Source organism: Bradyrhizobium sp. AZCC 1588, assembly GCF_036924735.1.
Lineage (GTDB): Bacteria > Pseudomonadota > Alphaproteobacteria > Rhizobiales > Xanthobacteraceae > Bradyrhizobium.
Genome location: NZ_JAZHSC010000001.1, coordinates 6,257,105 through 6,313,369, shown reverse-complemented (window position 1 = coordinate 6,313,369; position 56,265 = coordinate 6,257,105). Strand labels below are relative to the sequence as shown.

The following is a 56,265-nucleotide window of genomic DNA, read 5'->3' as shown; positions in this document are numbered from 1 at the left end:
GAGAGCCGCGCTGCGTAGCGGGCCATCAGGTCGACCTCGATATTGACCTCGCTGCCTGCTACCCAGCCGCCAAGCGTGGTGACGCTGAGCGTGTGCGGGATAATCAGCACCGAAAATATGACATCCTCGACCGTATTCACGGTCAGCGACACGCCATCCAGCGTCACCGAACCTTTGGCGGCGATGAAACGCGCCAGCTCTCGCGTGGTGCGTAGTTCGAACCGGGCCATATCGGGCAGATCGTCGCGCCTGACGATGGTGGCGATGCCGTCGGCGTGGCCGGCGACGATATGACCGCCGAGCTCGTCGCCGATCTTCAGCGCACGCTCGAGATTGAGTTTTGTTCCCTTAGCCCAATGCTTGGCCGTGGTCATGCCGAGCGTTTCCGCGGCGGCATCGACGTCGAACCAGGTCTTGCCGCCTTCGACGCCGGAAGCCACCACCGTCAGGCAGACACCGTTGCAGGCAATCGAGGCGCCGTCTGCAATGGTCGTCTGGTCGTAGCGGCAGGCGATCCGCATGCGGTGCAACTGCCCCTGCGCCGTCGGCTTCAAGGCGAGGATTTCGCCGATGTCGGTGACAATTCCGGTAAACATTTAAGCGCGCTCGTAAATCGTGAGAGTGTCGTTGCCTAGGCTTTCGCTAGCACGTGGCTTGAACGCGGGCGACCCGGTGAGAGTCGACAGCGGCAATGCGTCCAGCGCGGGAATGCCGTCGGCGCCGACTTTATCAGGGCCGCGCAACAGCCAGATTTCATCGACCAAGCCGCTCGCGACGAAGGACGACGCCACCCGCGATCCGCCCTCGACCATCAGCCTTGTGATGCCCTTGTCGGACAGCGCGTGCAGCACCGCCGATAGATTCAGCCACGGCGGCTGCGCGGTAGCCGTAACGCGTATCACCTGCGCGCCTGCCGCACCGAGTTTCACGGCGGCCGGCGCCTCGGCAAAATCTGAGGTCATCACCCAGAGCGGCGTCTGCCGCGCGGACTGAACTAGCTTGCTTGTGCCGGGAATGCGCAGCGCGCGATCCAGCACCACCCGCACCGGCGACCGCGCTTCCATGCCGGGCAGGCGGCAGGTCAGCAGCGGATCGTCCGCCAGCACGGTGCCGATGCCGACCAGGATGGCGTCGCATTGCGCGCGCAACAGATGCACCCGCGTTCTCGCGGCCTCGCCCGTAATCGCAACGGGCTTGTGGCCGGCGGCAGCGATCTTGTCGTCGGCGGAGACGGCGAGCTTCAGGATCACATGCGGGCGCTTGTCGCGGACGCGGCGGAAATGGCCGGCGTGATCGCGCGCGACTTCCTGAGCACCGAGCCCGACATCGACTGATATCCCGGCCGCGCGGAGTTTTGCATGTCCCTGCCCGGCCACCTCCGGATTGGGATCCTCGATCGCCGACACCACGCGCGAAATGCCGGACGCGATAGCGGCGTCGACGCAAGGCGGCGATTTGCCGAAATGCGAACAGGGCTCCAGCGTCACATACAGCGTCGCGCCCCGCGCCGCCTCGCCGGCGCGCCTCAAGGCTTCCGGCTCGGCATGCGGTCGCCCGCCCGGTTGCGTCCAGCCGCGCCCGACGATGACGCCATCCTTCACGACGACCGCCCCGACGGCCGGGTTGGGCCAGGTCCGCCCCAGCCCGCGCCGGCCGAGCGACAGCGCAAGCTGCATGAAGCGCTGGTCAGCCGCTTTGGACTCCCTGATCTTCTGCCCGTACTGGTCTTCCAGGATGCGGAAGATCATTTGCGCAACGTGGCGATCCGCGCTTCGTCCTCGCCTGAGAGCTCGCCGAGCACGGTCTCAAAATCCTTGGCCTCGCGGAAATTGCGATAGACGGAGGCGAAGCGCACATAGGCGACGTCGTCGAGCTGGCGCAGATGTTCCATCACGATCTCGCCGATCGCCTCCGAGGAGACTTCCGCCTCGCCGCCGCTCTCGAGTTCGCGCACGATCGCTGAAACCATCTTCTCGACCCGCTCAGGGTCGACCGGCCGCTTGCGCAAGGAGATCTGCAGCGAGCGGACCAGCTTGTCGCGGTCGAACGGCACCCGGCGCCCGTTGCGCTTGATGACCGTCAGTTCGCGCAACTGCACCCGCTCGAAGGTGGTGAAGCGGAAGTTGCAGGCAATGCATACCCGCCGCCGCCGGATCACGGCCGAGTCCTCGGTCGGACGCGAATCCTTCACCTGCGTATCGAGACTGTTGCAGCTAGGACAACGCATCCAACGGGACCTTCGACTTGCTAGACCTTACTGATAAATCGGGAAGCGGTCGGTGAGCGCCTTCACGCGTTCCTTGATCGCGGCTTCGACCAGCGGCGCCTTGCCGTCCTCCGACTGCGCCAGCGCGTTGAGTACCTCGGCGATCATGCCGCCGACCTGCTTGAACTCGGCGACGCCGAAGCCGCGCGTCGTTGCCGCCGGTGTGCCGAGACGCAGGCCCGAGGTGACGAACGGCTTTTCAGGGTCGAACGGAATACCGTTCTTGTTGCAGGTGATCGCGGCGCGCACCAGCGCCTTCTCGGACACGTTGCCCTTCAGGCCTTTGGGCCGGAGGTCGACGAGCATCAGATGGTTGTCGGTGCCGCCGGAGACGATGTCGAGGCCGTGGCCGCGCAGCGTTTCCGCCAGCGCCTTGGCGTTCTCGACGACGTTCTTTGCATAGACCTTGAAGTCCGGGCGCAGCGCCTCGGCGAACGCCACCGCCTTGGCGGCGATGACATGCATCAGCGGGCCGCCCTGCAGGCCCGGGAAGATCGCCGAATTCAGCTTCTTGGCGAGCGCCTCGTCGTTGCAGAGGATCAGGCCGCCGCGGGGGCCGCGCAGCGATTTGTGCGTCGTCGTGGTGGTGACGTGCGCGTGCGGCACTGGCGAGGCATGGACGCCGCCGGCGACAAGGCCGGCGAAATGCGCCATGTCGACCAGGAGGTAAGCGCCGACGCTATCGGCGATCTCGCGGAAGCGCTTGAAGTCCCAGGCGCGCGAATAGGCCGATCCGCCGGCGATGATCAGCTTCGGCTTCACCTGCTCGGCCTGCTTCGCCACCTCGTCCATGTCGATCAGATGATCCTCGCGCCGCACCGTATAGTGCGCGGCCTTGAACCACTTGCCGGACATGTTGACTGGCGAACCGTGGGTGAGATGGCCACCGGCCGCGAGATCGAGGCCCATAAAGGTGTCGCCGGGCTGCAGCAGCGCCAGAAACGCCGCCTGGTTCATCTGGCTGCCTGAGTTCGCCTGCACGTTTGCAAAGCCAGCGCCGAACAGCTTTTTGGCGCGCTCGATCGCCAAAGTCTCGGCAACGTCGACCCATTCGCAGCCGCCATAGTAACGCGCGCCCGGATAGCCTTCCGCGTATTTGTTGGTCATCACCGAGCCCTGCGCTTCCAGCACGGCCCGGCTGACGATGTTTTCCGAGGCGATCAGCTCGATCTCGTGCCGCTGGCGGCCGAGTTCGCCCTTGATCGCGGCAGCGATTTCCGGGTCAGCCTCGGCGAGCGTGGCCGTGAAGAACGAGTCGGGCGCGGAGCCGGTCTTGGCGCTGGTGGGCGAGGAGGTCATTGGGCGAAATATCTCCACCGCCGCAGGCCCTTAGGGGCGAAGCGGGCGGGTCTGGTGTGGCGGTCGAAAGAAGCGCCTGCGAGATACCACATCGGCCGGAATTGGCCAAGTATTTGCGGTACAGGGCTGGTATTTATGCAAGATATGGTGGGGATGAAGCCCCTTGTCCCGGACGCGGTGCAGCGCCTCTTGGCGGTGCACCGCAGAGCCGGGACCCAGGTTCCCCGGACGCGCCGGAAAGCTGGGTCCCGGGTCTGCAGCGCACCATTCGCTCCGCTCATGCTGCGCAGCGCCCGGGACACGAGCCCCCTCACGCAAACCGGTACGGCCCGCCCTTGGCGACCGAGCGCTGGAACGCCGGACGGGCGTGCATGCGCTCCAGCCAAGCGGCCAGGTTCCGATATGGCTCGAGCTTGTCGAACACTTTTGCCAGCTCACCGACAAAACTCATCTGGATGTCGGCGCCGGTCAGCAACGCCCCGACGAAGAACTCGCGCCCGTTCAGCGCGCGGTCGATATAGCCGAGGTGGTTCGCCAGTTCGCTGTCGATGCGCGGATGCAGCGGCGCACCCGCCTCCTTCAGTCGGCCTACATAGAGGTTGAGCATCAACGGCAGCACCGCCGAGCCTTCGGAATAGTGCAGCCACTCGTTGTAGGCCTCATAGTCCGCGCTACCGGGCGCCGGCATCATCGCGGGCTTGTCTTTTCCCTGGCCGTAGCGGCGGATGATGTAATCGACGATGGCGCCGGATTCGGCGATGGTCATATCGCCGTCAGTGATGACGGGCGATTTGCCGAGCGGATGAACCTCTTTCAACTCCGGCGGCGCCAGCCGCGTCTCGGCGTTGCGCTGATAACGCTTCAGCTCATAGGGCACGCCGAGTTCCTCCAGCAGCCACAAAATTCGCTGCGAGCGGGAGTCGTTGAGATGATGGACCGTGAGCATGGGGCTTCCTCTGGTGTTGTTAGAGCGTGGCGGTTCTTGAGGTCCCGTAGGATGGGTGGAGCGAAGCGATACCCATCAATGCCGGTGCACGTGATGATGGGTTTCGCTTCGCTCTACCCATCCTACGCAGATACGCCTTCGCGATCTCGCGACGCATTGCGCCCGAGGTTTGCTCTCAACTTACCGCCCTCTCATTTAGAGGGCGCAGGGAAGACCGGGTGCTGGCTGCACCCGCGGTCTCGTGTGCAGGTGCGCATAAGGAACACGCACACGAGCATACAGGTACAGCGGGAGCATCCCGGCCTTCCCTGCGCAATGGCTTTACGGCTTACTTCGCGCTCTTCCCGGTGAACGGCTTTCTTGCCACCGTCGCCACGCAGAAAACTTCCACGTAACTTAACGCCAGCACCGCGGCGCCAGAACCACACGACTTCGCCGTACGCCTCCTGCGCGTACGTCTTGCGCATTCAGCGTCCATCGCATCTCACCGCACGTTCGTGACGATCGCGACCCGCCCCTCAATTGGGTGAGACGCACGGTATATGTGACTGATTTGGTCTGCGACGAAAGCGGATAATTTTTGCGAGACCGGCTGGACACAACATCTAGCTGATTTGCCTGTCGGGCAGCGCGAGACCTTTGCCGGCCGCAGCGTGAACCAGATCACATGCCGCCGTTTCGACTTATGACCGTCCGGGGCAGACAGATGGATTTCCCGACATGGAAAGCTCGCTCCCACCGAAAGAGCGTCAGGCCAATTCGCGACGCAGGCTGATAACGGCCTTCCTGATCTACGGCACGATGGTCGTCGGTCTTCTGGGATTTTTCGTGATTTTCCCGAATGCCGCCAATGAAACAGTGGCCGAAAACGCACGTACTGCAACGGCAACGAAGCCGGTGCGATACGAAGGCGTGATCGCCAACTGGAACCGCTATCGCGCAAAGGACGCGCGGGCGGACGCGCAGTAACTCGAACCGGCTCAATCGAGAACCAGGCGGCCGGCAGGCTCAATGCGATCGCTTCCGCTTTTGACGACGACGATTTCGCCGCTGGCCGGCGAGACACCGGTGAGCGCCGAAATGTTCGCGCCGTGTGTCACGATGAGGTGGTTTCCGCGCGACGCCCATTTGGCGATGCGCGCGCGGGCGCCCGCCGTTAGTGTCTCTCGTTGATCGCGCAGCACCACGACATTACCGAATGTCGCAACGGTCTCGACCGGCCCCAAGTTCAGCAATTTGGCGGTGTCGATGCATCGGCACCACGGCGAGCTCAGGATCGTTTCAAACGCAATCCCTTCCCGCTTGAGCCGCGCACCGATCTTCTCGGCGTCCGCCCTCCCCTTGGCGCTCAGGTTGCGCTGGGTGGCACAATCTTCAACGCGGAAACCGGGCGGATCGCCAAAGCCCCCCGGCGCATCGGCATGCCGCATCAGCGCGACATGCCCCCCGGCGCGCAACGCCTTCCAGGCATTGGCGGCTTCGTCGGCAGTGGCGATCTCCGCCGAACTGAACAAACCGACGAGGAGCGCGAAGATGGCAAAGCGAATGCAGGACATGGCAAAGCGGCCTTGCTAAAAATACGCAATCAAGCGCCCCGCGCAGATGACGCCGAGCCATAGCAGGATCGATAGCAGTGCAGTCACCTTGGCTGCGCCGGACGCCTTGTCGCCCCAGTGTTCAACATAACGCCATGGAACGGCATGCGCGATCACGATGTTGATCAGCGCCGCACCGATCAGAAGCAGCTTGATCTGGAACGCGGGATTTTTCACGACATGCGAAGCATCGGCGCTGAACAGCAAAAAGCCCATGCTGATCGCGAGCAGAAAGCCCGCACGCGACACCGGCAACAGCAATTGCGCCATCGGTTGAATGGCAAGCGTGCGCCCGAGTCCCAGCAGCCTCAAATCGAGCGCCAGGATCGATCCCACCAGGATCACGAAGCCGATAATGTGCAGAATCTCGACCGCGGGATAAAGCGCCGGCGAGGAGCGCATCGCATGGCCCAGCGCGCTTTCCTGCAGCGCCAGGAATATCGATGCGGCCGGCTGGTGTTCCACTGCCCTACCGCAATTCGATACGCTTGCCGTCGAGCACGATGTATTCGATCCGCGCCTCGTCCGGCTTGCTGGTGTGAGGATAGCCGAACACGGTGCAGGTCTTGCCGGGCGCGATCAGCTCGCGCGTTGCGCCACGCGCCTGCATGCGCGACGGCGGTGCCAGGACGAAATGCCAGTGCTTGCCGTCGACCTCCATCTCGATCCCGCAATGGGGATTCTCGAAGGTCGATTTCAGGATCTTGCCGGTAACGGTGAACGATTTTGACGTATCGTAGCCGCCCCAGCCATGATGGGCGATGGCGGAAGCCGGCACAAGGCCAGCCGCCAGCGACAGAAACAAACGACGTGTGAGTGAGGTCATGGCGAGCCTCCGCCGATCAGAGACGCAAATCTATGGCGGCGCGCGCGAGGCAGCAAGGCTCGCGTCAAGCCGCGGCAGCAAGGCGTCTCTTCGTTACAATCCTGTATACCCTCCCTTCACCGGATCGTTGCTGCCATCGAGCTGGCGTAGATAGGTGAGCCCGCACACCGTCAGCCGGTGCGGATCCTTCTCGCCCGCCTCGACCAGCGTGGTGAGATAGGCCGTGACCTTGGCGCGCGCCTCCTCGCTGGCAGCGGCGCTGCAGTTCAGAAGCAGGTCATAGGTCTGCATGATCCGTTCGATCGCGGCTTCCATGGATTTCTCCTGAGTTGCGTGAGCGGGTGATCGTTCAGGCCAATGCGCCTGCTTCGAACGTGGCGATCGCCTTGTTGGCGAGCCTGAGCCTGTTGAACTCGCCGCGCCGGAACATCTTCACGATGATTGCGAGCAATCGCTCATCGGTGACCAGGGTATCGGCAATGGCACCGCTCTTGCGAAGGTAGTCTGAGGCGATCGCGTAGGCATCGCCCACCACCTCAAAATTCATGACCTGAATTCCGCGCTCGACCAGCATGCCCTCACCTGTTTTGTGGCCGGGCCGATAATTCGCAAGCGCGAAGATGGTTCCGCCGCGATGGTTCCAATGCGAGAAATCGCAATTTCTCTTTAGGAAACAGCGATAGCTGCCCGGAAATACGGAGGATTTCCCTTCAAAAACAAAGCGCACCGGAGCCGGAAGACCGGCGCCGATGCGCGTCGAGCAGGGCTTTACTGCCTTGCCAGTTCATTTGTCCGCTTGTTGGCGGCCGGTCTTCTAGGTGGCCGGCTCGGCCAAACGCAGACGAGATTCATTTGTTCGGACGCGTTTTCTCACGCGTTTTCTTGGCGAGAACCGTCTCCACCCCCGGACTGCAGTCCGAAGACAGGCTTCGCGCGAAACGCTTAACGATTCTCAGAGCCGATACAGGATCTGGTCGGTCCAGAACCGCTCGAGGCGGTGCAGCGACTTGTTCAGCGTTGCGAACTCCTCATTCGAGATGCCGCCGACCTGCTCCACCGTCTTGACGTGCTTCTGGTAGAGCGCATCGACGATCTTGCGGATTTCCTGGCCCTGCGCGGTGAGGCGAATGCGGACCGAGCGACGATCGACGCGCGAGCGCTGATGATCGAGGAAGCCGAGCTCGACGAGCTTCTTCAGGTTATAGGAGACGTTGGAGCCGAGATAATAGCCGCGCGTGCGCAACTCGCCCGCGGTCAGCTCCTTGTCGCCGATGTTATAGAGCAGCAATGCCTGCACCGAATTGATGTCGGCGCGGCCGCGGCGATCGAATTCGTCCTTGATGACGTCGAGCAGCCGGCGATGCAGCCGTTCCACCAAAGTCAACGCTTCCAGATAGAGCGGCTGCACCGGAGTTTGACCGGCAGAGCGTTCAGCGGTTTCCACCGCCGTTGCAACGGCTTTGATCATGACACTTCCCCTGTCGTCGTTTTTCGACTTATTTCGACGAAACTTCTGTCCCGCCTGATAGCTTCAACTTAAGGGGGCGGTTTGAAGATCCACTTAAATAAGACAATAAAGAGATCATGAATTTAACAGAGTGAATTGTGGATTAAGCCCCATGGATCAAGGCTTTTTGCAACATTTCATTGACGCTGGAAGCGTCCTGTTCACGCTTCGTCTGCAAGCCTTGTCGCATTCGGAAACAGGTGCGTCTGAAATCGAAACGCTCGCGTAAGATGTGTGGTGGAACCCTTTACGGCCTTTAACGGTGACCAAATCGTTACGGAAAAACTTTTTGAAAATTGTACGGGATCGCGTCGCGGATTCTGCACGCGGATGGATTATGGCGGAAAACTGACAGAGTTGAAGGATGCTGCTGCGCTGCTCCGTCGCCTCGCTACGGCGGGCGCTCGCGCGCGGCCATCCAGGCGAGCGCGAGATAGGCGGCCAGCATTACAGCCTCGAGCGCCACCACCGTCAGGCTGCCGCCGTAGATGCCCGGAAACATCAGCTCGATCACCGCTGTCGACACCACAGTGGTGAGCCAGACCACCGCGCCCCAAGGCGTCGCGAGCCACAGGCCGACGGCGCCGACAAGTTCGATGACGGCGAAATAGACGGTCGCGGTCTGCCAGGCCATCGACTGGTTCTCGAACGCCTCTTCCTCGCCGCCGATGAAACCCGTGACCTGCGCCCAGTGGTACAGGCCCTTCATGATCGACACGACCGCCATGATGCGCAGGAACAGCACCAGCCGACGCGTCCACACATTGTCGTCGGGCTCGATCCGCTCCGACGACATCGCCGCCATGGACATCGCATTGTCCCTGGCATGGTCCCGCCCCTGATCGCGCGCCGAAAGGTCAGACATGGAAGCCGACCCGGAAGCTGATCTGGGGGCTGACCTCGCGACCGGGGCGCAACGTGTGCTGGAATCTCCTCATGGCCTGATGTCTTGGCCCGGCGCGACGGCAAAATCAATTGCCGATGAGATAGATCAAGGCTCGGTGACGCGGCAGCGGCAAGGTGCTAGAATTGGAACAAATCAAAACCTTTCCGCCGCCTCAAGGAGTACCGTTCACATGGCGATCAAGTTCGGGCGTCCGATCGAAATGCGCGACGCGCCGCGGCGGCAAACGGCGCTTGCCTCCACCCCGCTCGACCTGGCCATCCGCCCCCGCCGCAACCGCAAGGCAGAATGGGCGCGGCGGCTGGTGCGCGAAAACGTGCTGACCACGGATGATTTGATCTGGCCGATGTTCGTGGTCGACGGCCACAACACGCGCACGCCGGTGGCCTCGATGCCCGGCGTCGACCGCCTCACCGTCGATCAGGCGGTGCGCGACGCCGAGCGTGCGGCAAAACTGAGCATCCCCTGCATCGCGCTGTTTCCCTATACCGAGCCGTCGCTCCGCGACGAGCACGGCTCCGAGGCGCTGAACCCGAACAATCTGGTCTGCCAGTCGGTGCGCGCGATCAAGAAGGAATTCCCCGAGATCGGCGTGCTGTGCGACGTCGCGCTCGATCCCTTCACCAGCCACGGCCATGACGGGCTGATCGAGGACGGCAAAATCCTCAACGACGAGACGGTGGCGGTACTCGTGAAACAGGCGCTGGTGCAGGCGGAGGCCGGCTGCGACGTCATCGCGCCATCAGACATGATGGACGGCCGCGTCGGCGCGATCCGTGAGGCGCTGGACGAGGCAGGTTTTCTCGACGTGCAGATCATGGCTTATGCTGCGAAATACGCCTCCGCCTTCTACGGCCCGTTCCGCGACGCCATCGGCTCCGCCAAAACGCTGACCGGCGACAAGCGCACCTATCAGATGGACAGCGCCAATTCCGACGAAGCGCTGCGCGAGGTCGAGCTTGACATCGCCGAAGGCGCCGACATGGTGATGGTGAAGCCCGGCATGCCCTATCTCGACGTCGTGTGGCGCGTGAAAGATACGTTTGCGATGCCGACCTTCGTCTACCAGGTATCCGGCGAATACGCGATGATCGCCGGAGCGGCGGCCAATGGCTGGATCGACGGCGACCGCGCGATGATGGAAAGCCTGCTCGGCTTCAAGCGCGCCGGCGCGGATGGAATCTTGACGTATTTTGCGCCGAAGGCCGCGGAGAAGTTGAAGGCGCAGGGGTAACCTCCGTCCTCTCCACGTCATTGCTGTGCAAGTTCACTAATTCGCTGATTGGATCGCTCCTCTGGAGGACGATCCGATGCGCGATAACAGCTATGACCGGACGATTGAACGCAATTACCTGCAGAAGTGGCGGTTTCTGATCCCGGAATATGAGGCGGTCAAGGCGGGCCGATCGGCGGTGTTCAAGAGTGTTGGGGATTTCTACCGCCATCACGGAACCTGTTCGCAGACCTTCCGCAAGTATTACAACCGCTATCTGCAGAGCGGCGATGAAGCCGACCTGTTGCCGCGTCGTCGTGGGCCCAAATGGCGGGAACGGCGCGAGCCGAACGGGATCGAGGCCGAGATCATCGCTCAGCGCCAACGGGGGATGAACCGCTACGAGATCCATGCCGTCTTGCGTGAGCAGCGCGCCACAGTACCTTCGCCATCGACCATCTACCGGGTGCTGAAGCGCCATCAACTGAACCGCCGCACGCCGGCGATGCGCGAGGAGAAACGCCGCATTATCAAGGACAAGCTCGGGGAGCTCGGCCACGTCGATCTGCATCAATTGCCGCGCGACATGTTCCTCGCGCCACCCCCTGTCACGCCCTACATCATCTGCCTGATCGACAGCTGCTCGCGCCTGGCCTGGGCCGAGGTGCTGACCTCCAAGAAGGCGCTTCCGGTGATGTTCAAGACGCTGAAGATGATCAATACTCTCAACGTCACTTACGGACTGATCTTCGCCGAGATTCTGTCCGACAACGGGGCCGAGTTCGCCTCCCGCAACACCCCTCAGGAGCATCCCTTCGAGGCCATGCTGCTCGAACTCGGCATCAAGCATCGCTACACCAGGCCCTACCGGCCGCAAACCAATGGCAAGGTCGAGCGCTTCTGGCGAACCCTCGAAGAGGACGTCATCGAGGGCGCAACCTTCGACAATCTCGACCACTTCGCCAAAGAGCTGTTCGAGTACCTGATCTACTACAATAACCACAGGCCTCATCAGGCCCTTGCAGGGCTGACCCCGAAGGCCTTTGCAGCCACCAAGACCACCGCGATCCAATCAGCGAATTAGTGAACATCGACAATTGCGAGCGCAGCGAAGCAATCCATCTATCCGTTATGCAGCAACATGGATTGCTTCGCTGCGCTCGCAATGAAGGGATGAGAGCCGACGTCCCCTCTCCCATCCGCGTAATATTGCGCGCTGTTAATGGTCGCAGCCCCCTTGGCGCAGGCCCCGCCGGTTCCCATGTCACGGTCTGGAATATCGGCCTGGAGGACGGACCATGTCTTATAGCGGCTCTGGCAATACCGGCGGCGCTTCAAATGCTGGCGGCGGCTGGCGGAACGATGGCGGGGTGCCGCCGCATGCGTTCGATCCCTATTCGCAGCCGGAACTGTTTCGCGGCGTGCTGACGCGTCGGGTATTTGCGTTCCTGATCGACCTCGTCGTGCTGTCGGTGCCCGTCATCCTCGGCTACATCTTCATCGGCCTGTTCGGCATCATCACGCTCGGGCTCGGCTGGATGCTGTTCTGGCTGGCGTGGCCCGCCACCATCGTGTGGGCGATCGTCTATTACGGTACCTCGATCGGCGGCCCGCATTCGGCGACGCTCGGCATGCGCGCGATGGATCTGGAGCTGCGCACCTGGTACGGCGAGCCGGGCTATTTCGTGCTCGGTGCCTGCCATGCCGTGCTGTACTGGGTCTCGATCTCATTCCTGACGCCGCTGGTGCTGCTGGTCGGCCTGTTCAACAGCCGTCGCCGGCTGCTGCACGACATGATCCTGGGAACCGTGGTCATCAACAGTTCGGTTCGTACCCAGGTAGTTCCCTCGGCACGCAGCAGCTATTGAGCGAGCAGCAAACTATTTGACCGCCCGCCTTCGGGGCGCGATGTTAGAGCCGGTCGGGCCCCCAAGATGAAATCGGGGCCGGGCCGGCGCTTTTTTCGTTCCGATGCGTTTTCTTAACGCGAACCGGTGTCTACTGCGTTGGAAAGCGCTATGGTTGATTTGTTTCGGAGGCGTGACGACCCGACGTGACCCAACACTCGCGTGATACCCCGCAATTCTACCTGACGGCGCCCTCGCCCTGCCCCTATCTGCCGGGCCGGCACGAGCGCAAGGTGTTCACGCATCTGGTCGGCGACAAGGCCGGCGACCTTAACGATCTCCTGACCCATGGCGGTTTCCGCCGCAGCCAGTCGATCGCCTACCGCCCGGCCTGCGACCAGTGCCGGGCCTGCGTCTCCGTGCGCGTCATCGCCAACGAATTCCGCCCCTCGCGCAACTTCAAGAAAGTCTTGGCGCGCAACGCCGACATCGTCGGCGAACAGCGCAGCGCGGTGCCGACGTCGGAGCAATACTCCGTGTTCCGCGCCTACCTCGACAGGCGCCACCGCCATGGCGGCATGGCCGACATGACCGTACTCGACTACGCGATGATGGTGGAAGACAGCCATGTCGAAACCCGCATCATCGAATACCGCAAGCGCGGCGTCGACACCGGTATCACTGGCCGCGGCGAGGAGCTGATCGCGGTGGCGCTGACGGATGTGCTCAGCGACGGGCTGTCGATGGTGTACTCGTTCTTCGAGCCGTCGCAGCACAGCCGCTCGCTCGGCACCTTCATGATCCTCGACCACATCACCCGCGCGCGGCGGCTCGGGCTGCCTTACGTCTATCTCGGCTACTGGATCGAGGGCTCCAAGAAGATGGACTACAAGGGCCGCTTCCTGCCGCAGCAGCGGCTGGCGCCGTCAGGCTGGCTGCGGGTGGATGCGACGGGCGAGATGCTGTCCGAACCGCAGGATTGACCCTCTGCTGTCATCACCCGCGAAAGCGGGTGATCCAGTATTTCAGAGACATCAGTGATTTGAATCGAGAGGCCGCGGCGTACTGGGCGGATTCAACTGGTCGTCGCAACACTTCAGCCAAGGAGGTTGCGATGAATGGATACAGAGAAGATTCGGGCCGGAGTGCGCGATCACCAGGCCGGGTTCCGAAGGCACGGCGGGAGAATTGCAGACGGTTTTGGGCGGCGGTTGCCTCGGGGCGCTCGAGCGAAGATGCTGCAGTTGACGCCGGGGTGTCTCCGGTTGTCGGAGTGCGGTGGTTCCGGAGGGCCGGCGGAATGCCGCCAACACATTTCTCGCAATCGTCAAAACCTCCATCAGGGCGCTACCTTTCTTTCGCCGAACGTGAAGAGATCGCGATCTTGCGCGCGCAGGGTCACGGCGTACGAGCCATTGCTGGTCATCTTGGTCGCCCGCCATCCACGATCTCTCGCGAGCTCCGACGCAATGCGGCACGCCGCCACGGCGCTCCAGAATACCGAGCGACGACGGCACAATGGCACGCGGATCAATCTGCCCGACGCCCGAAGCCGGCGAAGTTGGCGGTCAATCCGATTCTGCGCGATTATGTGCAAGACAGGCTTGCCGGTATGATCGCCACTCGGGCCGGGGCGCCTATCGCTGGCCCGAAGGTTGTGTGGAAGGGGCGCCGAGCCGTGCATCGGCAGAACCGACGCTGGGCAACAGCGTGGAGCCCGGAACAGATTTCTCGCCGTCTTCGGCTCGATTTTCCCGAGGATGAGACGATGCGGATCAGTCACGAGGCGATCTACCAGGCACTTTACGTGCAAGGCCGAGGAGCGCTGCGCCGCGAACTGACGGCTTGTTTGCGTACGGGACGGGCGCTTCGGATGCCGAGGGCGCGCACGCGCAAGCAGGGTAGAAGCTTCGTTTCTCCCGAGATTATGATCAGTCAACGACCGGCGGAGGCAGCCGATCGAGCCGTGCCGGGACATTGGGAAGGGGATCTCATCGTAGGCCTTGGAAGTTCTGCGATCGGCACCTTGGTGGAGCGCACCACACGATTTACCATGCTGCTGCATCTGCCGCGCATGCCGGGCCATATTCATGATGTTCGTGCGAAGAATGGACCGGCACTCGCCGGACACGGGGCTGAGGCGGTGCGCGACGCTATCGCTCGCGCGATCGTCACCATGCCCGAGCAACTGCGTCGGTCTCTGACTTGGGATCAAGGAGCCGAGTTGGCTCAGCATGCACGCCTGAAGATCGATGCGGGCGTGCATGTCTACTTCTGTGATCCTCATAGCCCATGGCAGCGTGGCTCCAACGAGAACACCAACGGACTACTGCGACAGTACTTTCCGAAAGGTACTGATCTTGGCGCACACAGTGTCGACGACCTTGAAGCCGTGGCTCTTGCACTCAACACCAGGCCCCGGAAAACCCTCGGCTGGAAAACACCAGCGGAAACTCTCGACGAACTTCTCCGAGCGGGCCATACATGAAGTGTTGCGACGACCGGTTGAATCCGCCCTGGGTCGCCCGGTCGAGCCGGGCGATGACAGCCGTGTGCGCGGTTAGCCGAAAAACGCCTCGAACAACAGCTTCACGTTCAGCGCCACGATGATTCCGGCGACGATCCACGCCACGACAGCGACTGTGCGCGGGATGACGAACTTGCCCATCTTGCGGCGGTCGGAAACGAACTTCACCAGCGGGATCACCGCGAACGGCAATTGCATGGACAGCACGACCTGGCTGAACACCAGGAGCTGGCCGGTACCGCGCTCGCCATAGAGCGCGGTAACGACCACGACCGGAACGATGGCGACGCCGCGAGTCAATAGCCGCCGCGCCCAGCTCGGCAGCCGCAGGTTCAAAAAGCCTTCCATCACGATCTGGCCGGCCAGCGTCGCGGTGACGGTCGAGTTCAGGCCGGAGGCGAGCAGCGCCACTGCGAACAGGGTCGAGGCAATGCCGAGACCGAGCAGCGGCGACAGCAATTCATAGGCCTGCCCGATCTCGGCGACCTCGGTGCGTCCGCTCGAATAGAAGGTGGCGGCGGCGACGATCAGGATCGCGGCGTTGATGAACAGCGCGAGCATCAAGGCGATTGTCGAGTCCGTGGTCGCCCATTTGATCGCCTCGCGGCGGCCCTTGTCGTTCCGCTCATAGGCGCGGGTCTGCACGATCGCAGAGTGCAGATAGAGATTATGCGGCATCACGGTCGCGCCGATGATGCCGATCGCGATGTAGAGCATTTCAGGATTGGTGACGATCTCGGACGACGGCACAAACCCCTTCAGAACGGCAGCCACCGGCGGCGCTGCAGCCACGATCTGAATCGAAAAGCAGATCGCGATCACGATCAGCAGCGCGATGACAAAGGCTTCGAGGAAGCGAAAACCCTTGTTCATCAGGAGGAGCAGCAGGAAGGCATCGAGCGCAGTTATCAGCGCGCCCCAGATCAGGGGAATGCCGAACAACAGGTTGAGCGCGATCGCGGTGCCGATCACCTCGGCAAGATCGCAGGCGATGATTGCCGCTTCGCAGACCACCCAGAGCAGGAAGTTCACGGGCCGCGAGAAGCTGGCGCGGCAGGCCTGCGCCAGATCGCGGTCGGTGACGATGCCAAGCCGCGCGGCCAGCGCCTGCAACAGGATCGCCATCAGGTTCGACAGCAGGATGACCGCGAGCAGCGTGTAGCCGAACTTCGACCCGCCCGCGAGGTCGGTGGCCCAGTTGCCGGGGTCCATGTAACCGACCGAAACCAGATAGCCGGGGCCGAGGAAGGCCAGCAGCCGGCGCGACCAATGCCCGCCAAAGGGCACCAGGATCGTGGAATTGACCTCGGGCAGGCTCCGCCGGGCGTCGGCGGCGGCGTCAGCGCGCCAACCGGAGGCGGTCGTATCGGCCATCAGCAAACCCTTGGCTTCCGGGCCCAAATCGGGCGTGCGCGCATCCATTCGAGCAAGATGGCCGATCTTCGTTCTTATTGCAACTCATTTGCAACTGCATCTGGCAATCATGTGCAATTGCATCTGGTAATCACGAAAATGATACCGCAGACCGCCTTGTAAAGCACTGAGGAAGTACTTTACGCTGGCGGCATGATAAAGGTTCCGGTCGAAACCCCGACTGCCACGCTGCGATACGCTCTTGCCCCCGACGAGGCCGGCATCGCCGCCATCGAAGCGACCTTTGCCGCCTATGACCGGATGATGGCGATCCTCGCCGAGGTTGCCCCGGTCGGCGCCAACCTCGTCGCCCTCCACGCCCAGGCCTATGAGCGGATCCGCACCGAGACCGGACTGCCCGCGCGCCTCGTGACGCTCGGCCTGCGCGACCGCGCCAGTTACGTCGCAGGCTCGGCAACGCGCAAAATCCCGCTCGACGACAAGTTGTTTGCGATCAAGGGACCAACTTCACTGACCATTAGCACTGTCCACGGACGTGTCTTGGTGCCGTTTGAAATCCCCGGCTATCTTGCCGGCTGGGATAGTCCTTTCCCGGCTCATTTGGTTTCGGACGGCCGCGCTTACGAAATCCACATCGCCGTGAAATCGAAATCACCACAGCCGGAGGAGAAGACCATGGTTCACGAGGGTATCCTTGCACGTATGGGCAGACTTCTTGCCGCCATTGCCAGTGAGACGATCGACAATGCCGAGAACAGCAACAAGGTCGCGCTGGTCAAGCAGGCGATCCGCGAAATCGACGCCGGCGCCGACGAAGCGCGCCACGCGCTTGGCAAGTCGCGTGCCGAGGAGTTCCGCCTCAAGCGCCGGCGCGAGGAGCTCGACACCGAAATCGCCGCGCTGACCGACAAGATTCGTCTTGCGGTTGCAGAGAACCGCGAAGACCTCGCGCGCGCCGGCGTCGCACGGCAAATTGATCTGGAATCGCAAGGCACTGCTCTCGAACGCGCGATGGATTTCATCGAACTCGAAATCGACGAGCAGACCAAGGCCTTACAGGCGATGCTTGGCGCGCGGCGTGAAGCCGAGACCCGCCTCGCCGATCTCGAGGCGAGCCTCGAGAAGCACGCGCCGCACGAAACCGGACGCGCGGCTGGCGCGACTAAAACAGTGAGTCCCGATCGGGCGATGGCGGCGATCGCACGCGTCACCGGCGTGCCTGCAGCCAGCGTGGCCGGCGATAAGGAACTCGACGAACTCGACCGGTTACACCGCGAAAAGGAAATCGCGGCCCGCCTTGAAAGGATCAAGTCGCAGCAATGAGTGCCCTGACCGACATCCTGCTAGCGCCGGACGTGCGGCCTTTCGCAGTGGCTGCCGCCATCATGATGGCGCTCGGCGGCATCGAATTGCTGGCGATGCTGATCGGCTTCTCGCTCGGCGAACTCTTCGGAAAAGAAGTTGCCGTCGACGTCGACAGTGGTGACGGATTGGGCGGCCTGTTCCTGTGGGTCAATGCGGGGCGGCTACCCCTGCTGATCCTGATCGTCCTCGCACTCGGCGTGTTTTCGATTGCGGGATTCTTTTTGCAGGGCCTCGCGCACGGTGCGGGAATTTCGATTCCGGTCGTGATCGCGGCGATCGCCGCCGCGGGTGTCAGCCTCCCCGCGATCCGTGTCACCAGCCGCGGCATCGCCCGCATCATCCCGCGCGACGAGACCTATGCGGTGGACCAGGCCGATTTCATCGGCCAGGTCGCCGAAGTTTCGGTCGGGCCACTCGACCAGGGATTGCCCGGCCGCGTCCGTCTCAAGGATGTCTTCGGTAACTGGCACTCTCTGGTGGCGCGCGCCAGTCCCGAATCCACGCCGCTCCCGGTCGGCGCCAGCGTGTTGCTGGTCGATCGTGATGCCAAGAGCTTTATCGCCATTTCCGCACCAGCCGACCTCATTGCGCAACAACGTTCAGACAGGGCTTGAACATGTGGGAACTTGCAATACCCGTCACGATTGGCGTTATCGCCGTTCTTGTTATCGGTTTACTGCTTGCCAAACTGTACCGCCGCTCGACCCGTGATGAAGCCTATGTCCGCACCGGATTAGGCGGCCAGAAGGTCGTGCTCGACGGCGGCTCGATCGTCCTTCCGGTGTTCCACTCCGTCGCCGCGGTCAATCTGAAGACGCTGCGGCTGGAGGTCGCCCGCGGCGGCCCGGATTCGCTGATCACCAAGGACCGCATGCGCGTCGACATCGGCGCCGAATTCTATCTGCGCGTCAAACCCGATACTTCCTCGATCGCGCTCGCCGCGCAGACGCTCGGCAGCCGAACCCAAAATGCAGGCGAGCTGCGCGAACTGATCGAGGCCAAATTCGTCGACGGCCTGCGTTCGGTGGCCGCCACCATGAACCTGGAAGAGCTGCAGGAGCAGCGCGCGACGTTCGTGAAATCGGTGCAGGACGCCGTCGGCGCCGACATCCAGAATAACGGCCTTGAGCTCGAATCGGTGTCACTGACCCGTCTCGACCAGAGCGATATCAAGCATTTCAACCCGAGCAACTTCTTCGACGCCCATGGTCTGACGACGCTGACCAAGATCACGCGCGAGCGCGAACAGGAGCGCAACCAGATCGTCCGCACCACCGAGGTCAACATCGCGCAGCAGGACCTCGTCGCCCGCCAGACCACGCTGACGATCGAGGCCACCAAGCGCGAGGCGGAACTGGCGCAGCAGCGCGACATCGCCAACAAGACCGCTGCGATGCGCGCGCAGACCGCGCAGGTCGAGCAAACCGCGCTGCAGAACGAGGCCGAGTACCGCATCCAGCAGGAACTGGCGGTCGCCAACAAGCAGACCGAAGCCAACCAGTTGCGCGACACCAGAAAGATCGAAGCCGATCTCGCGGTGAAACGACGCAATACCGAGATGGAGCGCGACCTGCAGATCGTGGCGCAGGAAAGTGCGATTGCGATCGCGACCAAGAGCAAGGAGCAGTCGGAAGCGCAGACCGTCGCCGAGACCGCGCGTGCGCTGGCGATTGCGGCCGAGGAAAAGGTCACCACCGCCAAAGCCGTCGAAATCGCCGAACGCGACAAGATCATCAACGTGATCGCGGCGCGCAAGGCCGCCGAGACCGAGGCGATGCCGATCACCGTGATGGCGGAAGCCGAGAACCAGGCCGCGAACAACAAGGCGGAAGCCATTACCATGCTGGCCAAGGCCGACGCCGAGGCGGCGACCACCCGCGCGGCCGGCGTCAAATCGCTCGGCCAGGCCGAGGCCGAGGTGGCCGCGTTGAAGGCGGAAGCGCGCAACAAGCTCTCTCAGGCGATGGTCGACTACGATCTCACCCTGGCGCGCATCAACATCATCCCGAACGCGCTGGCCGAAGCGGTCAAGCCGATCGAGAAGATTTCCGACATCCGTATCTTCGACACCGGCGGCCTGCTCGGCCGTGGCGGCGGCAATGGCGCGATGAACGGTCATAGCAACGGGCTTGGTCTGGGCGACGGCCTTGCCGCGCAGTTGCTGTCGGTCTCGGCGTTCAAGCCGATCATCGACAAGATCCTCGCCGAGGGCGGCTTCGCCGCCGGCCCGGACGCGCTGACCAGCCTGACCAACGCGCTGGCCGCGCAGCAGCTCGCCAGTCCGGCCGAACTGCCTGCGATCGAAGATGATACGGATGAAGATGATGCGGATGAGGTAGCAACACCGCCCGCGACCATCTCGGGAACGGGCAAGGCGACCCTCGGCCCCAAGTCGTAGTCAAGCAGAAGCAGCCGAAACGCCGCTCAAATCGAGGCCTGCCGCCATTCGCGCGGCGGGCCTTTTTGCTGGAGTGCTTCTCCACCTGTCAGTTGTCGGGAAGCACGCGGGCAGCCTCCACTTCCTTATTGCAAATGCCTCTCATTCGTGACACCAATTGCAACTAATTCGCAATTGCAACTGAGGGAGCATTCAAATGCGTCAGTTCAAGCGGACTTGGGAGGCACACCAAGACAGAAACGACGATTTTCACTTCGGCGATTTTCTCGGCCATTTTCACGTGCCGCACCGACCGCACGGCTCGCATGGCCCGGGTGAGCACCATGGCCCTCACGGCTCGCCGTGCCATCCGGGTCCACAGCCCGTAAAAATCGAGTACCGCAGCTTCGACGGTGCGCAGAACAATCAATCCGATTCCACCCTCAACGCTGCCGGCACTGAATTCGCACGTATCGGCGAGGCGCATTTTGCCGATGGCATTTCCGTTCCGCTCGGCGGCAACAATCCCCGCACCATCAGCAATCTTGTGGTCGGCGCGGGCGACCCTGATGTGGCGAACCCGGAAGGTGTGTCCGCCTTCATGTACGCATGGGGTCAATTCATCGATCATGACATGACGCTGACCCGGACCGATGGCGTCAGCGATATCAGCGTCGTCGTCCCCGCGGGCGATCCCGTGCTTCCCGACGGCACCATCATCCCGATCACCCGTGCCGTCATCGACCCCACGACCGGTGCGGGCACATCCAACCCGGCCATGGCGGTCAATTCCAATACCGCCTGGCTGGATGCCTCGATGGTCTATGGGTCCAACGCCGCGACCGCGGCCAGCCTGCGCACCGCCGATGGTCACATGTTGACGTCGCAGGGCAGCAACCTGCCGATCGTCGACGGTATGGTCGTGGCCGGCGACGTCCGCGCCGCAGAAAATCCGGCGCTCACCGCGCTGCAAACGCTATTCGTGCGCGAGCACAACTACTGGGTTGACCGACTGCACGTCGAGCACCCGAACTGGAGCGGCGACCAACTCTACAATCACGCGCGCGCTATCGTGACGGCGGAAATCGCCAACATCACCTATTCGGAGTTCCTGCCAAACCTCGTCGGCAAGAACGCGCTTTCGCCTTACGATGGCTATGACCCCAACGTCGATCCCCACCTCACGCTGGAATTCGTCGCCGCGGCGTTCCGCTTCGGGCATTCGATCGTGTCGGGCGAAACCGAAGGCCTTGCGGAGAACGGCGAAGTCATCGCCGGCTCCGAGGAAGACCTGAAGGACGTATTCTTCCAGCCGGCTGCAAACTTCAACGACAATGGCGGCGCCGATGGACAATTGCGCCACCTGGCCGCCGATCCATCACAAGCACTCGACGCGCGCATCGTCGACGACCTGCGCAATTTTCTTTTCGATCCACCGGTGTCTATGGATCTCGCCGCGATCAACATCCAGCGCGCGCGCGACCTTGGCCTCGGCACGCTCAACCAGACCCGAGAAGCACTCGGCCTCGAGCCCTACACGGATTTCAGCCAGATCACGAGCGACCCGGAGACGCTGGCCGGACTGAAAGCAGCTTACGGCAATGTCAACAATGTCGGTCTGTGGACCGGTGGCCTGTCGGAAAATCACGTCCCCGGCGCGCTTGTCGGCGAAACCTTCCAGGCGATCATCACGATGCAGTTCGAGGCGTTGCGCGATGGCGACCGGTTCTGGTTTGAAAACCAGGGGTTTGATCCCAAGACGTTGGCCGAGATCAAAGGCACGACGCTGGCAGATATCATTCTGCGCAACACCGACACCAGGCATATCCAGGACGATGTCTTCGTCACCTATACGCGTCACACCGGCCTTGCCGGCGGCGTGGAGTCCGAAGACCCCGAAGCCCGCCAGATCGTTATCGGCTCCGATGGCAACGACACGCTGATCGGCGGTCCGCAAGGAGATTATGTGTTTGCCGGAACCGGCAAGCAGACGATGACGGGCAATGACGGCGCGGACCGCTTCGTGTTTGACTTCGGATCCACCAAGGCTGAGATCACCGATTTCGATCCAGGCGTCGACATGCTGGTGTTTGAGAACGCCGGCCGGCTGGATTTTCGCGATGTGAAAATCTGGGGCGACCATGGGAATACGGTGGTTCAGGTCGGCGACGACCGGATCGAACTGACGGACGTGCGGCCTCATGAACTGACAAGGCACGATTTCCTGTTTGACGTTTGACGCGAATCCACCAAACAGCTTCCGAGGATCGGCGCGATCCCTGCCCATGGCGGAAGATGAAAACGCCTCCACACGTTCTCGTGTGGAGGTTTTTGTTTGGAGAACGGCTTGTCGGGAAACGGGTGGGTTGGATCGTCCTTGGGCCAGACAATGGGTCAGATCGAATCTCAGGGAACTCTGCTATGTCACCCGCTCCGACCCCGCGCTTGCCCGCGACCTTCAACCGTCTGGCCTGGTCGAACCTCGCCGCGCAATCGGCCGAGCAGATCGCGCTGGCCGCAGCGCCCATCGTTGCGGTGCTACTGCTTGGTGTTGGCGAAGGCCAGACCGGGCTATTGCAGACCGCGCTGACGCTGCCATTCATCCTGTTTGCGATTCCCGCCGGTCTCCTTGCCGACCGCATCTCGCGGCGCTGGGTGATGGCGGCCTCCGAAGCGCTGCGCGCGGCCGCGCTGGCGGCGACGCTGCTGCTGATCTGGCTCGGCGCAATCACGCTGCCGCTGCTCTCGCTACTCGGCTTCGTCGCCGTCTGCGGCACCGTCGCCTACAGCGTCGCCGCGCCCGCTTTGGTGCCATCGCTGGTCAATTCGGAACAATTGCCCGCGGCGAACGCGCGGATCGAACTGGCGCGCACGGTGGCATTCGCCAGCGGTCCGGCGCTTGGCGGCGTGCTGGTCGGATGGGTCGGCGCGGCGCCTGCGTTCGGCTTTGCCGCCGCATTGTCGGTGATCGCCGTTGTGCTGCTGTCGGGCATCTATGAACCGGCGCGCGCCCCCGCCCCGCGCCGCCATCCCCTGCAGGAAATCAGGGAGGGCGCCGCGTTCGTGTTGCATCATCCGCTGCTGCGGCCGGTGTTCATCACGCAGTTCATCTTCAACACAGCGTCGTTCCTGCTGCTTGCGGTTTTCGTGCCCTACGCCGTTCGCCATCTCGGACTATCAGCCACCGGCGTCGGCGTAACGCTGGCGATGTACGGCGTCGGCATGGTGGCGGGCGCACTGTCTGCCACGCGGGTGATGCAGCGGCTGGCCTTCGGCACCGTGATCGGGCTTGGGCCGGTTACCGGTTTCGTCGCCGCCGCCGTGATGGCGCTGACGGCGATCGTGCCGACGCCGTGGCTCGCCGGGCTGAGCTTCTTTCTGCTCGGCGCCGGCCCGATCCTGTGGGTGATCTCGACCACCACGCTGCGCCAATCGGTGACCCCGCCGTCGCTGCTTGGGCGCGTCTCCGCCATCAACATCATGAGCTATGGCGCCCGCCCGCTCGGCTCGGCGCTGGGCGCCATCGTCGGCGGGCTCTATGGCGCGGAAGCCTGCCTCTATCTGGCAGCCGCCATCTTCGCCGCTCAGGCGCTGGTGATCCTGCTATCGCCCGCAGTCTCGCTGGCGCGGCAGCCAGACATGGTGGGCGAGCCGGCAGGCTGTTAGCGGGCGGGGTTGGGCGTCAATCGAAACCGTCATTGCGAGGAGCATAGCGACGAAGCAATCCAGCCTCTCTTGCGGCCCTGGATTGCTTCCGCCTTCGCGCTAAAGCGCTGCGGCGAACTGAAGCCCGCCGAAGCTTGCGCAGCAAGCGTAGAAAGATCGCTTCACTCGCAATGACGGCTTTTGCCAGCATTTCTTTCTAGGGCGTGTACTCACTAAGCGACTGACTGATGTCCGCTCAAGGCACCGAGGCGTATTGTTTCCTTCAAGAAAGAACCTTGCGGAGGAAAGCAAGCATGACGCTGTTGAATTGCCTCGGCCTTTGCAGCGGCGCGAAATGGCTCACACCAGGCAGGATCTTCAATTCCGCTGTCGCGATACTCCGTGCAAGATATTCGGCATGTTCGGGCTTGATGAACTCGTCGTGCTCGCTCTGCACGATCGCAACAGGCACATGGATGTGGGCGAGCTCGCCTGCAGAATAATTCGGTTCGGTCTTCATCATCTGGCCGACAGCTTCAACCAATGCGTCGAACTGGTCCGGCGTGGCTGATAGCTGGGCATAGTCCTTGGCGTGCCGCCCGAAACACCGGTCGAGAACCGGGCTGGGCTCGATTTCTCTTGTGCCGCTGGGGTCCATGTTGCAGCCGAAGAAAAACACGCCTGCAACATGTTCGGCGGCCTTCATGGCGAGGATCAAAGCGGTACAGGCGCCATCGCTCCATCCGACGACGGCTGCCTTGTCTACCTGCAGCGCATTCATCACGGCCAGAACGTCGGACGCCATCAACTCATACGTGAAAGGCCGCGAATCGCGCGTGCTGCGGCCATGGCCGCGGCTATCGATCAGCACGGCGCGATAACCCGACGCGACCAGCGCAGGAACCTGATAGCCCCAGTTGCCGCTATGCCCAAGGCCGCCATGGAGCAAGATCACGGGAGCTCCCGACCCGTACGTCGCGTACCGGATTCGAGCACCGTCGTGTTCCACAAAGCCTTGATTGATCGCGGTGGGCAGGGGCGCAGCGCCATGCGCCTCGAAACATTTAAGGTCGTCGTCGTATGATTCCATTCGGATTTGACCCAAAGCTTAAGATAGGGGAAACCTGCAACCGCCGCTGATATCACCCCGACAAACTGTTGACGGTCGATATAGCACCCCGCGACCTAACTGAATCAAATGTCAGCTTCTAGGCGCTTTCTGCTCCGCACTAATTGCCCGGAGCCCATTGGTGCTTTCCCATGCAGCTTTATATGATATATATCATTTCATACAAAAGCAGGAACCCTCATGGCCGACAAGACTGCAGCAATCGACACCGGCCCTCGTTCGGAAGCTTCTTCCACTGTCCCGCAGATTGCCGTCCTGGCAGGCCTAGCCGCCACGGGAACGCTCGCCACCAACATCCTGCTGCCGTCGCTGCCGCAGATGGCGGCGTCACTCAACGTCACGAGCGCGGCGGTCACCGCAGCGATCACGGTCTTCCTCGCGGTGTTCGCGATCGGCCAGCTCGTGGTCGGGCCGATTTCGGACCGCTATGGCCGCCGTGGGCCGGTCCTGGCCGGATTTGCAATCTTCTTCGCCGGCAGCGTCTGGTGCGGCCTCGCCAATGATTTGCCGAGCCTGCTGATTGGCCGTGTCATCCAGGCGGCCGGCGCCTGCGCCACCTCGGTGTTGTCCCGCGCCATCGCCCGCGACCTGTTCTGCGGCGCAGCCCTTGCCCGCACGATGGCGCTGATCATGATCGCGATGGCGGCAGCACCCGGCTTCTCGCCGCTGCTGGGCGGCGCGCTCGACCACATTTTCGGCTGGCGCTCCGAATTCGCATTCCTCGCGGCTTTCGCCGGGCTCGGCGCCCTCGCCTACGGCATGGCGTTTGGCGAGACCCACCTCGCAACACGCACCCCGCTCGATCCGCAGGCGATCGCAAAAACGTATCTCGCCCTGCTCCGCGACCGCCGCTTCGTGGTGCCGGCGGCAACCGTCAGCCTGATCCTGGGCGCGCTGTTCTCGATTTTCTCGGCGGCGCCCCGCGTCCTGATCGAAGCCATGCATTTTACGCCGATTCAACTCGGCCTGTTCTTTGCGGGCACGGTGCTGATCGTGTTCGCCGCCGGTATGCTCGCGACCCGGCTGGCGCCACGCTATGGGCTCGATCGTTCGATCCGAGGCGGACTGTTCGTCGCCGCCGCCGGCAGCCTCGCGATGCTGCCCGTCTCGCTATACGCCCCCTCCTTTCTGCCGTTTCTTGCGGCCATGAGCGTGTTCCTGCTCGGCATGGGCATCGTCAGCCCGTTAGGCACGGCGCAGGCGCTGTCCCCGTTCGGCGACAAAGCGGGCGCGGCATCAGCGCTCATCGGCTTCTCGCAGATGATGACAGCCGCGGTCGGCGTCTGGCTCGCGGCGACGATTTCCTCCAACGCGCTGTTCGCGCTCGGCGTGGTGCTGACGGCGTTCTCGCTTGCGGCCGTGGCGCTCTACACGATGCGAGCGAGACCAAGTTAGGACGCCAGATACCGCTCGTACTTCCCCGCCACCACCTCGTCCGCCGTAATATCCGGATCGAGCGTGTAGAGATCCTGCGCGCGGCCGATGCCGCGCAGCGCGTAGCGGCCGGTCGACACCAGATAGTTTCGCCCCGCCGCATCGAGACCGGAGCGGAACGCCGACGACATCAGCAATTCGCGGTCGACCGAGCGGCACATCGAGGCGATGCGGCTGACCTCGTTGACGGCAGGTCCCACCACCGTAAAGTCTAGCCGGTCGTCGCTGCCGATATTGCCGTAAAAGACCTCGCCGACATGCAGTCCGACATGGGCCGATGTGACCGGCCGGTTCTCGGCCGTCCGGCGGGCGTTGAGCGTTCTCATATTCCGCCGGAAACGATGTTCGGCGCGCAGCGCGGCGCGGTTTGCCTTCGCCATGTTCTCATGGGTGAACATCGCCAGCACGCCGTCGCCGATCAGCTTGAGCACCTCGCCGCCGGCGTCGTGAATGGCGTCGATCGAGGCCTGCGCATAATCGTTGAGGAACGGGATGATCTCGCCGGGATCGATGCTCTCGCTGATCGCCGTCGAGCCGCGCAGGTCGGAGAACCACAGCACCGTGTTGATCCGCTCGGTGACGCCGCGCGTGATGCGGCCGCGCAGCACCTGCTCGGCGGTGTCGCGACCGAGATAGACCCGGCCCAGCGTCTTGGTGATGTCAGCCTGCGCCGCGGATTTGATCGCCAGCCCCAGCACCGGCACGAGGTCGCGGAGCGCCGCTAACCCCTGCGCGCCAAACCCATCGCCGCGCCTTGTCACCCAGTAGGAATAGACGCAGTCCATCTGCCCCATGGTGCCGGCCTCGCCGAACTGGTGCACATAGGCCACGAGATGCTTGTGGCCCTTCTCGGCGAGTTCGTTCACGAACTTGAACCTATGGGTCCCGCCGTCAGCGAGGTCGATCGGCAACTCCGAAAAGCCGTTTTCAAGCATGTGATAGAAGATCGAACTGCGCCAGGCTTCCGCCGCTTCGCCCTCATTTGTCGAGCCATATTCGAACATGTCGCTCTCGTTGGTCTCGGCGTCGTTCCAGCGAAAGCCGCGGCCTTCGAAAATCGGGTGCAGCGTATCGATGAAGACCATGCCGCGCGAGATGCCAAGCCCCTCGGCACAGCAGCGTTCGCAGAAACCGCGGATGAGGTCGTTTTGAGGCAGGGCGGTGAGGCCCTGGCCGACCAGCCAGTTCATCAGCCGCAGACGGGGGGTGAGCTCCATGCGGCTATTATGCCGTGCAATGGTGACGAGTGAAAGGCTAGCGGCCCACGTTCCCCGGACGCTGCGCAGCGTGAAGCGATGCGCTGCTGAGCCGGGGTCCACGCTCTGCGGCTTGGGTCCCGGCTCTGCGGAGCAGCGTTGCCGGACGATGCTTCGCATCGCCTAGGCTGCACCGCGTCCGGGACAAGCGCGCCTTACGACGTCGCGCGCGTCACCGCCTCGCCGTCCTCCTTGACGAAGGATTCGACCGGGGTGTCGAGCAAATCGAGCACGAGCTCCGAGGGCCGGCACAAGCGGACGCCCTTTGGCGTCACCACGATCGGCCGATTGATCAGGATCGGATGTTTCAGCATGAGATCGATCAGCTCGTCGTCGCTCCATTTCGGGTCGGCCAGACCGAGCTCGGCATAGGGCGTGCCTTTTTCGCGCAACAGCTCGCGCGGCGAAATTCCGAGCGCGGCAATCAGTTCGACCAGCCGGGCGCGGCTCGGCGGCGTCTTCAGATACTCGATCACCTCGGGCTCTTCGCCGCTCTGCCGGATCATCGCCAGCGTGTTGCGCGAGGTGCCGCAGGCGGGATTGTGATAGATCGTAACGCTCATGGTTGCGCCTCCTTCAACGTTGCGCGCGCCTTGTCGCTTTCACGAAGCAGCCAACTCATGAAGATCAACGCGATGATGGCGCCGCAGGTTTCCGCCGCGATGAAACCCGGAAGATCTGTGGGGCGAATGCCCGAAAACGTATTGGTCAGCGAGCGCGCAATGGCAACGGCGGGATTGGCGAACGACGTCGACGCCGTGAACCAGTAAGCCGCCGTGATGTAGAGGCCGACCAGCCATGGCACCGCGGCGCGGTTGAACTTGATACCAGCGAGGATGGTTGCGACCAGGCCGAAGGCGGCGACGGCTTCGGCGAGCCATTGCGCACCGCCGGTTCGCATTTTCAGCGAGGCATCGAGCAGCGGCAGCGCGAACATCGCATGCGCCAGCATGGTTCCGGCAATCCCGCCGGAGATTTGCGCAGCGACGTAGAGCAGCGCCTCGCGCGGCGTCAGCTCGCGCTTGAGCGCAAAAACCAGCGATACCGCCGGATTGAAATGGGCCCCGGAAATGGGACCGAGAATGGTGATGAGGACGACCAGGATGGCACCGGTCGGCAACGTATTGCCGAGCAACGCGAGTGCGACGTCCTTGGTCAAGGTCTCGGCCATGATCCCGGAGCCGACCACGGTGGCGACCAACAGTGCCGTCCCGAGCGCTTCGGCGGCGAGCCGGCGTGGCAGATCGAATTCGGACATCAGCTCGCCTTCTCATGGCCGGACGTCGAGCCGTCGCTGCGGCCGTCCTTGCGCAGGATCGATTCCGCCAGGATCGAACGGGCGGTGTTTCCGGTGCACAGGAAGAGTACATTGTAGATGCGTTCAGGCATGCGCTTTCCTCCTCGGCTTCGGGGTGCAGCCAGGCGTGAGGTCTTCGATCAATGGACCACAGATTTCGGGCCGCCCGTCGCAACAATCCCTGAGCATGAACAGCACGACGGACTGAAAGGCCTTCAGATCGGCGCGGTAGACAATCGAGCGGCTGAAGCGGCGCGCTGTCACCAGCCCCGCACGCGACAAGATCGCCAGATGCGACGACATGGTGTTCTGCGGTACGGCGAGCGCCTTGGCGATGTCACCTGCAGGCAATCCCTCCGGCTCGTGTTTCGCCAATAGCCGAAACACGTCGAGCCGGGTCGATTGCGCCAGCGCCGCCAGCGCCAGAATGGCTTGTTCGGATTCCATATATCCAGACTTATCGATAGATCGGGGAGTGTCAACTTTAACTGTTGCAGCTGCAGGCGCTCGCTATTTCGATAGTTCTGGAAATACCGTTGACAGGCCGTGATATCCATGTCATCGTGCAGTCATGAAACTCGATGACGCCGCCGCCCATCTGGAAGCGCTGGGTAATCCGACCCGGCTCAAGATCTATCGTGCGCTGATCCGCGCCGGCGGCGCCGGACTCGCCGTCGGCCGCCTGCAGGAGAAATTAAAAATCGCGCCCTCGACCCTCTCCCACCATATCAAGGCGCTGGTGGTGGTCGGCCTCGTCACCCAGGTGCGCGATGCGACCACGCTGATCTGCCACGCCAACTACGAAGTGATGCGGGAGCTGGTGGGTTTTCTGGTCGCCGAATGCTGCACGGAAAGCGCCGAAACCGCCGACGCCAAGATCAATACCAAGACCGCGCAATACCAAGACCGCGGCTTAGCGCGCCGACTTTTCGACCGCTATTTCGATATTTCTAGTTTTATGGGAGAACGCCATGAGTGAAACCAGAACTGTCGCGATCATCGGAGCCGGTCCGGTCGGCCTTGCCGCCGCGGCCCATGTGCTGGAGCGCGGGCTGCAGCCGATCGTGCTGGAATCCGGCGACAAGGTCGGCCACGCCATGCGGCAGTGGGGCCACGTGCAACTGTTCTCGCCCTGGGAATACAATGTCGACAAGGCGGCGGCGCGGCTGCTGGCGGCAACGGGATGGAATTCTCCCGAACCGGATCACTATCCGACCGGCGTGGAAATGGTCGAGCATTATCTCGAACCGCTTGCGGCCCACTCGGCGCTCGAGCCCCACATCCGCACTTCAAGCCGCGTCACCGCGATCAGCCGGGCCGGCTTCGACAAGATGAAGTCGAAAGGCAGGGAAAAGGCGCCGTTCGAAATTCGCTACCAGAACGGACAAGGTCCGAAAGTCGTCAAGGCCGATGCGATCATCGACGCTTCCGGCACCTGGCATACGCCGAACCCGGCAGGCGCGAACGGCCTTTCCGCCATCGGCGAGACTGATGCCTCCGACAAGATCGCCTATGGGATGCCGGACGTCCTAGGCAAGGAACGCACGCGCTATGCCGGCAAGACCGTCGCGGTGCTGGGCGCGGGACATTCGGCGATCGGCACGCTGATCGATCTGGCGAAGCTTGCGGAACAGGCGCCGGGCACCCGGCCGATCTGGCTACTGCGCGGCAGCGATCCGGCAAAGGCTTTCGGCGGCGGCGCGAACGACAAGCTGGTGGCTCGCGGTGAATTGGGCGCGGCCTTTGCCGCGTTGGTGACGGCAGGCAGCATCAAGGTCGAAAGCGAATTTCGCGTTTCGCATCTCGTGGCCGACGGCCCTCGCCTCGTCGTCGGCGCCCTGTCCGGCTGCAGCGCCCGGCAGGCCGTGGTCGATGAACTGATCGTCGCGACGGGTTTCCGTCCCGATCTCGATTTCGTGCGCGAGTTGCGCATCCGGCTCGATCCTGCGATCGAATGTCCGATCGCGCTGGCGCCGCTGATCGATCCGAACGAGCATAGCTGCGGCACGGTACGGCCGCACGGCGCCCGCGAACTGGCGCAGGACGAGCCGGGCTTCTATTTCGCCGGTATGAAAGCTTACGGCCGCGCGCCGACCTTCCTGATGCTTACCGGGTACGAACAGGTGCGCTCGATAGCGGCCGACATCGCCGGCGACCGAGCTGCCGCAGAGCGGGTCGAACTGGTGCTGCCCGAGACCGGCGTCTGCAGCCGCTCGCTCGCGCCAGATGCCGGCAATTGCTGTGGCGGCCCCGCAATATCGGATGTTGACGCATGTTGCGTCGCGGATGAAAAAGCAAAGCAACAAGGCAAATCGGGATGTGGTTGCGCGTCCTCGGCATGAGGAGTGAATAGAATTTCGCTGGAAGGCCGATCCGTCATCGTTGCGATGTGCGTGGGGCAGCTCGGCAGCCTGCTCCCGCACGTCGTCGTACCTTCCATCCTTGCCGCATTCCTGATTCCGCAATGGCACTTGAGCGGCGCGCAGGCAGGCCTGCTGGCAGGCTCGGGCGCCGCCGGCTACATGCTGACCGTGCCGGTGCTGGCGACGCTGACCGACCGCATCGACGCGCGCAAAATTCTGATCGCCGGCTCGGCGGTGAGCGCGCTCGGCACGCTCTCGTTCGGTGCCTTTGCCACCGGCCTGTGGTCGGGCGCCCTCTTCAACGCCATCGCCGGCATCGGCTTCGCCGGCGCTTACATGCCCGGCCTCAAGGCGCTGACGGACCGCCTCGCGCCGGGCGACTCATCCCGCGCTATCACGCTCTATACGTCGAGCTTCTCGTTCGGCGTCGGCTTGTCGTTCCTGGTTTCACAGCTCGTGGCAGAAGCCTGGGGCTGGCGGAGTGCCTTTTTTGTCACCGCGGCCGGGCCGCTGGTGATGCTCACCGTCTGCTTTCTGCTGCGTCCGGTCGAACCCAGACCGGCATCTGGTCACTTGCTCGATTTCGCCCCGGTGTTCCAGAACCGCAAAGCCATGGGCTTCGTGCTCGGCTACGGCGCGCATTGCTTCGAGCTCTACGGCATCCGGACGTGGATCGTTGCGTTCTGGACTTTTGTCGCCGCGAGGCATTCCGATGCATCGATCCTGACGCCGGTGGTGGTGAGCGTGGCGTTCTCCCTGCTCGCCATGCCCGCGAGCATTTTGGGCAATGAATTCGCGCTCCGATTCGGCCGCCACCGGGCCATCACGGCGGTCATGCTCGCTTCCGGCACCGTGGCGCTTCTGATCGGCGTGCTCGCCGACAAGTCACCATGGCTGCTGCTGCCCTTGATACTCGTTTATGCCATCACCGTACCCGCCGATTCTGGCGCGTTGACTTCGGGCATGTCGATGGCCGCGGAGCCCAGCTATCGCGGAGCAACCATGGCCATGCATTCCACCGTCGGCTTCAGCCTGTCCGCGCTTGGTGCCTGGGCGGTGGGTGTCGCGCTGGATGCGACCGGCGGGCCGCAAAATGCATCGGCCTGGATGGCGGCGTTCGCAGTGCTGGCAGCGGGCATCCTGCTCGGACCGCTGGCGCTGCTGTGGTCAAGAAGAGAAACGGTCCAGTGAACCAGCTTCCCATCATTCTCGCCCTCGGCACGACACAGACCCTGGCCTGGGCTTCGAGCTACTATCTGCCGGCGATCCTCGCTGACCCCATCGCGCGCGATCTCGGCATATCCTCGACCTGGATATTTACGGCTTTCTCGGCCTCGCTGGTGATTTCGGCCCTGATAGGCCCGCGTGTCGGACGGCAGATCGACCTGGTCGGCGGCCGCTCCATGCTGTCGCTATCCAATCTGGTGCTGGCGGCCGGGCTGGCGCTGCTCGGCTTCACATCATCCATCCCCATGCTCGTCATCGCCTGGCTGCTGCTCGGCGTCGGCATGGGCGCCGGCCTCTACGATGCCGCCTTCGCCGCGCTCGGCCGCATCTATGGTGATGCCGCACGCCGTTCGATCACCGGCATCACGCTGCTCGCCGGATTTGCCTCGACCGTCGGATGGCCGCTGTCCGCGTGGGGGCTGGAAACCATCGGCTGGCGCAACACCTGCTTCGCCTGGGCGGCGGCGCACATCCTGATCGGCCTGCCGCTCAACCTCCTGATGCTGCCGGCCGTGAAAGGCGCGAAGGCGGCCGTGGCTTCGGCCGTCAAGCCGCATATCCCGATCGACCGGACCATGATCGTGCTCGCCTTCGTGTTTGCCGCCGCCTGGACCGTCACCGGTGCGATGGCGGCGCATCTGCCGCGCATTATGGAAGCGGCCGGCGCGACCACCGCGCAGGCGGTATTCGCCGGCGCGCTGATCGGCCCGGCGCAGGTGGCCGCGCGGATCTTCGAGGCGGGCTTTCTCAGCCGCTACCATCCGCTGGTCTCGACCAAGCTTGCCTGCATCACCCACCCAATCGGCGCCGCCATCCTCGGCCTGGCCGGCGGCGGCGCGGCCAGCGTGTTCGCGCTGTTCCACGGCTCCGGCAACGGCATCCTGACCATTGCGCGCGGCACTCTGCCACTCGCGATTTTCGGCCCGGAGAATTACGGCTATCGCCTCGGCATCATCGGCGCACCGGCGCGGATGGCGCAGGCTGCAGCCCCGCTACTGTTCGGCCTATTGATCGAGGTCATGGGCGCGCGGGTGCTGATCGTATCCTCGGCACTCAGCATCTCGGCGCTGCTGGCACTGTTTCTGCTGCGCAAGGGATCGCCGAAGCCGTGAGTTAGGGCCTGGATGGCATGTGGGGCCAGGTTTGCGAGCCTACGGCTTCCTGATCTCCGACGTCGCGATCCATATGCCCGCAAACACGGCGACCAGCCCGACAATGAGGTTGAGCGTGATCGGCTCGCCGACGAGCTGGGTGGCAAGTAGCCCGGCGGCAACCGGGTTGACGGTCATGGTGTTGGCCACGCGCGTCGGCGACGCCCGCTCCAGCGCCAGCACCCACAGAATGAAGGCGAGCGCGCCACCGACGACGCCGAGATACAGCCCCGCGATCCATTGCGGTGTTCCGAACTGGCCGAGCGATGCGATGCTGCCGGTCAACGATCCGACTAGGATCAGCGCCGCTGCGCCGGTGCCCATGCCCACGGTGAGGAAACCGAGCGCGCTGGACCGCTGGATGAACGGCCGGGACCAGACATTGTAGAACGCCATGCACAGAACGGCGCCGGTCATGATCAGTTCGCCGCGCCACGCGCCCGCCGGCGCGGCCGACAATCCCGTTGCGAGTGCGGCGGCGACACCCAGCACCGCGATGCAGACCCCGATCGACTTCCGTTTCGTCAGCGGCTCGATGCCGAGCAACGCGCCAACTACCATGGTGTGCAGCGGCAGCGTCGCCAGCGCGAGGGAGGCGCGCCCCGCGGTCGTGAACGTCATGGCAATATTGTAGAGAACGAAAAACACGCCGAAGAAGCAGAAGCCGAGGGCGGCGACGGCGGGCCAGTCCGCGCGCTTCGGCCATCGCGCCTTCATGAGCAGCGCCGCCGGCAGCACGCAGCAGAAGCCGATCCCCCATCGCAGGATCGCAAGCGTGATCGGATCGGTGTTGCCGGCAAGATAGCGCGTGATCGCCGCGGCGCTGCCGCCGAGGCTGCTCGAGACCAGCGCGATTGCCACCCCGATCCATTCACCCAACGCCGCCCCCTGTCGCCCGCATCTATCGCGCGATCATATGGTGCGGGAAATCGCGCACGCGAGGCTCGACGGCGCTCGGATCAATCTTTCTGTCTTGTGCCGCGCGATCTGCACGCAAATGGCGGCAAATGTCAGCAGCAAATGCCGCTCTCTCGTCTTGCGCGCGATGCCGTGACGGGCTTAGCCTGCTTGCGGGGAAATCGCAGCCTCCCCGTTAAATGGCGATCCCATTCAAGCGCTGCTCGCTTTTGTATGGAGCGGGCACATGGATGGAACGACACTCGAATTGCCGCTGTTTCTTCTCGCGACCTTCGTCGGCGCACTGGTCGCAGGTCTCTCCGGCTTCGCCTTCGGCCTCGTCGTCTCCGCGATCTGGCTCTACATCCTCACTCCGCTGCAAACGGCGACGCTGATCATCGCGTTCGGGCTGCTCGTGCAGGGCTATTCGGTGTGGAAGCTGCGCGGCGCGCTCAACTGGCGAAGGCTGTGGCCGTTCGTGGCCGGCGCCGCACTCGGCGTTCCCGTCGGCGTCGGCGTCCTGACCTGGGCGAACCCTGCCCATGTGCGGGCGGGCGTCGGCGCCTTCCTGGTGCTCTACAGCCTCTACGCGCTGCTGCGACCGGCTATCCCTGCGGTGAAAGCGGACGGCGCCGCAGCCGACGCCGCCGTCGGTTTCCTCAACGGCGTGCTCGGCGGCATCACCGGACTTGCCGGAATTCTGGTGACGATATGGTGTGGCCTGCGTGGCTGGCCGAAGGACGTGCAGCGCACGGTGTTTCAGCCGGTAGCGGTTGCGATCTTCGCCATGAGCGCCCTGTGGATCGGCGCCAGGGGCGCGATCACGCAGGACACGATCAAGTTGTTCCTGATCGGACTGCCAGCCTTGTTCGCCGGCACCTGGGCCGGGCTCAAGCTGTACGGCCGGCTGGATGAGGCCGCGTTCCGGAAGGTGGTGCTGGTATTGCTGCTGGTCTCGGGTGCGGTGCTGATCATCTGATAGCAGCCGGGGAACGAAAAACGCCTCGATCGCGTCCGGTCAATTGAGCGTGAGTCTGCAGATGTCAGCGCGTGACCGCGTTGACACTCCGCGTCAGTGTGGCTGAATACGGCCATGGGGGTTTTGCGATCCCCCCACGAGGCGACATGCCCAAGTATCGCGTCCCGGTTTCCCGGAGGCGCATACGCATGTCCGAAACAATCTCTCATCCACATCCCGACACTCGGCCGCGCTGCATCACGCATTGCGGGATACCGCCCGCTGTTCGGCCGAACGTTTGGAGCTCGTGCAAGAAGGAGAATGCCATGAAACACCCCCTCACATTACTCGTGCTCGGCGCCGCACTGCTGCTGTCGCATGCCGCCCGCGCCGATGCCATCGACTGGAAGAAGGTGGATGCTGCCCTCGGCAAGACCGCGACGGTAAGCGGTGAAGTGCATCGTTACGGGCTGCCGCGATCCGATCTGCACGTCACGCTGGACGGCATCGCGATCAAGCCAGCATTGGCACTCGGTGGCTGGGTCGCCTTTGCTCCAATGCACGGAGAGGCCATGCTGATGGGCGACCTAGTTCTGCTCGATACAGAGATTACCCCCGTTATGACGAAGCTGCTGGACAGCGGGTTGGATATCACGGCCATCCACAATCACGTTCTCCGCGCCTCCCCCGCGACCTTCTACATGCATGTGGCCGGGCATGGCGATCCCGAGAAAATGGCGACCGCGATCCGCACCGCGCTTTCTTCGGAAAGCAAGACGCCGTTCGGTCCACCGGCCACCACCGCCACCGCTGCGCCTGCGGTTGATCTCGACACCGCAAAGCTCGACGAGGCGATGGGCGCCAAGGGCACGGCGAATGGCGGTGTCTACCAATACGGCATTCCGAGGCGTGATCCCGCCAAGGAAGGCGGAATGCAGGTCAACACTCCGCTCGGCGGCGCCAACGCCATCAACTTTCAGTCGACCGGTGGCGGCAAGGCTGCCATAACAGGCGATTTCCTCGTAACCGGCAACGAGGTCAATCCCCTGATCCGGGCGCTGCGTGCCGGCGACATCGAGGTCACTGCGATCCATAGCCACATGCTCGCGGAAGAGCCACGGATGTTCTTCGTTCATTTCTGGGCCAACGACGACGCCCTGAAGCTGGCGCGCAACGTTCGCGCCGCGCTCGACAAGACGGCCGTCGCGCAGCATTGACCGCGGCCCGTCAAGCCTCCTTCGGCGGTTTGATGTGGCGGAACGAAAACAAGGGCGGCGCCGAGGCCGGCGCCGGCAGGCGGGCATTCGCGACCAATCCGGCAACGGATTTCAGGTGCACCCAACCAGATCCGCGAACTATCGCGTCAATCCGTTCCTAAATTTCAATCAATTGCGTCGAACCAGCATAGCTTACCGTCAAGAAGTTTTTGTCATGAGAAGCTAACCGGAACCCCGGTTTCCGGTGGTTTCGAGGCTCCGGCAGGTTGGAGCCTCCAGGCTCTGGATGTGGCTATGAAGGAAGCGATCCGCTTACGTGAATTGGAAGCCGAGTGCCGCCAACGCGCGCTGAGCGAACCCGACAAGAAATGGTATTGGCTGGCGCAAGCTGCCAAATACCAGGTGCAGGCAAGCCAGAAACTCGCCTTTGACTCGGAAGGGAGCAACACGCCCGAAACGCCGGAGATCAAGCTGGCGCAATGGTCGCATGTCCGGGATGAGCGACGCGTGATGGACCCCCTGCCCGACGGGCGGCGATCGCCCTGGTAGTCCCGCGAATCGCGTTGACGCGCCGGTCTCCGCATCGCGTGAGAGCGCGCTACCGCCCTTGCTCCTCCGGCGGCTTGATATGGCGGAACGAGAACAACAAAGCGAGGTCGTAGGCGATCTTGAGCGTGCCGCAAACCACCAGCGGCAGCCCGATAAACGCCGTCATCAAAAGCGCGCCCGAGATCGCCGGACTGATGGCGGAGGCGAGGCTGCGCGGTACCGCCGTGACGCTGGCGGCTGCCGGGCGTTCCGCCGGCGTCACCACGGCCATCACGTAGGAGGTGCGGGTCGGCACGTCCATCTGCGACAGCATCGAGCGCAGCAGCAACAGTCCGAGCGCGACGTATAGATTCGGCGAGAACGCCGCCAGGATCAGGAAGATGCTGGAAGGGATATGCGTGAAAACCATAGTGTTGACGAGGCCGATGCGCTTGGCGATCCAGGCGGCAACCGGATAGGAGAAGGCGCTCAGCGTGCTCGACCAGAAGAAGAACAATCCGGCCGCCGATAGCGAGAGGTCGAAACGCTCGAATAGCCACAGCACTAGCAGGGATTGGGCGACGAAGCCGCCGGCGAAGGCGTCGACGCTGAACAGCGCCGCGAGCTTGTAGACGGTGCCGCGCGAGGGTCCGAGCGGCGCCTGCGGCGCCCTCTGCTCGCCGCGGGCGTGCGGGACGTAGCGATAAAGCGCCGCGCAGGCGATGCCGAGCGCGGCATAGGCGTAGAACATCAGGCGGAATGCGGCGAGTTTCGTGCTGCCGCCCGCTACAAGGAGGTCCGGCAGCGAGGCCGCAAGCGAGCCGACCGCGGTGCAGAGCGCGCCGATCAGGCTGTAGCGCGCGAACACCTGCGTGCGGCGGTCGTCGGTGGCGCTGTGCGCCAGCACCGCATGCTCGAGCGGCACCAGCACGCCGAGATCGCCGCCGGAGGCGTTGATGGTGCCGATGAAGGCGACCAACGCGATCAGAACAAAATGCTCTACGGCGGGAAAAGCGATGCCGGTCGCCACCATCAGGCAAGCGCCCGCGATCAGCAGCGGCCGCAGGTCATGGCGTGGCGCGATCCAGCCAGTGATCAGCGTCAGCAGCGCCGTGCCCAGAAGCGAGGCGGTCGCGACGATGCCGACGGCGATCGCGTCATGGCCGAGCGCGGTCATGTAGGCCGGCAGGATGATGACGGCAAAACCGTCGCCGAAGCCGCGCAGGCCGCGCGCGACATACAGCAGCTTGATCAGCGCGCTTGCGGCGGAGGGTTTTGGTTCGGTCGCGATATCGGTCATCCGAGCGTCCATGCGCCATCCTCGACGTAATCGAGTGTGCGCAGAGCTTGGACGGCGGACCGTCTGACGGGGAGCCTGCTTTGTCCCCGGTGGGGCAGGCTAGGACCGAAACCGACGTGGCGCAAGCGCCTCTCGTAGGATGGGTGGAGCGCAGCGATACCCATCATCGGCGGATTGAGGGAACTTTGATGGGTATCGCTTCGCTCCACCCATCCAACGCACCGTTGACAACCATTGACAGCCGAACAGGGCCGCGCTTAATTCCGCGCTTGGGGATGTTGCGATCTCCCCATGAGGCGACATGCCCAAGTATCGCGTCCCGTTTCTTTTGACGAGGGCGCAGCCATGTCATCCTACACCACGATATCTCCCGACAAGCTTTCAAAATTGATCGGCACGGCGAACACGCCTGCCTTGATCGATGTTCGTACCGACGAGGATTTCGCCGCCGATCAGCGGCTGATTCCCGGCGCCGTCAGGCGCAACCACGAGGAAGCCGCCGATTGGGGCGAAGAGTTTTCCGGCCGCTCGGCGATTGTCGTCTGCCTGCGCGGCCAGAAACTGGCGCAAGGCACCGCAGCCTGGCTGCGCCATCTCCACGTCTCGGCCGAAGCGCTGGAAGGCGGTTTCGAAGGCTGGAAGGCCGCCAAACTGCCGCTGGTGCCGGCGGCAAAACTCCCGGCACGCGACGCGCAGGGTCGCACCGTCTGGGTCACCCGTGCGCGGCCAAAGATCGACCGCATCGCGTGCCCATGGCTGATCCGCAGGTTTGTCGATCCCAACGCGGTATTTCTCTTTGTCACGCCACCTGAAGTGCTCGCCGTCGGCGAGCGCTTCAACGCCGCCCCCTTCGACGTCGAGAACGTGTTCTGGAGCCACCGTGGTGAACTCTGCACGTTTGACGTGATGATCGAGGAATTTGGCCTGGCGACGCCGGCCTTGCTGCGGCTGGCGGCGATGGTTCGCGGCGCCGACACCGGGCGGCTCGATCTGTCGCCGGAAGTGCCCGGACTGCTCGCCGCCTCGCTCGGCCTGTCGCGGATGTTCGACGACGATCTCGAACAGCTCGAAGCCGGCATGACGCTCTACGACGCATTCTACCGCTGGTGCCGCGACGCGACCGGCGAGACCCACAATTGGCCGACCAATAAGGCGAAATCGTAATGGATGCGACGATGAACAAGGTGGCCGAAGCCGATGCCAGCCGGGAAGCCGGTCACGGCATCAGCTTCGGTGAGGCCTTCCGGGTCTGGCTGCGGGTCGCCATACTGAGTTTTGGCGGCCCGGCCGGGCAGATCGCGGTGATGCACCGCATCCTGGTCGAGGAAAAGAACTGGATCTCCGAGAGCCGGTTTTTGCACGCGCTGAACTACTGCATGCTGTTGCCGGGCCCGGAGGCGCAGCAGCTTGCGACCTATATCGGCTGGCTGTTGCACCGGACCGCCGGCGGCATCATGGCGGGCGGGCTGTTCATCCTGCCCGGCATCATCGCCATCATGGGCTTGAGCTATATTTACGCAGCCTATGGCAATGTTGGCTTCATCGAGGCGCTGTTCTTCGGGCTGAAGGCTGCAGTTCTTGCGATCGTGGTCCACGCGGTCGTCCGCGTCGGCAAGCGCGCGTTGCGCAACCGGGTGATGATCGCGCTCGCGGCAATAGCTTTTGTCGCGATATTCTTTTTCAACGTTCCCTTCCCGATCATCATCATCGCAGCCGGCGTGATCGGCTATTTCGGCGCGCGCAGCGGCCGGCCGGAATTCGCCGCGATCGAACACGGTGGCGGCGGAAAGAAGTCGGCAGCGGTTGACAGCCTGCTCGGTGAGGAACTACCCGACCATGTCCGCCCCAGCGTGGCACGCGCGCTGCGCGTCAGCTCGGTGTGGCTGTTGCTGTGGGTGGTACCGGTCGCAGCGCTGATGATCGGGCTTGGGCAGGCCAACGTGTTCAGTCAGATCGCGCTGTTCTTTTCCAAGATGGCGCTGGTGACGTTCGGGGGCGCCTATGCGGTGCTGGCCTACGTCGCCCAGCAGGCGGTCGAGCATTATCACTGGCTGCAGCCGCGCGAGATGCTCGACGGCCTCGGCATGGCCGAGACGACGCCGGGGCCGCTGATCATGGTGCTGCAGTTCGTCGGCTTCATGGCGGCCTATCGCGATCCCGGCACGTTATCGCCGATGGTTGCAGCGACGCTTGGCGGACTGCTGGCGACCTGGGTCACCTTCATCCCCTGCTTTCTCTGGATATTCCTCGGCGCGCCCTACATCGAGACGCTACGCGGCAACAAGGGGCTTGCGGGCGCGCTCTCCGCGATCACCGCCGCCGTGGTCGGCGTGATCCTGAACCTCTCGATCTGGTTCGGGTTGCACACGCTGTTCCTGCAGACCACGCCGGTACGTTCGTTCGGGCTGTCGTTCGACATGCCAGTATGGGGAAGTCTCGATACCGCAGCTTTCGTGCTGGCGGCGGCCGCAGCAACCGCGATCTTCCGGCTCAACGTCGGCATGCTCTGGGTGCTGGCGGGGTCCTGCGCGGCGGGCGTGGCGTTACGGTTTGTGGGGTGGGCTTGAGCGCAGCCGTCATGTCGTAGGATGGGTGGAGCGCAGCGATACCCATCATCGGCGGTTGCGGGAATAATTGATGGGTATCGCTTCGCTCCACCCATCCTACATTCCCTACACCCGCTCCGCCGGCGCCAGCCTGCAGATCTCGGCATCGACTTCGATCTGCAACGTGCTGTGATGGATGTTGAAACGCTGCGACAGCTCCTCGCACACCTGATGCAGGAAAGCATCGTCGCTGCCGCTGGGGCGCACCAGATGCGCCGTCAGCGCGGTCTCGTTGGTGCTCATGGCCCAGACGTGGAGGTCGTGTACCTCAACGACGCCGTCCAGCCCGCCGAGGTAATCCTTCACATCGGAAAGCTCGATGCCGCGCGGCACGCCGTCGAGCACGAGATTGACGCTGTCGCGGGCCAGACCCCATCCGCTCCAGAACACCACAGCCGCAATGACAAGGCTGATCGCGGGATCGAGCCACAGCCAGCCGGTCAGCATGATGATGACGGCGGCGACCACCACGCCGAACGAGACGCCGGCATCGGCTGCCATGTGTAGGTAGGCGCCGCGAATGTTGAGGTCGCCATGGCGACCACGCATGAATAACAGTGCGGTGCCACCGTTGATCGCGACGCCGAGGGCCGCGACCAGGATGACGGTCATGCCCGCGACCGGCGCCGGGGCATAAAAGCGATTGACCGCCTCGACGACGATGCCGCCGACCGCAACCAGCAGCAGGCCGGCATTGAACAGCGCCGCCAGGATCGAGGCGCGGCGATACCCGTAAGTATGCCGCTGCGTTGGCTGCTTCTGCGCAAGCCACGCCGCGCCCCACGCCAGGAGAAGCGCAATCACGTCGGAGAGATTGTGGACGGCGTCGGAAATCAGCGCCAGCGAATTGGCGGCGTAGCCGAAGATCAGCTCCGCAATGACGAACGCTGTATTGAGCGTAGCGCCGATGGCGAACGCCCAGCCAAAATTATTCGGCGCATGGCTGTGGCCCGCGTGACCGTGGGAATGGGAGTGATTGTGGTGAGCGTGATCGTGCACCATTCCGCCTCGTCTGGTTCGACGGCGACTTATATAGCGCGCGGATTGTCGAATACTATTACAGGCCGATTTGTAGGGTGGGCAAAGCGAAGCGTGCCCACCATTCGCGAGGAAGGTGCTGATAGATGGTGGGCACGGCGCTTCGCGCGCCTTTGCCCACCCTACTTTGAGCCTACTCCACGCCGCGCAAAAACTTGTTCGACTTCGGCAGGCCGTGCGCGAGGCGGCCGGCGTCGGCGCGGTTGCCGCGCCAGTCGGCCAGTTCCTTGGCGCTCATGCTCTGCTCGCGGCCGGCCGAATCCTTCCACGTCAGCCCGGCCTTGAACTCGAACACCGCGACGTCTGACAGCTTGGCGCTGGAGTATTTCTGCAGGCGCACGCCGCGGCCGCGCGCCATCTCCGGCACCTGGTCGAGCGGGAACAGCACCATCTTGTGGTTGGTGCCGATCGCAGCCACGGTATCGCCTTGCACGGTTGCGATCGCGCAGGCCTCGTTCGGCATGGTGACGTTGAGCACCTGCTTGCCCTTGCGGGTATTGCTGACGCAATCCTCTTCCTTGACCACAAAACCCTGCCCCTCGCTGCTCGCGATCAGGAACTTGCGCTCACCCTTGTTGACGAACAGCGAGACGATCGCGGCGTCCTGCTCGAGGTCGATGAACATGCGGATCGGTTCGCCATGGCCGCGTCCGCCAGGAAGCTTCGCCACGTCGAGCGAATAGAATTTGCCGTTGGTGGCGAAGAGCAGGAGCTTCGACGTGGTCTCGGCGAAGAAGGTGTGGTCGAGTTTGTCGTCGGTCTTGAAGGCAAGGCCCGAGATATCCTCGACATGGCCCTTCAGTGTACGCACCCAGCCCTTTTCGGAAATCACGACCGTCACCGGCTCGCGCTCGACAAAGGCTTCCTCGATCGCGGCGAGATCATGCTCGGGCGCGTCGGCGAATTGCGTGCGGCGCTTGCCGAGCGGTGTCTTCGGCCCAAAGATGTCGCGCACCTTCCGAACCTGTTCGCCGACCTTGGACCATTGCTCGGCTTCGGACCCGAGCAGCGACTTGATGCCCTTCAATTCGTTGCGAAGGTTCTTGTCCTCGGTGCGGATTTCGAACTCCTCGAGCTTCCGCAAGGAGCGCAGCCGCATGTTGAGGATGGCGTCGGCTTGGACTTCCGTCAGCTTGAACGCCTTGATCAGCGCCGGCTTCGGCTCGTCCTCGGTACGGATGATCTTGATCACCTTGTCGATGTTCAGATAGGCGATCAGGTAGCCGCCAAGTATTTCGAGGCGGTTCTCGATCTGGGTCTTGCGGTAGTTGGAGCGGCGCACCAGCACATCGCGCAGATGGTCGAGCCATTCGCGCAGGCACTCGGCAAGCCCCACCACCTTGGGGATCTTGCCCTTGATCAGCACATTGAGGTTCAGCGAGATCTTGCTCTCGAGCTCGGTGAGCCGGAACAGCGATTCCATCATCAGCGCCGGGTCGACCGCGCGGGATTTCGGCTCGATCACGAGGCGAATGTCCTCGGCCGATTCATCCCTGACGTCGCCAACCAGCGGCAGCTTCTTCTCGTTGAGCAGTTCGGCGATCTTCTCGACCAACCGGGATTTCTGCACCAGCCACGGGATCTCGGTGATGACCACGACCCAGGTGCCGCGCGCGCCCTCTTCCTGGGTCCATTTGGCGCGGGTACGGAACGAGCCGCGCCCCGTCATGTAGGCTTCGGTAATGCTTTCCTTGGAATCGACGATGATGCCACCGGTCGGGAAGTCCGGGCCCTTGACCCATTTCATCAGCGACTTCGACTTCGCCTCAGGCTTGTCGATCAGGTGCAGCGCCGCGTCGCAGAGCTCGGCGACATTGTGCGGCGGGATCGAGGTGGCCATGCCGACCGCAATGCCCTGCGCGCCGTTGGCGAGCAGGTTCGGGAAGCCGCCGGGCAGAACGACCGGTTCCTTGCTCTGGCCGTCGTAATTGGCGCGGAACTCGACGCCGTCCTCGTCGATGCCGTCCAAGAGCAGCCGCGCGACCTCGGTCATGCGCGCTTCGGTGTAGCGGTAGGCGGCCGGGTTATCGCCGTCGATATTGCCGAAATTGCCCTGGCCGTCGACCAGCGGGTAGCGCGAGGCGAAGTCCTGGGCGAGACGCACCATGGCGTCGTAGATCGCCTGGTCGCCATGCGGATGGAACGAGCCCATCACGTCGCCGACGATTTTTGCCGATTTCTTGAACGGGGTGCCGGGGTCGAGCCTAAGCAGGCGCATGCCGTAGAGGATGCGCCGGTGCACCGGCTTCAGCCCGTCGCGGGCGTCCGGCAAGGCGCGATGCATGATGGTCGAGAGCGCGTAGGCGAGATAGCGCTCTTCCAGCGCATCGCGCAGCATGACCTCGTGGATTTCAGCCGGTTCTTCCGGCGGTAGCTGTCGTTTTCCCATGGGGAGGGGTTAGACTCTGCTGATAAATCCGGCAAGACGTATACCGAATGGAATTTTCTGACGTCGCCCCTGCGAACGCAGGGGCCTATAACCACAGGCATTTATTGGAAAAAAGACTCACAGCCCGGCACCAACGACCGCTGCGGCGTATGGGTCCCTGCGTTCGCAGGGACGACGGGTTACTGTAGCGGGTTTAGGCCGACGAACTGATTCGCGCCCGGTGCCGCGTCACCGCGTTGATGAACCCGTCCCGGGCGTCGGAATGGCCCTGCCCGCGCGGCTCCAGCACGTGGCGGAGCAGGAACAGGCCGGTCAGGCGAAAGCCGTCCTGCAGGTCCTGGTCCGACCAACTGTTGGCCCCGCCCTCGCCTTCGCGCAGGAAGGCCGGCAGCCGCAGCAGGCGATCCCGATAGGGCTCGCCGGCCTCCCGCGAGACGGCGCCGCCGGATTTCGGCGAGACGTAGATCAGGTCGGAGGTCGCGCCGGTCGCGGCACAGTTTTCCAGATCGAGGCCGAAGCCGAGTTCGGCGAGCATCGCGAGCTCGAACCGGATCAGGTGCGCCGCCGCGCCGCCTGCGTCGTCGAAGTCGTCCAGGGTGCGGTCGAGCATCTCGTAGATGTCCGCATGCGGGTCACGTTCCGGCAATAACCGCGCCAGTGCGGCCAGATGGGTGACGCCATAGACCGCATGCGAGGACGCCAGCAGGGTCGCGGCGCGCAGCCGCGTGCCCTCGATGGCGTAGGTACCGAGATGCTCGTCGAGCCGCGCCCGCCACACCGCGGTGACGCTGTTGCCGGGCTGCAGCAGCGGCCGCATCCGCGAGGAAGCACCGCCGCGCACCAGGCCGAGATGACGGCCATGCTCGCGCGTCAGCAGTTCGACGATGGCGGAGGATTCGCCATGCCGCCGTACGCCCAGCACGATGCCTTCGTCGGTCCATTCCATGGGCGGGAGTTTACAGGATCTTGCGGTTAGGCGCAGCTTCCGCCCTCGCGTTCCCCGGACGCGATGCAGCACGCAGTGCTGCTTCGCTGAGCCGGGGCGCCCACCCGCAGTCTCGTGGGTCCCGGCTCTGCGGTGCACCGCTTCGCGCTGCACCGCGTCCGGGACACGAGAGAACATCACGCGTTGAACCAGCCGACCGCATCGCCGGTGAAGGAAAAATACAGGCCCGCCGCAGTCAGCGCGCAGGAGATCACTTCGATGCCGCTGTGGAACTGAATGCCCTTCTCGCCGATCATTTGCGCAAGCGAGATCACCGACAGCACCAGCGCCGCCACCAGCACCCAGCGTGGCCAGTTCTTGCGGTGCTCGGCTGCGAGCCGGACGAGATAGACCAACAGCAGGATCAGGCCGGCCGCCATCAGCGTTCCGGTGCTGATCATCTGCTCCGTCATCTTCGGGGTCGGCGTGCGGTCCTGGAACGCTATCGACACCGCATCCAGCGTCAGCGACAGATACAGCAAAACCTCAAACCACAGCACGTTTCTCGGTAGGGTCATCGGGCTCGTTCTTGGTAATTGGTGGGTCATGTTCTAGCCCCGTCATTGCCTGCGACAAACGCAGAGCGTTTGCGCAAGGGAGCAAAGCGACGACTTGTCCGCCGAAGCTCAACGAGCCCTCACTATTCCTTGGGGAATTCCAGTCCCATTTCCCTGTAGCGGTCGGGATCGTCGCCCCAGTTCTCGCGCACCTTGACGAACAGGAACAAGTGCACGGGCACGCCGACAATTTCGGCGATCTCCTTCCGCGACTCCGCGCCGATCGACTTGATGGTGGCGCCGCCCTTGCCGAGCACGATCTTGCGCTGGCTCTCGCGCTCGACAAAGATCGTCTGTTCGATCCGGACCGACTTGTCCTTGCGCTCGGTCCAGCTATCGGTCTCAACGGTCGATTGATACGGCAGTTCCTGGTGGAGCTGGCGGTAGATCTTTTCCCGGGTGATTTCCGCCGCCAGATGCCGCAGCGGCGCATCCGACATCTGGTCCTCGGGATAATGAAACGGACCCGGCGGCACGCTCTTCGCGAGCGTCTTGCGCAGGTCGGCGACACCGTCGCCCGACAGTGCCGAGATCATGAAGGTGTGCGCGAATTTCATCCGCTCATTGGCGGCCTGCGCCAGCGCCAGCAGTTTTTCGCGCGGGATCAAGTCGATCTTGTTCAGCACCAGGATTTTCGGATGCGCAACCGTCGCGAGCTTGTTCAGGATCGCATCGGCCTCCTCATCGATTCCGGCCTTGGCGTCGAGCAGCACGCAGACCAGGTCGGCATCGTGAGCCCCGCTCCAGGCGGTCGATACCATGGCCCGGTCCAGCCGGCGCTTCGGCAAGAAGATGCCAGGCGTGTCGACCAGAATGATCTGCGCATTGTCCTCGACCACGATACCGCGGATCAGCGCGCGCGTCGTCTGCACCTTGCGCGAGACGATGGTGACCTTGGAGCCGACCAGTGCATTGACAAGGGTGGACTTGCCGACATTGGGAGCGCCGATCAGCGCGACGAAACCGCAGCGGGTCTCGCCAGACACGCCGGCTGCGGGTTCAACTGTCATTGCTGCCGACGCCTTCGCGTTCGATCATCACGGAGGCTGCGACCTTCTCGGCTGCGCGCTTGGAGCCGCCGACGCCTTCGGCGGGCGCCAGTCCCGGCAAGTCGACAGCGACGCGGAACTGCGGGTCGTGGTGCGGCCCGGTGCGCTCGATCTCGCGATAGACCGGCGTCGGCAAGCCCTTGCTCTGGGCCCATTCCTGCAGCACCGTCTTGGGATCGCGCAGCGGCCGGCGCGGTTTGCGCATCCGCTCCAGCCAGTTGCGCTCGACGAATTGCGACGCCGCCGCATAGCCGCCGTCGAGATAGATCGCCCCGATCACCGCCTCGCAGATATCGCCGAGAACGGATTTGCGCAGGCGCGCGCCCGCCCCTGCACCCACCGCGCCGAGCTTGATGTCGTCGAGCAGCCCCAGCGACTTGGCGACATCGGCACAGCTTTCCTTGCGCACGAGATCGGCGAGACGTTTGGACAATTCGCCTTCGTCCGCCCTCGGATAGGCGCGATACAGCATGTCGGAGATAATCAGCCCGAGTACGTGGTCGCCGAGGAATTCCAGCCGCTGATAACTGTCGGCGCGATGTCGGGTCGCGGGCTTCAAGGCCGAGACATGGGTAAAGGCGGTCGTCAGCAGCGCCGGATCGGAAAATTTGTAGCCGATGCGCCCCTCGATCGCGGCAGCCGCAGCCTTCGCGCCGGCCTTGCCGCGCTTCTTCTTCGGCGCAGCTTCGCGGGGCGCATCCGCCTGCTGGCCCGGCTCGCCGGAGGCCGATGTGTCAGGAATGGTCGCTGTTTCGTCGTTCATCGCACAATTGTGAATAGGCGATTCCAGCGCACCGCAGTCGGCCAGCGCCAGAACATCCAGGCGTGTTCGCCCTCGGCAATGGAGAAGAAGATCATCTGCGCCCGGCCGACGATGTTTTCGAACGGCACGTAGCCCACCGCCGACAGCACGCGGCTATCGGTGGAGTTGTCGCGGTTGTCGCCCATCATGAAGAAGTGGCCGGGGGGCACGGTATAGACGTTGGTGTTGTCGTAGAAACCGTTGTCGACGCAATCGAGCGATTCATAACTGACGCCGTTCGGCAACGTTTCCTTCCAGCGCTTGACGCGCGCGGTGGCGTCGGAGCCGCAGGGGTCCTCGCCGATGAAGTCGGAAAGCCGCTCGCGCTTGACCGGCTTGTCGTTGATGTGGAGCAGCCCTTCCCGCATCTGGATGCGGTCGCCCGGCAAGCCGATCACGCGCTTGATGTAATCGGTGGAGTCGTCCTTCGGCAGGCGGAACACGACGATGTCGCCGCGGTTCGGCTCCGAGCCGAAGATGCGGCCCGAGAACAGTGGCGGCGACAATGGAATGGAATAGTGGCTGTAGCCGTAGGAATACTTCGAGACGAACAGGTAATCGCCGACCAGGAGCGTCGCCTTCATCGATCCCGAGGGGATGTTGAACGGCTGGAACAGGAAGGTGCGGATCACGAGCGCGATCAGGAGAGCATGGATGACGACGCGGATGGTTTCACCCAAGCCGCTTTCAGATTTTGTGCCGGATGTCACGCTCATCGCTTTCCCAATTCCCGCGGGCCCCAGCCCGCACGGTGGCAGAACGTTTTCCGCACGCGAATCGCCAGATACGTTCGCGTCAGGAAAATGGTCTAGATAACTGATGTTGAGAGCCAATTCCGACGGTAACCGGAATCGGCCCTGGCTAGAACAGGTCGTTGGCGGCGTTTTTAGACGGTTGTTCGTGGGCGCGCAATCAAGCGCCTCGTCAAAACTTCATAATCCATTGATATCTCAATGATTTTTAGTTTTGCCTCATTTTTCCGGCGCCAACGCCTGCGCGGCTCATGATTTGCCGGGTGCGACCGCCGAAATTATGACGAAGGCCTGCGCCAGCGGCCAGTCGTCGGTGATCGACAGATCGATTCGCGCCTCGAAGCCCTCCGGCGTCAGCGCTTCGAGCCGGGCCAGCGCGCCGCCGGTGAGTTTCATGGTCGGCCGTCCCCCCGGCATGTTCACCACCCCCATGTCCCGCCACCAGACGCCGCGCCGGATGCCGGTGCCGAGCGCCTTGGAACAGGCCTCCTTGGCCGCAAACCGCTTGGCATAGGTCGCGACCACCATTTTTTCGCTGTTGGCGCGGCGCGCCGCCTTGGCGCGCTCGATGTCGGTGAAGATGCGGTCGAGGAAGCGGTCGCCATGGCGCTCGATCACCTTGGCAACCCGTGTGATGTCGACCAGGTCGGAACCGATGCCGATGATCATGGCCGGGCCGCGACTTTCTGGCGGCCGCGGTCCATTGCGGAGCGCATCTGCCGCACGGTCTCGCCAAGGCCGACGAACAGGGCCTCCCCCATCATGAAATAGCCGATGTTGAGCTCGGCAATCTCGGGCAGCGCTGAAATCGTCTCGGCGGTCTGGTAGTCGAGGCCGTGGCCGGCATGGACCTCCAGCCCCGCCGCCCGCGCCAAGGTGGCGCCCTCGACGATTCGCCGCCATTCCGCCTCGGCCTTGTCAGCGTGGCCGTCGACCACGGCGTCGCACCAGCCGCCGGTGTGGATCTCGATCACGGGCGCGCGCAACTTTGCCGCCATCTCGATCTGCGGCGGGTCGGCTGAGATGAACAACGACACCCGGATGCCGGCATCGTTGAGCCGCGCGATGAACGGAGCCAGCGCATTGTGCTGGCCGACGACGTCCAATCCACCCTCGGTGGTGAGTTCTTCGCGGCGCTCCGGCACCAGGCATACGGCGTGGGGTTTTGTCGCTAGCGAGATCCGCAGCATGTCTTCCGTTGCCGCCATCTCGAAATTCAGCGGTTTTGATATTTCGGCCTTCAGCCGGGCCATGTCGCTGTCGCGGATGTGGCGGCGGTCCTCTCGCAGATGCGCGGTGATGCCATCGGCGCCTGCCTCGATCGCCAGCAGCGCGGCGCGCACCGGATCCGGCCGCTCGCCGCGCCGCGCGTTACGCAAGGTGGCGACGTGGTCGACATTGACGCCGAGGCGGAGCGGGGGAAGGGGCATGACCGGACTCACAGGCAAGCTTACGGGCGACTTCGATAGCACAGAACGTCATGCGCGGGCGTGACCCGCGCATCCATCTACTTTAGAAGGATGGATTGCCGGGTCGCTTAGTGCAAGAGACGCGCTTCGCGCTTTTGCCCGGCAATGACGATATCGCCTACCCATTGACGCGCTCGACCTTGGCGACGACGGCCTTGGCACGCAATTGAGCGATAATTGCACTGAGATGCTTGAGGTCATAGACCTCGAGATCGATGGTCAGCTCGGTGAAATCCGGCGAGCGGCGCGACATGCTGATATTGTCGATATTGCCGTCGTGCTCGGCGATCACGGTGGCGACCTGGGCGAGGCTGCCGGGCTCGTTGACGTTGTGGACCAGGATCCGCGCCGGGAAACGCTGCGGCATGGCTTCATCGATATCCCAGCGCACGTCGAGCCAGCGTTCCGGCTCCTCCTCGAAATCCTTCAGCGCCGGCGACTGGATCGGATAGATCGTGATCCCCTCGCCCGGCGTGACGATGCCGACGATGCGGTCGCCCGGAACCGCGCCGCCGTTCGGCGCAAATTTCACCGGCAAATCCGAATTGATGCCGCGCACCGGGATCACGGAGGTGCTGCGCGCCGGATGCGGCGGCGACTTCAGCTTCAATTTCACCGCGAGGCTCTTCTTGGCCCCGTACTTCACCAACCGCTCTTCCTTGTAGTCCGGGTACATCGCGCGGGCGACGTCGGAGGCCTTCAGCTCGCCACGTCCGACGGAGGCCATCACGTCCTCGATCGAGGCGCGCGCCAGGCGCGGCAATGCACCCTTCAGCTTGTCGTCGGCGTATTCGATCTTGGCGCGGGCAAACAGGCGGTCGACGATGCGGCGGCCAAGTCCCGCATATTGATCGCGCACCGCGGTACGCGTGGCGCGGCGGATCGCGGCGCGGGCCTTGCCGGTGACCGCAAGCGATTCCCACGCCGAGGGCGGCGCCGACTGCGCCTGCGAGGTCAACACCTCGACCTCGTCGCCATTTTGCAATTCGGACGACAGCGGCGCGAACTTGCCGTTGATCTTGCAGCCGACCGCCGAGTTGCCGACATCGGTATGCACCGCATAGGCGAAGTCGATCACATTGGCCTGCCGCGGCAGCGCAATCAATTTGCCCTTGGGAGTGAAGCAGAACACCTGGTCGTGGAACAATTCGAGCTTGGTGTGCTCCAGGAACTCTTCCGGATTGGCGCTTTCGGAGAGGATGCCGACGGTGTGACGCAGCCAGGCAAAGGCGTTGGATTCATGCTCCAGCCGCTCGGTCGGCGAGCCCATGCCCTCCTTGTAGAAGGCATGTGCGGCAATGCCGAATTCGGCGATCTGGTTCATTTCCTCGGTGCGGATCTGCAGCTCGACACGCTGGTTGCCGGGACCGATCACGGTGGTGTGGAGCGAACGGTAGTCGTTCTGCTTCGGCGTCGAGATGTAGTCCTTGAAGCGTCCCGGCACCACCGGCCAGGTAGTGTGCACCACGCCAAGCGCGCGGTAGCAGGATTCGACATCCTGCATCACGATGCGGAAGCCGAAGATATCAGACAATTGCTCGAAGCCGACGGACTTGCGCTCCATCTTGGTCCAGATCGAAAACGGCTGCTTGCGGCGGCCATAGACTCGCGCGGTGATGCCGTTCTTTTGCAGGTTCTTGGAGAGCTGGCTTTCGATCTCGCCGATCAGGTTGCGGTTTCGATCGGCCAGCGCATCCAGCCGCTGCATCACCACCGCATAGGCTTCGGGATCGAGCGTATGGAACGAGAGATCCTCGAGCTCCTCGCGCATCTCCTGCATGCCCATGCGGCCGGCGAGCGGCGCATAGATGTCCAGCGTCTCCTCGGCAATGCGGCGGCGCGAGGCATGCGGCACGAATTCCAGCGTGCGCATGTTGTGCAGGCGATCGGCCAGCTTGATCAGGAGCACGCGGACGTCGTCGGCGATCGCCAGCAAGAGCTTGCGCAGGTTCTCGGCCTGTTTGGCTTCGCGCGAGACCAGCTCCAGCCGCTTCAGCTTGGTAAGCCCTTCGACCAGCGCGCCGATCTCGTGGCCGAAGATATTGTCGATCTCGGCGCGCGTCGCCTCGGTATCCTCGATGGTGTCGTGCAGCAGTGCGGCGACGATGGTGGCGTCGTCGAGCTTGAGGTTGGTCAGGATCGCCGCGACCTCGAGCGGATGCGAGAAATAGGGATCGCCAGACGCGCGCGTCTGCGTGCCATGCGCCTTCATGGCGTAGACATAGGCGCGATTGAGCAGGTCTTCGTTGGTATCCGGATTGTACGTGCGGACGCGCTCGACCAGATCGTATTGCCGCATCATGCGCGAGCGCGGCGATTTCGGCTTCTCTGCCACGGGCGACCCCGGCGCAACCGCGACCCGGCCGGTCGCGGCCTGCATTTGCCGGGAGCTGCGGCGCCAATACGCCATCACATCACTACCTTCTTCCACCAGACCCGGACGGGTCCCGCCGTTTAGTATCTAATGCGTTTTCGAACGGCGATGCACGCCGCGCTGGTCGCGATACGGTTCAATTTCGCTTGGGCCTGCGGCCATCCAACGCCCAACCCGATGGCCTGTCGGCCCGGCGAGTCAGCCGTTTTCGGCCGCGCCGGCCAAGGACGCATTGTAACCGCAAAAATGTCAACAAAAGCAAAGGCCCGGACTGACGTCCGGGCCTTTGGCAGATCGGGAGTTCGGGACGGACCGGAAGGTTCCGGATTACTCGTCCTCTTCGGGCTGCTCTTCCGGCGGCGCCAGGCCTTCCAGCCCCTTGAGGAGTTCTTCCTCGGTCATGCGCTCGACCGCTACCTCGGTGTCGTCGGCATCGACGCTGGCGCCGGCCGAGCCGATCAAAGGCACGGTATCGGGCTCAGGCTCGTCGACCTCAACGAATTTCTGCAGGGAATGAACCAGTTCCTCGCGGAGGTCTTCCGGGGAAATAGTGGAATCGGCGATTTCCCGTAGCGAAACGACCGGATTCTTATCGTTGTCGCGATCAACCGTCAGTTGCGATCCGGACGAGATCATACGGGCGCGATGTGCCGCCAGCAACACCAGGTCGAACCGGTTGTCGACCTTGTCAATGCAATCTTCCACGGTGACGCGCGCCATAGACTGTCGCTCCGTTAAATGGGGCCAAATATGTCGGTTATGGGCGCTAGTTATAGTGGCAGGGGGCGTTTCGCAAGACCAAATTTGTGATTTGCCTTCCCAATGGGCTCTGGTACGCCAACTCTTGGGGCCGGAATGGCCGGAGCGTCCAGACGCGGTAGGGTTGCCGTGCAGGACAAGTAAATCTCTTCATTGCATGTCAAAAGTATAGGTTTTTCGCCCTCGCCTCACCATAATTGCAGTGGTGACTGTCGTGGGGCACGATTCACCGAACTTTAGGCAACAGAACCGGAAAGTGCGCGCGGCCGTTAGCCGCTGCGCTAGAAAAGCTAACAACAACGTGAGAACCATTTGATGTCACCAGCTTCCAACAAGATTGCGCTCTTTATCGATGGCGCCAACCTCTACGCAACGGCCAAGACGCTCGGCTTCGACATCGATTACAAGCGCCTTCTCAAGGAATTTCAGAGCCGAGGAACGCTGTTGCGTGCGTTTTACTACACGGCAATCATCGAGGATCAGGAATACTCCTCGATCCGTCCATTGATCGACTGGCTCGACTACAACGGCTACACCGTCGTCACCAAGGCAACGAAGGAATTCATCGACGCATCCGGCCGCCGCAAGGTGAAAGGCAACATGGATATCGAACTCGCCGTCGATGCCATGGAACTCGCCGAGCATGTCGATCAGATCGTGTTGTTTTCGGGCGACGGCGATTTCCGCTCACTGGTGGAAGCGGTGCAGCGTCGCGGCGTTCGCGTCACGGTCGTTTCGACCATTTCAAGTCAGCCGCCGATGATCGCCGACGAACTGCGCCGCCAGGCCGACGTCTTCACTGATCTTGTCGAGTTGCAATCAAAGCTGGGCCGCGATCCCTCCGAGCGTCCTGCCCCTCGCGAGCCGCGTCACCATTCGCCGCAATTCCTGCAGCGCGCGACCACCGTGGCGCCACGGGCCGGCGACGACGATTTCGACGATTGAGCATGAGCCAGTACACTGCTAGAGCCTCGGTTCTGATTGAAAACAGAACCGAGGCTTTTTGTTTTGGCGCGCGCATCTGGCGCGAACCGGTATCGACGCAGCATCAGGTCCGTGACTGAATTTCGCTCGAAAACGCATTGGACTGATGGCTAATCTCCCCGCCCCGGCTGCTGCCGAACCCGACCGCAACTGCCCGCTCTGCCCGAGGCTCGCCGAATTCCGCGCGCAGGCACGTGCCCGCGAGCCGGGCTGGCACAACTCGCCGGTCGCTTCGTTCGGCGATGCCTCCGCACAACTGTTGATTGTCGGGCTGGCGCCGGGCCTGCAGGGAGCCAACCGGACCGGACGCCCGTTCACCGGCGACTACGCCGGCGATCTGCTGTATGCGACCTTGCTGGAATACGGCTTTGCGAAGGGCGTCTACCAGGCGCGACCGGACGACGGACTGAAGCTCGTCGACTGCCGGATCAGCAACGCGGTGCGCTGCGTGCCGCCGCAAAACAAGCCGCTGCCGGTCGAGATCGGCACCTGCCGGCAATTTCTGGCGACGACAATTGCGACCATGCCCAAACTGCGCGCGATCGTGCTGCTCGGCCGCATTGCACATGACTCGACCCTGAAGGCGCTCAGCCTGCGCAATGGCGCCGCCCCCTTTGCGCACGGCGCTGTGCACAAGGCGGGCAATATCAAGCTCTACGACAGCTATCACTGCTCGCGCTACAACACCAACACGCGGGTGCTGACACCGGAGATGTTTCGCGAGGTATTTGCAAAAGTGCGGAAGGATTTGGAGTCGTGATTTTGTAGGGTGGGCAAAGCGCAGCGTGCCCACCATTATCGCCGGTGGCCTGGAGGTGGGCACGCTTCGCTTTGCCACCCTACAGAACTGGAAGTCTCGGCCCAGCGAGGTCGTGGCGGTGAAACGTCAGACCGGATTTTCCCTCAGCCATGCCAGTACGTCGGCGGCGTTACGGTCGGGCGGGAAAACTGGATAGAACACGTGGGCAATGCGCCCGTCGTCGACGATCAGCGCCAGCCGCTTGATCAACGTCAGTCCCGCCACCTCCATCGTCGGCAAATTCAGGGCGCGGGTGAGCTTGAGCTTTTCATCCGACAGAACCGGAAACGGCAAATGCAGCCGTGACGCCATCTCGGTCTGGTAGACGTTATCCTGGGTCGATAGGCCAAACACCTGCCTGGTGCCGGCCGCTTTCAACTCCGCAAATAGATCGCGGAACGAGCAGGTTTGCGGCGTGCAGCCGCGCGCGCCAGGGATCATGTCCCAGTCGTCGACCAGGCTGATCTTGCCCGGCGACCCGGTGCGGGGATAGGCGAACACCACGGTGCGGCCAGGAAGCGCCGAGAGCGTCACCGAACTATCATCGGTGGCCAGCAGCGTGACCGGCGGAATCGCCATGCCGACGAGATGCGCCGCCGCGCCGTCATCGACCGGCGGAGGGATCTTGCTCCAGTCGACTTCATGCAGGTTTTTCTGGTTCATTTCAGGCTCCACTTCCCTCGTAGGATGGGTTGAGCGAAGCGATACCCATCAACATAGAGCTCCAATCAACGAGCGCTGTGATGGGTTTCGCTGCGCTCTACCCATCCTACAAACCATCATCCTCTCGCCCGCATCAGGCGGCCTTTTTCCCGGCCCCAGTCGCGCTTCTTTTCGCTCTCGCGCTTGTCGTGCAGTTTCTTGCCCTTGGCGATCGCCAGCAACAGCTTGGCGCGGCCGCGCTCGTTGAAATAGAGTTTTAGCGGAATCAGCGTCATGCCTTCGCGATCGACCGCGCCCATCAGCTTGTTGATCTGCTTTCGGTGCAGCAGCAATTTGCGCGGCCGTTTCGGCTCGTGGTTGAAGCGGTTGGCCTGCAGATATTCCGGAATATTGGCGTTGATAAGCCAGATCTCGCCATCCTTGGAATCCGCATAGGACTCCGCAATGGTGGTCTTGCCATTACGGATCGACTTTACTTCGGTGCCGGTCAGCGCGATGCCGGCCTCGACCGTGTCCTCGATCGCGTAGTTGAATCGGGCCTTACGGTTTTCGGCGACGACCTTGATCGGGCGTTCGTTCTTATCAGCCACG

General features: G+C 63.3%; 55 protein-coding genes and 2 pseudogenes (1 of these 57 running past the window's edge). 23 read left to right on the top strand and 34 right to left on the bottom strand.

Features of this window, described 5'->3' with window-relative positions; all coding sequences use genetic code 11:
- The 5 genes from V1277_RS29350 to V1277_RS29330 form a co-directional block, all read right to left on the bottom strand.
- Positions 1–596 carry the 5' portion of a riboflavin synthase gene (locus V1277_RS29350; protein WP_334419279.1) on the bottom strand. Its footprint begins 13 nt before the window's first position, so only the first 596 of its 609 coding nucleotides appear in the window; the start codon lies at positions 594–596; its stop codon lies off the left edge, out of view.
- Positions 597–1,748, bottom strand: coding sequence for a bifunctional diaminohydroxyphosphoribosylaminopyrimidine deaminase/5-amino-6-(5-phosphoribosylamino)uracil reductase RibD (gene ribD / locus V1277_RS29345; RefSeq protein ID WP_334419278.1), 1,152 nt, complete (start codon positions 1,746–1,748; stop codon positions 597–599).
- Positions 1,745–2,227: a transcriptional regulator NrdR gene (nrdR, locus tag V1277_RS29340; protein ID WP_028345697.1), complete on the bottom strand. Its 483-nt coding sequence runs from the start codon at positions 2,225–2,227 to the stop codon at positions 1,745–1,747. The genes ribD and nrdR overlap by 4 nt, the downstream gene beginning before the upstream one ends.
- A 27-nt stretch (positions 2,228–2,254) precedes the next feature.
- Positions 2,255–3,565, bottom strand: coding sequence for a serine hydroxymethyltransferase (glyA, locus tag V1277_RS29335; protein WP_334419277.1), 1,311 nt, complete (start codon positions 3,563–3,565; stop codon positions 2,255–2,257).
- 310 nt (positions 3,566–3,875) lie between these two features.
- Complete coding sequence (locus V1277_RS29330) at positions 3,876–4,511, bottom strand: glutathione S-transferase family protein (protein ID WP_334419276.1); 636 nt, start codon at positions 4,509–4,511, stop codon at positions 3,876–3,878.
- A gap of 720 nt (positions 4,512–5,231) precedes the next feature.
- Here V1277_RS29330 and V1277_RS29325 point away from each other — a divergent pair.
- Complete coding sequence (locus V1277_RS29325) at positions 5,232–5,480, top strand: hypothetical protein (protein ID WP_334419275.1); 249 nt, start codon at positions 5,232–5,234, stop codon at positions 5,478–5,480.
- A gap of 11 nt (positions 5,481–5,491) precedes the next feature.
- On the opposite strand, the gene V1277_RS29320 is transcribed toward V1277_RS29325, so the two are convergent.
- From V1277_RS29320 to V1277_RS29290, 7 genes are all read right to left on the bottom strand, one after another.
- On the bottom strand, positions 5,492–5,941 hold the full coding sequence (locus V1277_RS29320) for a histidine phosphatase family protein (RefSeq protein ID WP_334419274.1): 450 nt from the start codon (positions 5,939–5,941) through the stop codon (positions 5,492–5,494).
- A 141-nt stretch (positions 5,942–6,082) separates the two neighbouring features.
- Positions 6,083–6,571 carry a hypothetical protein gene (locus tag V1277_RS29315; RefSeq protein WP_334419273.1) on the bottom strand — a complete coding sequence of 163 codons (489 nt, stop codon included), beginning with the start codon at positions 6,569–6,571 and terminating at the stop codon, positions 6,083–6,085.
- 4 nt (positions 6,572–6,575) lie between these two features.
- Positions 6,576–6,932, bottom strand: a complete 357-nt coding sequence (locus V1277_RS29310; protein ID WP_065747060.1) for a DUF6152 family protein — start codon at positions 6,930–6,932, stop codon at positions 6,576–6,578.
- 93 nt (positions 6,933–7,025) lie between these two features.
- Positions 7,026–7,247 carry a hypothetical protein gene (locus V1277_RS29305; protein ID WP_334419272.1) on the bottom strand — a complete coding sequence of 74 codons (222 nt, stop codon included), beginning with the start codon at positions 7,245–7,247 and terminating at the stop codon, positions 7,026–7,028.
- A gap of 34 nt (positions 7,248–7,281) precedes the next feature.
- Positions 7,282–7,506, bottom strand: coding sequence for a hypothetical protein (locus V1277_RS29300; RefSeq protein WP_334419271.1), 225 nt, complete (start codon positions 7,504–7,506; stop codon positions 7,282–7,284).
- A 378-nt stretch (positions 7,507–7,884) separates the two neighbouring features.
- A complete protein-coding gene (ldtR, locus tag V1277_RS29295) occupies positions 7,885–8,400 on the bottom strand; it encodes a transcriptional regulator LdtR (protein WP_028345688.1) in 516 nt (171 codons plus the stop codon).
- 430 nt (positions 8,401–8,830) lie between these two features.
- Positions 8,831–9,304 carry a DUF6163 family protein gene (locus tag V1277_RS29290; RefSeq protein ID WP_334419270.1) on the bottom strand — a complete coding sequence of 158 codons (474 nt, stop codon included), beginning with the start codon at positions 9,302–9,304 and terminating at the stop codon, positions 8,831–8,833.
- 211 nt (positions 9,305–9,515) lie between these two features.
- Here V1277_RS29290 and hemB point away from each other — a divergent pair, with 211 nt between their 5' ends.
- The 5 genes from hemB to V1277_RS29265 all read left to right on the top strand — a co-directional run bounded on the left by hemB (position 9,516) and on the right by V1277_RS29265 (position 14,891).
- A complete protein-coding gene (hemB, locus tag V1277_RS29285) occupies positions 9,516–10,577 on the top strand; it encodes a porphobilinogen synthase (RefSeq protein ID WP_334419269.1) in 1,062 nt (353 codons plus the stop codon).
- Positions 10,578–10,653: 76 nt separating this feature from the next.
- Positions 10,654–11,640, top strand: a complete 987-nt coding sequence (locus tag V1277_RS29280) for an integrase core domain-containing protein (RefSeq protein WP_334416542.1) — start codon at positions 10,654–10,656, stop codon at positions 11,638–11,640.
- A gap of 214 nt (positions 11,641–11,854) precedes the next feature.
- The gene (locus V1277_RS29275; RefSeq protein WP_334419268.1) at positions 11,855–12,424 is read left to right on the top strand and encodes an RDD family protein; all 570 of its coding nucleotides are present in this window, start codon (positions 11,855–11,857) and stop codon (positions 12,422–12,424) included.
- Between the two features lie 185 nt (positions 12,425–12,609).
- The gene (locus V1277_RS29270) at positions 12,610–13,386 is read left to right on the top strand and encodes an arginyltransferase (RefSeq protein ID WP_334374978.1); all 777 of its coding nucleotides are present in this window, start codon (positions 12,610–12,612) and stop codon (positions 13,384–13,386) included.
- Between the two features lie 131 nt (positions 13,387–13,517).
- A complete protein-coding gene (locus V1277_RS29265) occupies positions 13,518–14,891 on the top strand; it encodes an IS30 family transposase (RefSeq protein ID WP_334420487.1) in 1,374 nt (457 codons plus the stop codon).
- 72 nt (positions 14,892–14,963) lie between these two features.
- Here the strand turns inward: V1277_RS29265 and V1277_RS29260 are convergent, their stop codons facing one another.
- Entirely contained in the window at positions 14,964–16,352 is a 1,389-nt protein-coding gene (locus tag V1277_RS29260) for an Nramp family divalent metal transporter (protein ID WP_334419267.1), read from the bottom strand.
- A 144-nt stretch (positions 16,353–16,496) separates the two neighbouring features.
- On the opposite strand from V1277_RS29260, the gene V1277_RS29255 reads away from it, so the two are divergent.
- From V1277_RS29255 to V1277_RS29235, 5 genes are all read left to right on the top strand, one after another.
- The gene (locus V1277_RS29255; protein WP_334419266.1) at positions 16,497–17,627 is read left to right on the top strand and encodes a PspA/IM30 family protein; all 1,131 of its coding nucleotides are present in this window, start codon (positions 16,497–16,499) and stop codon (positions 17,625–17,627) included.
- Positions 17,624–18,283, top strand: a complete 660-nt coding sequence (locus tag V1277_RS29250; protein WP_334419265.1) for an OB-fold-containig protein — start codon at positions 17,624–17,626, stop codon at positions 18,281–18,283. The genes V1277_RS29255 and V1277_RS29250 overlap by 4 nt, the downstream gene beginning before the upstream one ends.
- 2 nt (positions 18,284–18,285) lie before the next feature.
- Positions 18,286–20,067: a flotillin family protein gene (locus tag V1277_RS29245; RefSeq protein ID WP_334419264.1), complete on the top strand. Its 1,782-nt coding sequence runs from the start codon at positions 18,286–18,288 to the stop codon at positions 20,065–20,067.
- A 196-nt stretch (positions 20,068–20,263) separates the two neighbouring features.
- Positions 20,264–22,285 (top strand): peroxidase family protein, encoded by a 2,022-nt coding sequence (locus V1277_RS29240; protein WP_334419263.1) that lies wholly within the window; start codon positions 20,264–20,266, stop codon positions 22,283–22,285.
- Between the two features lie 182 nt (positions 22,286–22,467).
- Entirely contained in the window at positions 22,468–23,712 is a 1,245-nt protein-coding gene (locus tag V1277_RS29235; RefSeq protein WP_334419262.1) for an MFS transporter, read from the top strand.
- 262 nt (positions 23,713–23,974) lie between these two features.
- Here V1277_RS29235 and V1277_RS29230 read toward each other — a convergent pair whose 3' ends face one another.
- Entirely contained in the window at positions 23,975–24,781 is an 807-nt protein-coding gene (locus V1277_RS29230; protein WP_334419261.1) for an alpha/beta fold hydrolase, read from the bottom strand.
- Positions 24,782–25,000: 219 nt separating this feature from the next.
- Between V1277_RS29230 and V1277_RS29225 the strand changes: the two genes are divergently transcribed.
- Positions 25,001–26,215: a multidrug effflux MFS transporter gene (locus tag V1277_RS29225; protein WP_334419260.1), complete on the top strand. Its 1,215-nt coding sequence runs from the start codon at positions 25,001–25,003 to the stop codon at positions 26,213–26,215.
- Here V1277_RS29225 and V1277_RS29220 read toward each other — a convergent pair.
- The 5 genes and pseudogenes from V1277_RS29220 to V1277_RS29200 form a co-directional block, all read right to left on the bottom strand.
- A complete protein-coding gene (locus tag V1277_RS29220; protein WP_334419259.1) occupies positions 26,212–27,471 on the bottom strand; it encodes an adenylate/guanylate cyclase domain-containing protein in 1,260 nt (419 codons plus the stop codon). The two genes, V1277_RS29225 and V1277_RS29220, sit on opposite strands and share 4 nt — an antisense overlap.
- 194 nt (positions 27,472–27,665) lie before the next feature.
- Positions 27,666–28,073 (bottom strand): arsenate reductase (glutaredoxin), encoded by a 408-nt coding sequence (arsC, locus tag V1277_RS29215; protein WP_334419258.1) that lies wholly within the window; start codon positions 28,071–28,073, stop codon positions 27,666–27,668.
- Positions 28,070–28,768: an MIP/aquaporin family protein gene (locus tag V1277_RS29210; protein WP_334419257.1), complete on the bottom strand. Its 699-nt coding sequence runs from the start codon at positions 28,766–28,768 to the stop codon at positions 28,070–28,072. Before V1277_RS29210 ends, arsC begins: the two co-directional genes overlap by 4 nt.
- A gap of 41 nt (positions 28,769–28,809) precedes the next feature.
- Positions 28,810–28,899: pseudogene (locus V1277_RS29205) on the bottom strand (arsenate reductase/protein-tyrosine-phosphatase family protein); the annotation flags it as partial.
- Positions 28,892–29,254, bottom strand: a complete 363-nt coding sequence (locus V1277_RS29200) for an ArsR/SmtB family transcription factor (protein WP_334374965.1) — start codon at positions 29,252–29,254, stop codon at positions 28,892–28,894. The gene V1277_RS29200 and the pseudogene V1277_RS29205, both read right to left, overlap by 8 nt.
- Before the next feature lie 124 nt (positions 29,255–29,378).
- Here V1277_RS29200 and V1277_RS29195 point away from each other — a divergent pair.
- The 4 genes and pseudogenes from V1277_RS29195 to V1277_RS29180 all read left to right on the top strand — a co-directional run.
- Positions 29,379–29,678, top strand: a pseudogene (locus tag V1277_RS29195) (ArsR/SmtB family transcription factor); the annotation flags it as partial.
- A 100-nt stretch (positions 29,679–29,778) separates the two neighbouring features.
- Positions 29,779–31,149: an NAD(P)-binding domain-containing protein gene (locus tag V1277_RS29190; RefSeq protein WP_334419256.1), complete on the top strand. Its 1,371-nt coding sequence runs from the start codon at positions 29,779–29,781 to the stop codon at positions 31,147–31,149.
- A gap of 45 nt (positions 31,150–31,194) precedes the next feature.
- Positions 31,195–32,361: an MFS transporter gene (locus tag V1277_RS29185; RefSeq protein ID WP_334420486.1), complete on the top strand. Its 1,167-nt coding sequence runs from the start codon at positions 31,195–31,197 to the stop codon at positions 32,359–32,361.
- Positions 32,358–33,509: an MFS transporter gene (locus tag V1277_RS29180; protein WP_334419255.1), complete on the top strand. Its 1,152-nt coding sequence runs from the start codon at positions 32,358–32,360 to the stop codon at positions 33,507–33,509. Before V1277_RS29185 ends, V1277_RS29180 begins: the two co-directional genes overlap by 4 nt.
- A gap of 39 nt (positions 33,510–33,548) precedes the next feature.
- Here the strand turns inward: V1277_RS29180 and V1277_RS29175 are convergent, their stop codons facing one another.
- The gene (locus V1277_RS29175; protein WP_334419254.1) at positions 33,549–34,427 is read right to left on the bottom strand and encodes a DMT family transporter; all 879 of its coding nucleotides are present in this window, start codon (positions 34,425–34,427) and stop codon (positions 33,549–33,551) included.
- Between the two features lie 265 nt (positions 34,428–34,692).
- Between V1277_RS29175 and V1277_RS29170 the strand changes: the two genes are divergently transcribed.
- The 3 genes from V1277_RS29170 (at position 34,693) to V1277_RS29160 (ending at position 37,169) form a co-directional block, all read left to right on the top strand.
- Positions 34,693–35,424, top strand: a complete 732-nt coding sequence (locus tag V1277_RS29170; protein WP_334419253.1) for a sulfite exporter TauE/SafE family protein — start codon at positions 34,693–34,695, stop codon at positions 35,422–35,424.
- A gap of 305 nt (positions 35,425–35,729) precedes the next feature.
- Complete coding sequence (locus V1277_RS29165; protein WP_334419252.1) at positions 35,730–36,620, top strand: DUF1259 domain-containing protein; 891 nt, start codon at positions 35,730–35,732, stop codon at positions 36,618–36,620.
- Positions 36,621–36,914: 294 nt separating this feature from the next.
- On the top strand, positions 36,915–37,169 hold the full coding sequence (locus V1277_RS29160) for a hypothetical protein (protein ID WP_334419251.1): 255 nt from the start codon (positions 36,915–36,917) through the stop codon (positions 37,167–37,169).
- A 49-nt stretch (positions 37,170–37,218) separates the two neighbouring features.
- On the opposite strand, the gene V1277_RS29155 is transcribed toward V1277_RS29160, so the two are convergent.
- The gene (locus V1277_RS29155) at positions 37,219–38,448 is read right to left on the bottom strand and encodes an MFS transporter (RefSeq protein ID WP_334419250.1); all 1,230 of its coding nucleotides are present in this window, start codon (positions 38,446–38,448) and stop codon (positions 37,219–37,221) included.
- 345 nt (positions 38,449–38,793) lie between these two features.
- Between V1277_RS29155 and V1277_RS29150 the strand changes: the two genes are divergently transcribed.
- Both V1277_RS29150 and chrA read left to right on the top strand, forming a co-directional pair.
- The gene (locus tag V1277_RS29150) at positions 38,794–39,612 is read left to right on the top strand and encodes a chromate resistance protein ChrB domain-containing protein (protein WP_334419249.1); all 819 of its coding nucleotides are present in this window, start codon (positions 38,794–38,796) and stop codon (positions 39,610–39,612) included.
- 11 nt (positions 39,613–39,623) lie between these two features.
- A complete protein-coding gene (chrA, locus tag V1277_RS29145) occupies positions 39,624–41,015 on the top strand; it encodes a chromate efflux transporter (protein WP_442894535.1) in 1,392 nt (463 codons plus the stop codon).
- Positions 41,016–41,120: 105 nt separating this feature from the next.
- Here the strand turns inward: chrA and V1277_RS29140 are convergent, their stop codons facing one another.
- The 11 genes from V1277_RS29140 to rpoZ form a co-directional block, all read right to left on the bottom strand.
- Complete coding sequence (locus V1277_RS29140) at positions 41,121–42,056, bottom strand: cation diffusion facilitator family transporter (RefSeq protein WP_334419247.1); 936 nt, start codon at positions 42,054–42,056, stop codon at positions 41,121–41,123.
- Positions 42,057–42,225: 169 nt separating this feature from the next.
- Positions 42,226–44,481: a DNA topoisomerase IV subunit A gene (gene parC / locus V1277_RS29135; protein ID WP_334419246.1), complete on the bottom strand. Its 2,256-nt coding sequence runs from the start codon at positions 44,479–44,481 to the stop codon at positions 42,226–42,228.
- 193 nt (positions 44,482–44,674) lie between these two features.
- A complete protein-coding gene (gene recO, locus V1277_RS29130) occupies positions 44,675–45,427 on the bottom strand; it encodes a DNA repair protein RecO (RefSeq protein WP_334419245.1) in 753 nt (250 codons plus the stop codon).
- Positions 45,428–45,603: 176 nt separating this feature from the next.
- Positions 45,604–45,984 (bottom strand): hypothetical protein, encoded by a 381-nt coding sequence (locus V1277_RS29125; RefSeq protein WP_334374949.1) that lies wholly within the window; start codon positions 45,982–45,984, stop codon positions 45,604–45,606.
- Between the two features lie 122 nt (positions 45,985–46,106).
- Positions 46,107–47,033, bottom strand: a complete 927-nt coding sequence (gene era / locus V1277_RS29120; RefSeq protein ID WP_334419244.1) for a GTPase Era — start codon at positions 47,031–47,033, stop codon at positions 46,107–46,109.
- Positions 47,023–47,835, bottom strand: coding sequence for a ribonuclease III (rnc, locus tag V1277_RS29115; RefSeq protein ID WP_065747027.1), 813 nt, complete (start codon positions 47,833–47,835; stop codon positions 47,023–47,025). Before rnc ends, era begins: the two co-directional genes overlap by 11 nt.
- Positions 47,832–48,590, bottom strand: coding sequence for a signal peptidase I (lepB, locus tag V1277_RS29110; protein WP_057845708.1), 759 nt, complete (start codon positions 48,588–48,590; stop codon positions 47,832–47,834). The genes rnc and lepB overlap by 4 nt, the downstream gene beginning before the upstream one ends.
- Before the next feature lie 285 nt (positions 48,591–48,875).
- A complete protein-coding gene (gene acpS, locus V1277_RS29105) occupies positions 48,876–49,295 on the bottom strand; it encodes a holo-ACP synthase (RefSeq protein ID WP_334419243.1) in 420 nt (139 codons plus the stop codon).
- Complete coding sequence (locus tag V1277_RS29100) at positions 49,292–50,056, bottom strand: pyridoxine 5'-phosphate synthase (RefSeq protein ID WP_334419242.1); 765 nt, start codon at positions 50,054–50,056, stop codon at positions 49,292–49,294. Before V1277_RS29100 ends, acpS begins: the two co-directional genes overlap by 4 nt.
- Before the next feature lie 157 nt (positions 50,057–50,213).
- Positions 50,214–52,505, bottom strand: coding sequence for a RelA/SpoT family protein (locus V1277_RS29095; protein WP_334374943.1), 2,292 nt, complete (start codon positions 52,503–52,505; stop codon positions 50,214–50,216).
- Positions 52,506–52,796: 291 nt separating this feature from the next.
- Entirely contained in the window at positions 52,797–53,189 is a 393-nt protein-coding gene (gene rpoZ / locus V1277_RS29090; protein WP_024512695.1) for a DNA-directed RNA polymerase subunit omega, read from the bottom strand.
- Positions 53,190–53,543: 354 nt separating this feature from the next.
- Between rpoZ and V1277_RS29085 the strand changes: the two genes are divergently transcribed.
- Positions 53,544–54,173 (top strand): LabA-like NYN domain-containing protein, encoded by a 630-nt coding sequence (locus tag V1277_RS29085; RefSeq protein WP_028345653.1) that lies wholly within the window; start codon positions 53,544–53,546, stop codon positions 54,171–54,173.
- Positions 54,174–54,318: 145 nt separating this feature from the next.
- Positions 54,319–54,972, top strand: coding sequence for a uracil-DNA glycosylase (locus tag V1277_RS29080; RefSeq protein WP_334419241.1), 654 nt, complete (start codon positions 54,319–54,321; stop codon positions 54,970–54,972).
- A gap of 126 nt (positions 54,973–55,098) precedes the next feature.
- Here the strand turns inward: V1277_RS29080 and V1277_RS29075 are convergent, their stop codons facing one another.
- Positions 55,099–55,674 (bottom strand): peroxiredoxin, encoded by a 576-nt coding sequence (locus tag V1277_RS29075; protein ID WP_334419240.1) that lies wholly within the window; start codon positions 55,672–55,674, stop codon positions 55,099–55,101.
- A 116-nt stretch (positions 55,675–55,790) separates the two neighbouring features.
- Positions 55,791–56,264, bottom strand: coding sequence for an SsrA-binding protein SmpB (gene smpB, locus V1277_RS29070; protein ID WP_057845702.1), 474 nt, complete (start codon positions 56,262–56,264; stop codon positions 55,791–55,793).
- Position 56,265: the final 1 nt, after the last annotated feature.

Bases quoted from the DNA above. Each gene is read 5' to 3' on its own strand.
- ribD (WP_334419278.1), bottom strand. From the start codon at position 1,748: ATGATCTTCCGCATCCTGGAAGACCAGTACGGGCAGAAGATCAGGGAG.
- nrdR (WP_028345697.1), bottom strand. From the start codon at position 2,227: ATGCGTTGTCCTAGCTGCAACAGTCTCGATACGCAGGTGAAGGATTCG.
- glyA (WP_334419277.1), bottom strand. From the start codon at position 3,565: ATGACCTCCTCGCCCACCAGCGCCAAGACCGGCTCCGCGCCCGACTCG.
- V1277_RS29330 (WP_334419276.1), bottom strand. From the start codon at position 4,511: ATGCTCACGGTCCATCATCTCAACGACTCCCGCTCGCAGCGAATTTTG.
- V1277_RS29325 (WP_334419275.1), top strand. From the start codon at position 5,232: ATGGAAAGCTCGCTCCCACCGAAAGAGCGTCAGGCCAATTCGCGACGC.
- V1277_RS29320 (WP_334419274.1), bottom strand. From the start codon at position 5,941: ATGCGGCATGCCGATGCGCCGGGGGGCTTTGGCGATCCGCCCGGTTTC.
- V1277_RS29310 (WP_065747060.1), bottom strand. From the start codon at position 6,932: ATGACCTCACTCACACGTCGTTTGTTTCTGTCGCTGGCGGCTGGCCTT.
- V1277_RS29305 (WP_334419272.1), bottom strand. From the start codon at position 7,247: ATGGAAGCCGCGATCGAACGGATCATGCAGACCTATGACCTGCTTCTG.
- V1277_RS29300 (WP_334419271.1), bottom strand. From the start codon at position 7,506: ATGCTGGTCGAGCGCGGAATTCAGGTCATGAATTTTGAGGTGGTGGGC.
- ldtR (WP_028345688.1), bottom strand. From the start codon at position 8,400: ATGATCAAAGCCGTTGCAACGGCGGTGGAAACCGCTGAACGCTCTGCC.
- V1277_RS29290 (WP_334419270.1), bottom strand. From the start codon at position 9,304: ATGTCTGACCTTTCGGCGCGCGATCAGGGGCGGGACCATGCCAGGGAC.
- hemB (WP_334419269.1), top strand. From the start codon at position 9,516: ATGGCGATCAAGTTCGGGCGTCCGATCGAAATGCGCGACGCGCCGCGG.
- V1277_RS29280 (WP_334416542.1), top strand. From the start codon at position 10,654: ATGCGCGATAACAGCTATGACCGGACGATTGAACGCAATTACCTGCAG.
- V1277_RS29275 (WP_334419268.1), top strand. From the start codon at position 11,855: ATGTCTTATAGCGGCTCTGGCAATACCGGCGGCGCTTCAAATGCTGGC.
- V1277_RS29265 (WP_334420487.1), top strand. From the start codon at position 13,518: ATGAATGGATACAGAGAAGATTCGGGCCGGAGTGCGCGATCACCAGGC.
- V1277_RS29260 (WP_334419267.1), bottom strand. From the start codon at position 16,352: ATGGATGCGCGCACGCCCGATTTGGGCCCGGAAGCCAAGGGTTTGCTG.
- V1277_RS29255 (WP_334419266.1), top strand. From the start codon at position 16,497: ATGATAAAGGTTCCGGTCGAAACCCCGACTGCCACGCTGCGATACGCT.
- V1277_RS29250 (WP_334419265.1), top strand. From the start codon at position 17,624: ATGAGTGCCCTGACCGACATCCTGCTAGCGCCGGACGTGCGGCCTTTC.
- V1277_RS29245 (WP_334419264.1), top strand. From the start codon at position 18,286: ATGTGGGAACTTGCAATACCCGTCACGATTGGCGTTATCGCCGTTCTT.
- V1277_RS29240 (WP_334419263.1), top strand. From the start codon at position 20,264: ATGCGTCAGTTCAAGCGGACTTGGGAGGCACACCAAGACAGAAACGAC.
- V1277_RS29235 (WP_334419262.1), top strand. From the start codon at position 22,468: ATGTCACCCGCTCCGACCCCGCGCTTGCCCGCGACCTTCAACCGTCTG.
- V1277_RS29230 (WP_334419261.1), bottom strand. From the start codon at position 24,781: ATGGAATCATACGACGACGACCTTAAATGTTTCGAGGCGCATGGCGCT.
- V1277_RS29225 (WP_334419260.1), top strand. From the start codon at position 25,001: ATGGCCGACAAGACTGCAGCAATCGACACCGGCCCTCGTTCGGAAGCT.
- V1277_RS29220 (WP_334419259.1), bottom strand. From the start codon at position 27,471: ATGGAGCTCACCCCCCGTCTGCGGCTGATGAACTGGCTGGTCGGCCAG.
- arsC (WP_334419258.1), bottom strand. From the start codon at position 28,073: ATGAGCGTTACGATCTATCACAATCCCGCCTGCGGCACCTCGCGCAAC.
- V1277_RS29210 (WP_334419257.1), bottom strand. From the start codon at position 28,768: ATGTCCGAATTCGATCTGCCACGCCGGCTCGCCGCCGAAGCGCTCGGG.
- V1277_RS29200 (WP_334374965.1), bottom strand. From the start codon at position 29,254: ATGGAATCCGAACAAGCCATTCTGGCGCTGGCGGCGCTGGCGCAATCG.
- V1277_RS29190 (WP_334419256.1), top strand. From the start codon at position 29,779: ATGAGTGAAACCAGAACTGTCGCGATCATCGGAGCCGGTCCGGTCGGC.
- V1277_RS29185 (WP_334420486.1), top strand. From the start codon at position 31,195: ATGTGCGTGGGGCAGCTCGGCAGCCTGCTCCCGCACGTCGTCGTACCT.
- V1277_RS29170 (WP_334419253.1), top strand. From the start codon at position 34,693: ATGGATGGAACGACACTCGAATTGCCGCTGTTTCTTCTCGCGACCTTC.
- V1277_RS29165 (WP_334419252.1), top strand. From the start codon at position 35,730: ATGAAACACCCCCTCACATTACTCGTGCTCGGCGCCGCACTGCTGCTG.
- V1277_RS29160 (WP_334419251.1), top strand. From the start codon at position 36,915: ATGAAGGAAGCGATCCGCTTACGTGAATTGGAAGCCGAGTGCCGCCAA.
- V1277_RS29155 (WP_334419250.1), bottom strand. From the start codon at position 38,448: ATGACCGATATCGCGACCGAACCAAAACCCTCCGCCGCAAGCGCGCTG.
- V1277_RS29150 (WP_334419249.1), top strand. From the start codon at position 38,794: ATGTCATCCTACACCACGATATCTCCCGACAAGCTTTCAAAATTGATC.
- chrA (WP_442894535.1), top strand. From the start codon at position 39,624: ATGAACAAGGTGGCCGAAGCCGATGCCAGCCGGGAAGCCGGTCACGGC.
- V1277_RS29140 (WP_334419247.1), bottom strand. From the start codon at position 42,056: ATGGTGCACGATCACGCTCACCACAATCACTCCCATTCCCACGGTCAC.
- parC (WP_334419246.1), bottom strand. From the start codon at position 44,481: ATGGGAAAACGACAGCTACCGCCGGAAGAACCGGCTGAAATCCACGAG.
- recO (WP_334419245.1), bottom strand. From the start codon at position 45,427: ATGGAATGGACCGACGAAGGCATCGTGCTGGGCGTACGGCGGCATGGC.
- V1277_RS29125 (WP_334374949.1), bottom strand. From the start codon at position 45,984: ATGACCCTACCGAGAAACGTGCTGTGGTTTGAGGTTTTGCTGTATCTG.
- era (WP_334419244.1), bottom strand. From the start codon at position 47,033: ATGACAGTTGAACCCGCAGCCGGCGTGTCTGGCGAGACCCGCTGCGGT.
- rnc (WP_065747027.1), bottom strand. From the start codon at position 47,835: ATGAACGACGAAACAGCGACCATTCCTGACACATCGGCCTCCGGCGAG.
- lepB (WP_057845708.1), bottom strand. From the start codon at position 48,590: ATGAGCGTGACATCCGGCACAAAATCTGAAAGCGGCTTGGGTGAAACC.
- acpS (WP_334419243.1), bottom strand. From the start codon at position 49,295: ATGATCATCGGCATCGGTTCCGACCTGGTCGACATCACACGGGTTGCC.
- V1277_RS29100 (WP_334419242.1), bottom strand. From the start codon at position 50,056: ATGCCCCTTCCCCCGCTCCGCCTCGGCGTCAATGTCGACCACGTCGCC.
- V1277_RS29095 (WP_334374943.1), bottom strand. From the start codon at position 52,505: ATGGCGTATTGGCGCCGCAGCTCCCGGCAAATGCAGGCCGCGACCGGC.
- rpoZ (WP_024512695.1), bottom strand. From the start codon at position 53,189: ATGGCGCGCGTCACCGTGGAAGATTGCATTGACAAGGTCGACAACCGG.
- V1277_RS29085 (WP_028345653.1), top strand. From the start codon at position 53,544: ATGTCACCAGCTTCCAACAAGATTGCGCTCTTTATCGATGGCGCCAAC.
- V1277_RS29080 (WP_334419241.1), top strand. From the start codon at position 54,319: ATGGCTAATCTCCCCGCCCCGGCTGCTGCCGAACCCGACCGCAACTGC.
- V1277_RS29075 (WP_334419240.1), bottom strand. From the start codon at position 55,674: ATGAACCAGAAAAACCTGCATGAAGTCGACTGGAGCAAGATCCCTCCG.